57 protein-coding genes and 2 tRNA genes (1 of these 59 only partly in view) are annotated in these 56,947 nt (G+C 52.0%); 18 read left to right on the plus strand and 41 right to left on the minus strand.

What is annotated here, in order from left to right:
* The first annotated feature begins 122 nt into the window (after window positions 1-122).
* Window positions 123-2,309, plus strand: a complete 2,187-nt coding sequence (gene nrdD, locus HMPREF3119_RS17630) for an anaerobic ribonucleoside-triphosphate reductase (protein WP_051997336.1) — start codon at window positions 123-125, stop codon at window positions 2,307-2,309.
* Window positions 2,310-2,313: 4 nt separating this feature from the next.
* On the plus strand, window positions 2,314-2,781 hold the full coding sequence (gene nrdG, locus HMPREF3119_RS17635; RefSeq protein ID WP_004241407.1) for an anaerobic ribonucleoside-triphosphate reductase-activating protein: 468 nt from the start codon (window positions 2,314-2,316) through the stop codon (window positions 2,779-2,781).
* Here nrdG and HMPREF3119_RS17640 read toward each other — a convergent pair.
* Together HMPREF3119_RS17640 and HMPREF3119_RS17645 are read right to left on the minus strand one after the other, a co-directional pair.
* On the minus strand, window positions 2,762-3,217 hold the full coding sequence (locus tag HMPREF3119_RS17640; protein WP_036418231.1) for a YhbP family protein: 456 nt from the start codon (window positions 3,215-3,217) through the stop codon (window positions 2,762-2,764). The two genes, nrdG and HMPREF3119_RS17640, sit on opposite strands and share 20 nt — an antisense overlap.
* A gap of 103 nt (window positions 3,218-3,320) precedes the next feature.
* Window positions 3,321-3,572 carry a multiple stress resistance protein BhsA gene (locus HMPREF3119_RS17645; protein ID WP_070580458.1) on the minus strand — a complete coding sequence of 84 codons (252 nt, stop codon included), beginning with the start codon at window positions 3,570-3,572 and terminating at the stop codon, window positions 3,321-3,323.
* A gap of 274 nt (window positions 3,573-3,846) precedes the next feature.
* Between HMPREF3119_RS17645 and HMPREF3119_RS17650 the strand changes: the two genes are divergently transcribed.
* A complete protein-coding gene (locus HMPREF3119_RS17650) occupies window positions 3,847-4,167 on the plus strand; it encodes a GIY-YIG nuclease family protein (protein ID WP_036418177.1) in 321 nt (106 codons plus the stop codon).
* On the opposite strand, the gene HMPREF3119_RS17655 is transcribed toward HMPREF3119_RS17650, so the two are convergent.
* Both HMPREF3119_RS17655 and HMPREF3119_RS17660 read right to left on the minus strand, forming a co-directional pair.
* Complete coding sequence (locus HMPREF3119_RS17655) at window positions 4,146-4,652, minus strand: GNAT family N-acetyltransferase (RefSeq protein ID WP_070580459.1); 507 nt, start codon at window positions 4,650-4,652, stop codon at window positions 4,146-4,148. The genes HMPREF3119_RS17650 and HMPREF3119_RS17655 overlap by 22 nt on opposite strands.
* Complete coding sequence (locus HMPREF3119_RS17660) at window positions 4,646-5,167, minus strand: ubiquinone anaerobic biosynthesis accessory factor UbiT (RefSeq protein WP_004241402.1); 522 nt, start codon at window positions 5,165-5,167, stop codon at window positions 4,646-4,648. Before HMPREF3119_RS17660 ends, HMPREF3119_RS17655 begins: the two co-directional genes overlap by 7 nt.
* A 263-nt stretch (window positions 5,168-5,430) precedes the next feature.
* Here HMPREF3119_RS17660 and HMPREF3119_RS17665 point away from each other — a divergent pair, with 263 nt between their 5' ends.
* Genes HMPREF3119_RS17665 through HMPREF3119_RS17675 form a run of 3 tightly spaced genes read left to right on the plus strand, consistent with a single transcriptional unit; the run spans window position 5,431 to window position 7,793 of the window.
* The gene (locus tag HMPREF3119_RS17665; RefSeq protein WP_004234583.1) at window positions 5,431-6,426 is read left to right on the plus strand and encodes a ubiquinone anaerobic biosynthesis protein UbiU; all 996 of its coding nucleotides are present in this window, start codon (window positions 5,431-5,433) and stop codon (window positions 6,424-6,426) included.
* 14 nt (window positions 6,427-6,440) lie between these two features.
* On the plus strand, window positions 6,441-7,319 hold the full coding sequence (locus HMPREF3119_RS17670; protein WP_036418179.1) for a U32 family peptidase: 879 nt from the start codon (window positions 6,441-6,443) through the stop codon (window positions 7,317-7,319).
* A 15-nt stretch (window positions 7,320-7,334) separates the two neighbouring features.
* Window positions 7,335-7,793 carry a RidA family protein gene (locus tag HMPREF3119_RS17675; RefSeq protein WP_032098189.1) on the plus strand — a complete coding sequence of 153 codons (459 nt, stop codon included), beginning with the start codon at window positions 7,335-7,337 and terminating at the stop codon, window positions 7,791-7,793.
* A gap of 113 nt (window positions 7,794-7,906) precedes the next feature.
* Here the strand turns inward: HMPREF3119_RS17675 and HMPREF3119_RS17680 are convergent, their stop codons facing one another.
* The 3 genes from HMPREF3119_RS17680 to HMPREF3119_RS17690 are packed head-to-tail and all read right to left on the minus strand — an operon-like array spanning window position 7,907 to window position 11,190.
* Entirely contained in the window at window positions 7,907-9,070 is a 1,164-nt protein-coding gene (locus tag HMPREF3119_RS17680; RefSeq protein WP_036418181.1) for an ABC transporter permease, read from the minus strand.
* The gene (locus HMPREF3119_RS17685; RefSeq protein WP_004234577.1) at window positions 9,067-10,209 is read right to left on the minus strand and encodes an ABC transporter permease; all 1,143 of its coding nucleotides are present in this window, start codon (window positions 10,207-10,209) and stop codon (window positions 9,067-9,069) included. Before HMPREF3119_RS17685 ends, HMPREF3119_RS17680 begins: the two co-directional genes overlap by 4 nt.
* Before the next feature lie 9 nt (window positions 10,210-10,218).
* Window positions 10,219-11,190 (minus strand): HlyD family secretion protein, encoded by a 972-nt coding sequence (locus tag HMPREF3119_RS17690; protein ID WP_004234576.1) that lies wholly within the window; start codon window positions 11,188-11,190, stop codon window positions 10,219-10,221.
* 262 nt (window positions 11,191-11,452) lie between these two features.
* Between HMPREF3119_RS17690 and HMPREF3119_RS17695 the strand changes: the two genes are divergently transcribed.
* Window positions 11,453-13,162 (plus strand): sensor histidine kinase, encoded by a 1,710-nt coding sequence (locus tag HMPREF3119_RS17695; protein WP_004241396.1) that lies wholly within the window; start codon window positions 11,453-11,455, stop codon window positions 13,160-13,162.
* Window positions 13,163-13,180: 18 nt separating this feature from the next.
* Window positions 13,181-13,894 carry a two-component system response regulator BtsR gene (gene btsR, locus HMPREF3119_RS17700; protein ID WP_004234574.1) on the plus strand — a complete coding sequence of 238 codons (714 nt, stop codon included), beginning with the start codon at window positions 13,181-13,183 and terminating at the stop codon, window positions 13,892-13,894.
* Window positions 13,895-13,969: 75 nt separating this feature from the next.
* Here btsR and HMPREF3119_RS17705 read toward each other — a convergent pair whose 3' ends face one another.
* From HMPREF3119_RS17705 to rlmE, 17 genes are all read right to left on the minus strand, one after another.
* Window positions 13,970-15,877 carry a DEAD/DEAH family ATP-dependent RNA helicase gene (locus HMPREF3119_RS17705; RefSeq protein ID WP_004241395.1) on the minus strand — a complete coding sequence of 636 codons (1,908 nt, stop codon included), beginning with the start codon at window positions 15,875-15,877 and terminating at the stop codon, window positions 13,970-13,972.
* The gene (gene yrbN, locus HMPREF3119_RS20035; protein ID WP_107680073.1) at window positions 15,867-15,947 is read right to left on the minus strand and encodes a protein YrbN; all 81 of its coding nucleotides are present in this window, start codon (window positions 15,945-15,947) and stop codon (window positions 15,867-15,869) included. Before yrbN ends, HMPREF3119_RS17705 begins: the two co-directional genes overlap by 11 nt.
* A 103-nt stretch (window positions 15,948-16,050) precedes the next feature.
* On the minus strand, window positions 16,051-16,938 hold the full coding sequence (gene nlpI / locus HMPREF3119_RS17710; RefSeq protein WP_004234572.1) for a lipoprotein NlpI: 888 nt from the start codon (window positions 16,936-16,938) through the stop codon (window positions 16,051-16,053).
* Between the two features lie 121 nt (window positions 16,939-17,059).
* Window positions 17,060-19,216, minus strand: a complete 2,157-nt coding sequence (gene pnp / locus HMPREF3119_RS17715; protein ID WP_004234571.1) for a polyribonucleotide nucleotidyltransferase — start codon at window positions 19,214-19,216, stop codon at window positions 17,060-17,062.
* A 226-nt stretch (window positions 19,217-19,442) separates the two neighbouring features.
* The gene (gene rpsO, locus HMPREF3119_RS17720) at window positions 19,443-19,712 is read right to left on the minus strand and encodes a 30S ribosomal protein S15 (protein WP_004234569.1); all 270 of its coding nucleotides are present in this window, start codon (window positions 19,710-19,712) and stop codon (window positions 19,443-19,445) included.
* Window positions 19,713-19,833: 121 nt separating this feature from the next.
* Complete coding sequence (gene truB, locus HMPREF3119_RS17725) at window positions 19,834-20,778, minus strand: tRNA pseudouridine(55) synthase TruB (RefSeq protein WP_049246995.1); 945 nt, start codon at window positions 20,776-20,778, stop codon at window positions 19,834-19,836.
* The gene (rbfA, locus tag HMPREF3119_RS17730; RefSeq protein WP_036418187.1) at window positions 20,778-21,188 is read right to left on the minus strand and encodes a 30S ribosome-binding factor RbfA; all 411 of its coding nucleotides are present in this window, start codon (window positions 21,186-21,188) and stop codon (window positions 20,778-20,780) included. Before rbfA ends, truB begins: the two co-directional genes overlap by 1 nt.
* A gap of 72 nt (window positions 21,189-21,260) precedes the next feature.
* Complete coding sequence (gene infB / locus HMPREF3119_RS17735; RefSeq protein WP_004234560.1) at window positions 21,261-23,993, minus strand: translation initiation factor IF-2; 2,733 nt, start codon at window positions 23,991-23,993, stop codon at window positions 21,261-21,263.
* A gap of 21 nt (window positions 23,994-24,014) precedes the next feature.
* Window positions 24,015-25,526, minus strand: coding sequence for a transcription termination factor NusA (gene nusA, locus HMPREF3119_RS17740; protein ID WP_024474265.1), 1,512 nt, complete (start codon window positions 25,524-25,526; stop codon window positions 24,015-24,017).
* 26 nt (window positions 25,527-25,552) lie between these two features.
* Window positions 25,553-26,005: a ribosome maturation factor RimP gene (gene rimP, locus HMPREF3119_RS17745; RefSeq protein WP_004241392.1), complete on the minus strand. Its 453-nt coding sequence runs from the start codon at window positions 26,003-26,005 to the stop codon at window positions 25,553-25,555.
* A 196-nt stretch (window positions 26,006-26,201) separates the two neighbouring features.
* Window positions 26,202-26,278: transfer RNA gene (locus tag HMPREF3119_RS17750), tRNA-Met, on the minus strand.
* Between the two features lie 57 nt (window positions 26,279-26,335).
* Window positions 26,336-26,425, minus strand: a tRNA-Leu gene (locus HMPREF3119_RS17755).
* An 80-nt stretch (window positions 26,426-26,505) separates the two neighbouring features.
* On the minus strand, window positions 26,506-26,844 hold the full coding sequence (gene secG / locus HMPREF3119_RS17760; protein WP_015422312.1) for a preprotein translocase subunit SecG: 339 nt from the start codon (window positions 26,842-26,844) through the stop codon (window positions 26,506-26,508).
* 244 nt (window positions 26,845-27,088) lie between these two features.
* Window positions 27,089-28,423, minus strand: coding sequence for a phosphoglucosamine mutase (glmM, locus tag HMPREF3119_RS17765; protein WP_004234551.1), 1,335 nt, complete (start codon window positions 28,421-28,423; stop codon window positions 27,089-27,091).
* Window positions 28,416-29,264 carry a dihydropteroate synthase gene (gene folP, locus HMPREF3119_RS17770; RefSeq protein ID WP_004234549.1) on the minus strand — a complete coding sequence of 283 codons (849 nt, stop codon included), beginning with the start codon at window positions 29,262-29,264 and terminating at the stop codon, window positions 28,416-28,418. Before folP ends, glmM begins: the two co-directional genes overlap by 8 nt.
* A gap of 140 nt (window positions 29,265-29,404) precedes the next feature.
* Complete coding sequence (gene ftsH / locus HMPREF3119_RS17775; protein WP_004234548.1) at window positions 29,405-31,354, minus strand: ATP-dependent zinc metalloprotease FtsH; 1,950 nt, start codon at window positions 31,352-31,354, stop codon at window positions 29,405-29,407.
* A 48-nt stretch (window positions 31,355-31,402) separates the two neighbouring features.
* Window positions 31,403-32,032: a 23S rRNA (uridine(2552)-2'-O)-methyltransferase RlmE gene (gene rlmE, locus HMPREF3119_RS17780; protein WP_004234546.1), complete on the minus strand. Its 630-nt coding sequence runs from the start codon at window positions 32,030-32,032 to the stop codon at window positions 31,403-31,405.
* Between the two features lie 159 nt (window positions 32,033-32,191).
* Here rlmE and yhbY point away from each other — a divergent pair, with 159 nt between their 5' ends.
* Window positions 32,192-32,485 carry a ribosome assembly RNA-binding protein YhbY gene (gene yhbY, locus HMPREF3119_RS17785; protein WP_004234544.1) on the plus strand — a complete coding sequence of 98 codons (294 nt, stop codon included), beginning with the start codon at window positions 32,192-32,194 and terminating at the stop codon, window positions 32,483-32,485.
* A gap of 199 nt (window positions 32,486-32,684) precedes the next feature.
* Here the strand turns inward: yhbY and greA are convergent, their stop codons facing one another.
* Window positions 32,685-33,161: a transcription elongation factor GreA gene (gene greA / locus HMPREF3119_RS17790; RefSeq protein WP_015422313.1), complete on the minus strand. Its 477-nt coding sequence runs from the start codon at window positions 33,159-33,161 to the stop codon at window positions 32,685-32,687.
* 328 nt (window positions 33,162-33,489) lie between these two features.
* Between greA and dacB the strand changes: the two genes are divergently transcribed.
* Window positions 33,490-34,902 carry a serine-type D-Ala-D-Ala carboxypeptidase gene (gene dacB / locus HMPREF3119_RS17795; RefSeq protein WP_181573882.1) on the plus strand — a complete coding sequence of 471 codons (1,413 nt, stop codon included), beginning with the start codon at window positions 33,490-33,492 and terminating at the stop codon, window positions 34,900-34,902.
* A gap of 73 nt (window positions 34,903-34,975) precedes the next feature.
* Here dacB and cgtA read toward each other — a convergent pair whose 3' ends face one another.
* From cgtA to rplU, 3 genes are all read right to left on the minus strand, one after another.
* Window positions 34,976-36,145 (minus strand): Obg family GTPase CgtA, encoded by a 1,170-nt coding sequence (gene cgtA / locus HMPREF3119_RS17800; RefSeq protein ID WP_004241389.1) that lies wholly within the window; start codon window positions 36,143-36,145, stop codon window positions 34,976-34,978.
* A gap of 128 nt (window positions 36,146-36,273) precedes the next feature.
* On the minus strand, window positions 36,274-36,531 hold the full coding sequence (gene rpmA / locus HMPREF3119_RS17805; RefSeq protein ID WP_004241388.1) for a 50S ribosomal protein L27: 258 nt from the start codon (window positions 36,529-36,531) through the stop codon (window positions 36,274-36,276).
* Window positions 36,532-36,551: 20 nt separating this feature from the next.
* A complete protein-coding gene (rplU, locus tag HMPREF3119_RS17810) occupies window positions 36,552-36,860 on the minus strand; it encodes a 50S ribosomal protein L21 (protein WP_004241383.1) in 309 nt (102 codons plus the stop codon).
* A gap of 262 nt (window positions 36,861-37,122) precedes the next feature.
* On the opposite strand from rplU, the gene ispB reads away from it, so the two are divergent.
* Entirely contained in the window at window positions 37,123-38,094 is a 972-nt protein-coding gene (ispB, locus tag HMPREF3119_RS17815) for an octaprenyl diphosphate synthase (RefSeq protein WP_004234531.1), read from the plus strand.
* A 41-nt stretch (window positions 38,095-38,135) separates the two neighbouring features.
* Here ispB and HMPREF3119_RS17820 read toward each other — a convergent pair whose 3' ends face one another.
* Complete coding sequence (locus tag HMPREF3119_RS17820; protein ID WP_004241382.1) at window positions 38,136-38,522, minus strand: DNA-binding protein; 387 nt, start codon at window positions 38,520-38,522, stop codon at window positions 38,136-38,138.
* Window positions 38,523-39,104: 582 nt separating this feature from the next.
* On the opposite strand from HMPREF3119_RS17820, the gene HMPREF3119_RS17825 reads away from it, so the two are divergent.
* On the plus strand, window positions 39,105-39,371 hold the full coding sequence (locus HMPREF3119_RS17825; RefSeq protein WP_015422314.1) for a helix-turn-helix domain-containing protein: 267 nt from the start codon (window positions 39,105-39,107) through the stop codon (window positions 39,369-39,371).
* Between the two features lie 93 nt (window positions 39,372-39,464).
* Here the strand turns inward: HMPREF3119_RS17825 and mdh are convergent, their stop codons facing one another.
* A complete protein-coding gene (gene mdh, locus HMPREF3119_RS17830; protein ID WP_024474260.1) occupies window positions 39,465-40,403 on the minus strand; it encodes a malate dehydrogenase in 939 nt (312 codons plus the stop codon).
* Window positions 40,404-40,851: 448 nt separating this feature from the next.
* Here mdh and argR point away from each other — a divergent pair, with 448 nt between their 5' ends.
* The gene (gene argR / locus HMPREF3119_RS17835) at window positions 40,852-41,322 is read left to right on the plus strand and encodes a transcriptional regulator ArgR (RefSeq protein ID WP_004234524.1); all 471 of its coding nucleotides are present in this window, start codon (window positions 40,852-40,854) and stop codon (window positions 41,320-41,322) included.
* A 67-nt stretch (window positions 41,323-41,389) separates the two neighbouring features.
* Here the strand turns inward: argR and mpl are convergent, their stop codons facing one another.
* Window positions 41,390-42,742 (minus strand): UDP-N-acetylmuramate:L-alanyl-gamma-D-glutamyl-meso-diaminopimelate ligase, encoded by a 1,353-nt coding sequence (mpl, locus tag HMPREF3119_RS17840; RefSeq protein ID WP_004234522.1) that lies wholly within the window; start codon window positions 42,740-42,742, stop codon window positions 41,390-41,392.
* A 167-nt stretch (window positions 42,743-42,909) separates the two neighbouring features.
* On the opposite strand from mpl, the gene fbp reads away from it, so the two are divergent.
* Window positions 42,910-43,923 carry a class 1 fructose-bisphosphatase gene (fbp, locus tag HMPREF3119_RS17845; protein WP_025154535.1) on the plus strand — a complete coding sequence of 338 codons (1,014 nt, stop codon included), beginning with the start codon at window positions 42,910-42,912 and terminating at the stop codon, window positions 43,921-43,923.
* A gap of 95 nt (window positions 43,924-44,018) precedes the next feature.
* Entirely contained in the window at window positions 44,019-44,549 is a 531-nt protein-coding gene (gene ppa, locus HMPREF3119_RS17850) for an inorganic diphosphatase (RefSeq protein ID WP_004234518.1), read from the plus strand.
* A 67-nt stretch (window positions 44,550-44,616) separates the two neighbouring features.
* Here the strand turns inward: ppa and HMPREF3119_RS17855 are convergent, their stop codons facing one another.
* Genes HMPREF3119_RS17855 through HMPREF3119_RS17865 form a run of 3 tightly spaced genes read right to left on the minus strand, consistent with a single transcriptional unit; the run spans window position 44,617 to window position 50,495 of the window.
* Window positions 44,617-44,979 (minus strand): gamma-glutamylcyclotransferase family protein, encoded by a 363-nt coding sequence (locus HMPREF3119_RS17855; RefSeq protein WP_015422315.1) that lies wholly within the window; start codon window positions 44,977-44,979, stop codon window positions 44,617-44,619.
* 3 nt (window positions 44,980-44,982) lie between these two features.
* Window positions 44,983-48,753 (minus strand): autotransporter assembly complex protein TamB, encoded by a 3,771-nt coding sequence (locus HMPREF3119_RS17860; protein WP_070580461.1) that lies wholly within the window; start codon window positions 48,751-48,753, stop codon window positions 44,983-44,985.
* Window positions 48,753-50,495, minus strand: a complete 1,743-nt coding sequence (locus tag HMPREF3119_RS17865) for an autotransporter assembly complex protein TamA (protein ID WP_036413172.1) — start codon at window positions 50,493-50,495, stop codon at window positions 48,753-48,755. Before HMPREF3119_RS17865 ends, HMPREF3119_RS17860 begins: the two co-directional genes overlap by 1 nt.
* A gap of 192 nt (window positions 50,496-50,687) precedes the next feature.
* Here HMPREF3119_RS17865 and msrA point away from each other — a divergent pair, with 192 nt between their 5' ends.
* Both msrA and HMPREF3119_RS17875 read left to right on the plus strand, forming a co-directional pair.
* Entirely contained in the window at window positions 50,688-51,353 is a 666-nt protein-coding gene (gene msrA / locus HMPREF3119_RS17870) for a peptide-methionine (S)-S-oxide reductase MsrA (RefSeq protein ID WP_004241375.1), read from the plus strand.
* Window positions 51,354-51,531: 178 nt separating this feature from the next.
* Entirely contained in the window at window positions 51,532-52,902 is a 1,371-nt protein-coding gene (locus HMPREF3119_RS17875; protein WP_004241373.1) for a polyamine export protein PaeA, read from the plus strand.
* A gap of 33 nt (window positions 52,903-52,935) precedes the next feature.
* On the opposite strand, the gene HMPREF3119_RS17880 is transcribed toward HMPREF3119_RS17875, so the two are convergent.
* The 3 genes from HMPREF3119_RS17880 to HMPREF3119_RS17890 form a co-directional block, all read right to left on the minus strand.
* The gene (locus tag HMPREF3119_RS17880; protein ID WP_004234508.1) at window positions 52,936-53,142 is read right to left on the minus strand and encodes a DUF1107 domain-containing protein; all 207 of its coding nucleotides are present in this window, start codon (window positions 53,140-53,142) and stop codon (window positions 52,936-52,938) included.
* Between the two features lie 331 nt (window positions 53,143-53,473).
* A complete protein-coding gene (cysQ, locus tag HMPREF3119_RS17885; RefSeq protein WP_004234507.1) occupies window positions 53,474-54,214 on the minus strand; it encodes a 3'(2'),5'-bisphosphate nucleotidase CysQ in 741 nt (246 codons plus the stop codon).
* A gap of 134 nt (window positions 54,215-54,348) precedes the next feature.
* Window positions 54,349-54,969, minus strand: coding sequence for a BamJ family beta-barrel-assembly machinery protein (locus tag HMPREF3119_RS17890; protein WP_070580463.1), 621 nt, complete (start codon window positions 54,967-54,969; stop codon window positions 54,349-54,351).
* Window positions 54,970-55,186: 217 nt separating this feature from the next.
* Here HMPREF3119_RS17890 and HMPREF3119_RS17895 point away from each other — a divergent pair, with 217 nt between their 5' ends.
* Entirely contained in the window at window positions 55,187-55,777 is a 591-nt protein-coding gene (locus HMPREF3119_RS17895) for a LysM-like peptidoglycan-binding domain-containing protein (RefSeq protein WP_225310132.1), read from the plus strand.
* A gap of 75 nt (window positions 55,778-55,852) precedes the next feature.
* Here the strand turns inward: HMPREF3119_RS17895 and rplI are convergent, their stop codons facing one another.
* The 4 genes in view from rplI to rpsF are tightly spaced (at most 38 nt apart) and all read right to left on the minus strand, a layout consistent with a single transcriptional unit that may run on beyond the window.
* Complete coding sequence (rplI, locus tag HMPREF3119_RS17900; protein WP_004234503.1) at window positions 55,853-56,302, minus strand: 50S ribosomal protein L9; 450 nt, start codon at window positions 56,300-56,302, stop codon at window positions 55,853-55,855.
* A 38-nt stretch (window positions 56,303-56,340) separates the two neighbouring features.
* Window positions 56,341-56,568: a 30S ribosomal protein S18 gene (gene rpsR, locus HMPREF3119_RS17905; RefSeq protein ID WP_004234502.1), complete on the minus strand. Its 228-nt coding sequence runs from the start codon at window positions 56,566-56,568 to the stop codon at window positions 56,341-56,343.
* Between the two features lie 4 nt (window positions 56,569-56,572).
* Window positions 56,573-56,890, minus strand: a complete 318-nt coding sequence (priB, locus tag HMPREF3119_RS18980) for a primosomal replication protein N (RefSeq protein ID WP_045139169.1) — start codon at window positions 56,888-56,890, stop codon at window positions 56,573-56,575.
* 5 nt (window positions 56,891-56,895) lie between these two features.
* On the minus strand, window positions 56,896-56,947 hold the end of the coding sequence (rpsF, locus tag HMPREF3119_RS17910; protein ID WP_004241366.1) for a 30S ribosomal protein S6. 338 nt of this gene lie beyond the right edge of the window; only the last 52 of its 390 coding nucleotides appear in the window; its start codon lies beyond the right edge, outside the window; its stop codon occupies window positions 56,896-56,898.

The raw sequence follows: 56,947 nt of genomic DNA on the forward strand, positions 1-56,947 counted from the left end.
GACTTAAATCAATTTCAATCGCCTTATTCCGGAGGAAATCTATATCTAGTGCTATATAATACAAAGCACACTAGATATAGTATTTATTCACAGTGTTATCCACAACGCCATGAAGCCGCATTATGACAGGTTTTGCCCTGTGGATAACCAAACTGCCGGAGAGAAGCAAAGTGCACACTATCGTGATTAAGCGTGATGGATGTCAGGTAAATTTTGATGAATCACGCATCCGGGATGCCATTAAAAGAGCCGCCAAAGCCGCACGCGTTAATGATGATGACTACTGCTCTCAGGTTGCCTCCCGGGTAGCCTCCCTGCTGGGTGACCGGAAAAAGGTCGATATCGGTGAGATACAGGACGCCGTTGAAAACCAGTTAATGTCCGGTGATTACAAAGAGTTAGCCAGAACCTACATCGAATACCGTCATGATCGTGACGTGGCGCGTGAACTGCGCGGCCGCCTGAATAACGAGATCCGCGGGCTGGTTGAACAGAGTGATATGTCCATTCTCAACGAGAATGCCAATAAAGACAGCAAGGTGATCCCGACACAGCGTGACCTGCTGGCGGGTATCGTTGCCAAACACTACGCAAAACAGCATATTTTACCGCGTGATGTTGTAATTTCGCACGAACGCGGCGAAATTCACTATCACGATCTGGACTACGCGCCGTTCTTCCCGATGTTTAACTGTATGCTGATCGATTTAAAAGGCATGCTGACTCATGGCTTTAAAATGGGTAACGCTGAGATAGAACAGCCTAAGTCCATCTCTACCGCGACGGCGGTAACAGCACAGATTATTGCCCAGGTGGCCAGCCATATTTACGGCGGCACCACCATTAACCGTATCGACGAAATTCTCGCACCGTTTGTCACTGCCAGCTATAACAAACATCTGAAAACTGCAAAAGAGTGGCAGATCCCGGATGCGGAAGGTTATGCCAACGCCCGCACAGAAAAAGAGTGTTACGACGCCTTCCAATCGCTGGAATATGAAGTCAATACACTGCACACCGCCAACGGGCAGACGCCGTTTGTCACCTTCGGCTTCGGGCTGGGCACCTCAAAAGAATCCCGCATGATCCAGCAGGCAATTTTACGTAACCGCATCGCCGGTCTGGGTAAAAACCACAAAACAGCGGTATTCCCGAAACTGGTTTTCGCCATTAAAAAAGGCCTGAACCACCAGTACGGCGATCCGAACTATGACATCAAACAGTTAGCGTTAGAATGCGCCAGCAAGCGGATGTATCCGGATATCCTGAACTACGACCAGGTAGTGAAAGTGACCGGCTCCTTTAAAACCCCGATGGGCTGCCGCAGCTTCCTCGGTGTCTATGAAGAGAACGGTGAAATGATCCACGACGGGCGTAACAACCTCGGGGTTATCAGTCTGAACCTGCCACGCATTGCCATTGAATCACAGGGCAGTGAAGCGGATTTCTGGTCACTGCTGGATGAGCGTCTGGTGCTTGCCAAAAAAGCCCTGATGACCCGTATCGCACGGCTGGAAAATGTCAAAGCCCGTGTCGCGCCGATCCTGTATATGGAAGGTGCCTGCGGCGTGCGTCTGAAAGCGGATGACTCCGTCACCGAAATCTTTAAAAACGGCCGCGCCTCGATTTCACTGGGTTACATCGGCATCCATGAAACTATCAATGCCCTGACCGGCACTGAAACGCACATGTATGACGACGAACAGCGCCGCGCCCTCGGTGTCGCCATCGTGGAACGTCTGCGTCGTGCAACAGACGAGTGGAAAAATGAAACCGGCTACGGTTTCAGCCTCTACAGCACCCCGAGTGAAAACCTGTGTGACCGTTTCTGCCGCCTGGATACCGCCGAATTCGGGATTATCCCGGGTGTGACTGACAAAGGTTACTACACCAACAGCTTCCACCTGGATGTGGAGAAGAAGGTCAATCCGTACGATAAACTGGATTTCGAAGCACCGTATCCGCCACTGGCGAACGGCGGTTTTATCTGCTACGGCGAATACCCGAACCTCCAGCACAACCTGAAAGCACTGGAAGATGTCTGGGATTACAGCTACGACCGAGTTCCGTACTACGGAACCAACACGCCGATTGATGAGTGTTATGAATGCGGGTTTGCCGGTGAATTTAACTGTACCAGCAAAGGCTTTGTCTGCCCGAAATGCGGCAACCACGATGCTTCCCGCGTCTCTGTTATCCGCCGTGTATGCGGTTACCTCGGCAGCCCGGATGCCCGTCCGTTTAACGCCGGTAAGCAGGAAGAAGTGAAGCGCCGCGTTAAACACCTGAATAACGGCCAACTGGGGTAATGCAGTGAATTATCATCAGTACTATCCCGTTGACGTGGTCAACGGGCCGGGTACACGCTGCACCCTGTTTGTCTCCGGTTGTGTGCATCAGTGCCGCGGCTGCTATAACCAGAGCACCTGGCGCACTGATTCCGGTGTGCCGTACACCCGGGAACTGGAAGATATGATTATCGCCGACCTCTGTGATACCCGCGTAAAACGTCAGGGGATCACACTGTCCGGTGGTGATCCGCTGCATCCGCACAATGTGCCGGAGATTCTGGCACTGGTGCAGCGCATCCGCCGCGAGTGCCCGCCGGAAAAAGATATCTGGATGTGGACAGGTTATAAACTGGATGAACTGAATGATGCCCAGCGGGAAGTCATTGAGCATATCAATGTGTTAGTCGACGGGAAATTTGTACAGGATCTGCATGACCCGATGCTGATCTGGCGCGGCAGCAGTAACCAGGTCATTCACTATCTGCGCTGACACCCGCGCTGAACCGCGACCAGTGCAGTTTCTTTCCGAACCCCAGCGTATTATTCACCATCTTTATCTCATCCAGCCGCAACCCCCGCAACGGGGTTTTGGCAGCAATAGCTACCGGAAAGCGTCGGCAGTAAACGGCTCTCGCCTGCTTTTCCTCTTCCGCTGACAATGTCGTAATCTCTCCTCTGAACTGGATCCCGCGGATTTTTGCCACGGTCACCGTCTGTGCGGAAATGGTTCCCGCCACCAGCGGATTCTGCTGCATCAGCGTACCGTGCCGGGTATGTGGTTCAGTGAGGAAATAAAGCATCATTGCGCCGGTGTCCGCGACATAAAAGCAGGAAGCGCACCACAGGTCATCTCCGGCGGTGGCGCACAGAGTAAAGACATGATTTTTCTTCAGATAAGACAGGATTGAATCGTGCGGTAATTCCATACAGTCCCCCCAATAAAACCACACCGGCTGACAGAGTATATCATCCGGTGCTGGTTCAGACAGTCCCGTCAGACGGGCTGTATTGTATGGCAAATCTCAGGGATTATTTATAGAGTTCTGCTGTACCGCCCATCAGGTTTTCACCACCGGCAGAGGTGATACGGAAAGAAGTTGCACCAGCTTCATCAGCTTTTTTGGATAACTCAGCAGTCACATCCGCCAGGGTATCAATATTGCTGACAGAGACAACACCGACCGGAGTCTGAGTGCTGTGCTGAACTTCAGTTGCAGCAAAAGAACCAAATGAAACAGCACTTAACGCTAAAACAGCAGGGATGATTGCAGAAATTTTCATAATTTTATTCCTCAGAATATCGTTAGTATCATGAGACGTTTTTGTCTCTCTTTGTGATGTGAGTCATACTATGCGCTTTCTGGCGGAAAGAAAATTAGCTATTTTTGCCATACTTATTCAATTATTTTGATGATAAAAATTTTAATTAATCACCGGGAAGAACTATCATGTGAAATACTACTGATTAATTAGTTACTTGCGTGACTATTACCCGACTAAAACCAACAAAATATTCGCCTTTCATACAAACATAAAAAGGCACGATTAAGCAAAAATGACGATAGCATCAGACAAAAATACGTGGTTCCTTTACATAATCAGGACAGAATCCGGATATCTTTACACAGGGATCACCCGTGATGTCGCACTGCGCGTTGCGACACATCAGTCCGGAAAGGGTGCGAAATATCTGCGGGGGAAAACAGGGTTGCAAGTGGTATATCAGGCCGCTCTGGCGGATCGTTCAATCGCGTCAAAAGAAGAATACCGGGTCAAGCAACTGACAAAACAGAAAAAAGAAAGGCTGGTCAGTGACCAGCCCTCCGATTTGACGACATACCTTAACGGTGGTGATTATTCACAGCTGTCAAAATGATGTGAGAAATTAACCAGCCCGTGATAACGGTCTGCGGCATCATTTTCCAGCGTATAGATCAGGAAATACGGTGCGGTATCCGGCCATTTGCAGTGCAGATCAAACTCTGCTGCCGGTTTAAATCCCCACTTACCGTAGATCTCAGGATCGCCCAGCACCACAACCGCGCCGTAACCGAACTCATTGAGGCTGTCCAGCCCCTCATAAACCATCTGCTTCGCAATGCCCTGACCACGGTAAGCCTCTGCCACCGCAAGCGGTGCCAGTCCGACCCACTGACAATCCTCGCCTTCCACATCCACGGGCGTGAAACCGGCGTAACCGACCACCTGACCTTCATCATCAGTGGCAACCACACCCAGGGTCAGCAGACCGTCTTCCCGCAGTGCATGCAGAAGATCGGCTTCGTTGTCACGCCCGAATGCGCTGCGCAGCAGTGCATCGATACCGGCGGCATCAACCGGAATTTCTGTGCGGATCAGCATGAGGTCACCACTGCCTGCGATTTATCCCCGTCTTCCGCCAGCCCGGCCTGAATAAACTCAGCCAGCTGCATTAATGCGCTGCGCAGCAGCGGCGGCATACCGTCGAGGTCAATCGAGTCCATCAGGTTTTTGACATACAGACCCAGCTCGGTATCCCCTTCAATACGCAGACGGCGCTGGAAGAACAGGGTATCCGGGTCCTCTTTGCGGGCCGCGATCAGCACCAGATCATTAGCATTACCGCTGAAGCTGACATCCTCCTGTTCATCCGCACTGACCACCAGACGGCCGTCACGGTTACTGATATACCAGTGAAGCGCCAGGTCACGGACTTCCACCTTCAGCCATTTATTTTCCAGAAAATCGAGATCGCCTTCTGTCAGCGCCTCTTCAAACTGACGCGCCAGAACCTGCTGAAGAACCTGTTTTTGCAGGGTAAACGGCGTTAATTTCAGCGGGAACCGCAATAACGCCGGCCCGTTGTGTACGAGCGAGGAACGAATTTTGGCAAACACCGTACTGACTCCTTAATCTGAATTACTGCGCCATTGTGCCAGAATCTGCAGAAATAACTCAGGATTCCGGTCAATTTTTCGTGTCATTGTTTCTATTATATACCCGATTTTCTTCCTGCCGCAGAGAACATCCCGCTTTTATATCCGCAAACCGGGTGATTTTTTGCGGTAAATGTTCACTAACCTGCCTCAGGTCAATACCTTTTTTAGCCTGCCATTTACAATTTCCGATCATTTTTATTATTCAGTCTGAGAGTCTCACCATGGAACTATTGTGTCCTGCCGGTAATTTACCCGCACTGAAAGCCGCCATTGATAATGGCGCAGATGCGGTTTATATCGGCCTGAAAGATGATACTAATGCCCGTCACTTCGCCGGTCTGAATTTTACTGAAAAGAAACTCGCCGAGGCGGTGGATTATGTTCACAGCCACCGGCGTCACCTGCATATCGCGATTAATACCTTTGCCCATCCGGATGGTTTCAGCCGCTGGCAGCGGGCGGTGGATATGGCCGCACAACTGGGGGCGGATGCCCTGATCCTCGCGGATATCGCCATGCTGGAATATGCTGCGGAGCGTTATCCGCACATTGAGCGTCATGTCTCTGTGCAGGCATCCGCCACCAATACCGAAGCTATCCGTTTCTATCAGCGCAACTTTGATGTGCACCGTATCGTACTGCCCCGTGTACTCTCTATCCATCAGGTAAAACAGCTGGCACGCACCAGCCCGGTGCCGCTGGAAGTCTTTGCTTTCGGCAGCCTGTGCATCATGGCGGAAGGCCGCTGCTACCTCTCCTCCTACCTGACCGGGGAATCCCCGAATACCGTCGGTGCCTGCTCTCCGGCACGGTTTGTCCGCTGGCAGGAGACCCCGCAGGGGCTGGAATCACGCCTGAATGATGTGCTGATTGACCGCTACGGCGCAGATGAGAACGCCGGTTACCCGACACTCTGCAAAGGCCGTTACTGCGTGGACAGCAAGCCTTACCATGCCCTGGAAGAGCCGACCAGCCTTAATACCCTGGAACTGCTGCCGGAACTGATGGCGGCGAATATCGCCTCAGTGAAAATTGAAGGCCGCCAGCGCAGCCCGGCCTATGTGACTGATGTGGCGAAAGTATGGCGTCAGGCCATCGACCGCTGCAAAGCCGATCCGGACAACTATGCGCCGGATGCCGCGTGGATGCAGACCCTCGGCGGCATGTCAGAAGGACGCCAGACCACACTCGGTGCCTATCACCGCAAATGGCAGTAACGGAGAGAAAAACGATGCAATTTTCATTAGGTTCAGTCCTCTATTACTGGCCGAAAGCAACACTGGAACAGTTTTATCAGCAGGCAATGCAAAGCAGTGCGGATATTATCTATCTCGGCGAAACCGTGTGCAGCAAACGCCGGGAAATGAAACCGGATGACTGGATAAATCTCGCTAAAACAGTTGCCGGAAGCGGCAAGCAGGTGGTTATCTCCACGCTGGCACTGTTACAGGCCCCGTCCGAGCTGAAAGAGATCGCCAAACTGGTGGATAACGGCGAATTTATGATCGAAGCTCATGATTTCGGCGTGATTAATATGCTGCACGAGCGCGGGCTGCCGTTTGTCGCCGGACACGGCCTGAACTGTTATAACGCCCCGGCGCTGAAAATTCTGCAAAAACAGGGGATGACACGCTGGTGCATGCCGGTGGAGCTGTCCCGTGACTGGCTGGTGAACCTGCTGAAGCAATGTGAAGAGCTGGGGATCCGCGACAAATTTGAAGTGGAAGTGATGAGCTACGGCCATCTGCCGCTGGCCTACTCCGCCCGCTGCTTCACCGCCCGTTCGGAAAACCGCGCCAAAGATGACTGCGAAACCTGCTGCATCAACTATCCGCAGGGGCGCAAAGTACTCTCGCAGGAAAATCAGCAGGTCTTTGTCCTTAACGGGATCCAGACACAGAGCGGTTACTGCTATAACCTCGGCAATGATCTGTGTTCCATGCAGGGACTGGTGGATATCGTGCGGATCTCCCCGGATGCACCGGACGATCTGGCGGTCATCGACCATTTCCGTCAGAATGAAACCGGCGCACAGCCGCTCGATCTGGCACAGGCACAAAACTGCAATGGCTACTGGCGTAAAGTGGCGGGCCTGGAACTGGTGGAATAACGGAAGGAAATAACCATGACTGATGTTTATGCCCGTTTAAAAGCACTGAATATTGAACTGCCGCCGGTCGTTGTACCGGATGCAAAATTTCAGCCGTATGTGATTTTTGATAACACCATTACCCTCTCCGGCCATTTATCCAAAACCGGAGAGCAGTTAAATACCGGTAAGTTCGGGGCGGATCTGACCATTGAACAGGGTGAGAAAATTGCCCGTCAGCTGGCTGTTAATCTGCTCGGTACACTGCAGGGCGCGGTTGGTGATCTGAATAAGATTAAAAAGATCATCAACCTGAACTGCATGATTAACGGTACACAGGATTTTACCGATCCTCACGTGGTAGCGAATGCCTGCTCACAGGTTTTCCATGATGTTTTTGGTGAGAAAGGCTATCACAGCCGCAATGCACTCACTGTGGCACAACTGCCGTTCGGCGCCTGTATGGAAATATCGCTGATCGCGGGTATTGAGTAACAGAACAGTACGGGCGCGATATCTGCGCGCCCGCTTTTACCGGCGTTATGCCTCACGTTGCGTACCCTGATCCTCTTTTCCCACAAAAACCGTGAGAACGGGATTTCCTTTATTTAACGGGCTCTTTTTTTCCGCCGGAATAACCGTCGCAGGGAATGCGTAATACGCCGTAATTCCCCGTCACGCAACATACCGATAAAGACCCCGAGAAGCGTATAAATAATCCCGAGCACCAGCATCATAATAATATCGTTCTGCACGCTGCTGAACGGTAAATCCATCTGGTTGATCCCGGCAATCGCTTTGGTCGCCCAGGTCGACGGCAATGCGGAAGCAATAAATCGTACCCAGTCCGGCATAGCCTGTAACGGCCAGATAGTACCTGACATATAAAAGACCGGAGTGGTGACAAAAGCCAGTGTCAGGTAAATCATCTCCACACTGCGCAGACATTCGGTAACAAGTTTGCCCAGTCCCAGTACTCCCAGCAGGAACGGGAATGTCAGCAGCCATAGTTCATACATCGGCGCTTCCTGGCGGTATCCCAGCACCCACGGCCACAGGGCAAAGAAGACCGTCGAGAGAAACAGCCAGATAGGCAGCAGTGCACTCAGCGCCCCCAGATACACCGCCAGCGGCGGTTTACCTTTCGGCGTGCTGCGCACCGCGATACTGACACGGACACAGGCTATCAGCAGGGAGTGCTGTAATAACATGACCAGCAGACCAGGGAATACAATCGCCGCAAAGCTGACACCCGGGTTATACATGGCCACCGTTTCTGACTGTATCGGTGAAATAATCAGTGACGCCTGTTCCGGTGTATAGCCCGCATCCTGCAAAATACGGGTGTTATAGCCCCCCAGCAACTCCTGGTATGCCTTACTCAGTTCCTGCTGGATCTGCCCGCTGGCAAGACGGTTCGTCGCATCCCCGAATACCGGGACAGTGATATTTTTCCCCTGGAGAATATTTCGCTCAAAATCAGTCGGAATAATAATGATGGCGAATAACTCGCGCATAATCATATCGCGCCGTGCCGTCTCCAGGTTGTCATAACCGTGCAGCTCCACTTTGGCGGTTGCATCCAGCTGCCGGATCAGTGAGCGGCTGGCTGCGGAGTGATCCTGGTCAATCACGGCGACAGGCAGATCCCACAAGACCGGCCGGACATACACCAGGCTCATCACACACAGTGAAACCACCAGCAGCATCCACATCGGTTTTGCCAGCATTCCCAGCAGGACTTTCAGGAACGTCTGGAAATAGAGTTTCATACCGCACCTCCCTGCAATGCCAGCCGCTTCGGTAACCGGTTACGGACAAAAAAGGCATTAGCCACCGGATAAATCAGCAATAATGCGCAGACATACAGAATATGCAGCAGCGACACTTCACGCAGGAAGATATCAAACATCGCATTGAGTGCGTGAGTCAGCGGCTCAAGGTTAGAGATAATCCTGGCTGGCAGGATCATCGACAGCTCCGGCACCGCCATGCCGGAAAACGCCATGGCGATACTGACCAGCATACCAATCATACTGTAAGCCATCAGCGCATTGCTGGTGAATGTGTAAAGCAGCAGGCCGATACTCTGTGCCGCCATGACATAAAAGAAGCCGATAAACAGCATATACAGCGGGTTACCTGCCACCTTGGCGCCGGAAAACGTCACCAGGGCAGCCAGTTCCACCATCAGCAGAGCGGTAAAAAACAGGGTATACGGTGCCAGTTTCCCCAGAACACCACTGAACAGCGGTTTAAGCGTCAGCAGCATGGTACCGCGCGACATACTGTAAATAGTCAGCGTGACAACAAATAACTGAAGCATATGGATGGTGGCGGCAAACTGCTGATAATAAATATAACTGCCGCTGGCATTGAACAGGCTGTCGTATGACATCGTCACCTGTGCCAGTTTCGGCAGCGTCTTGCCCGTTTCTGACGCGAGGACAGTGCGGTACTGTGCATTCAGTTCTGCTATCAGCCCGCTGAAATCCTGAATCGCATAGCTGCCGGAGGCATAAAATAACCCGTTGTAATACATCCGGACTGTCGGCTGCTTTCCGGCCAGCACATCACTTTCAAAACGTTTCGGGATCATCAGGATCGCGTAATCTTCCGCACTGCCCATCCGCTCCAGTGCTGCCGAAGGATCATCCCGCGGCGTGATACTGGCGTGTGAAGCAGCGTTCAGATTGCGCACCAGCGTCCGCGAGAGCGGACTGTGGTCATAATCCACCGCAGAGACCGGCAGATTCAGCAGTGTTCCCTCTGAAAAGTTCGCGCTGATCAGTGTGAATAAGATCAGCGGAAATAACCAGCTCAGCCAGTGGAACACCGGGCTGCGGATAGCCATCCGGGTTTCCTGTGTGAAGGCGTGGCGAAAGCTGTACCAGATAACCGGTATTCTCATCGTGACACCTTACTTATCCCGGCGCCACAGTGCACTCATGCCGGGTCTTAACCCGTCCACAGGTTGTGCCGGATAGAGACGCACCTCAAAGGTTTTCAGATCAAAATCCCCGGTGGCACGGGTGGCGCGTTTGGTGGCGTAATCCCCCATCGGGGCGATATAGCGGACTTCTGCCTCAATTTCCTGATTTTTCAGTGCCGGTACCGTCAGGGTGATTTTGTCGCCTTTTTTCACATCCGCGAGAATATCCTCACGCAGGTTATAGACAAAATACGCTTCCGGCAGGCGGATAATCGTCACCAGCGGGCTGCCTGCATTAAACAGTTCCCCGATTTCAGCCGGAACCGGCCCGATCTCCCCGGTCACCGGCGCGGTAACTGTCAGTTCATCCTGCTGGACTTTTAATTCCGCCAGTTTCTGTTCTGCCTGGCGAAGTGCCGCTTCGTAACGCTGACGCTGCTCGGTGCGGTCGCCGTTTTTCGCCTGGTCGAGCTGAGCTTTGGCGGCCAGTACACCCTGCTGCGCCACATCACGGGCACGGCGGGACTGATCAAGCTCGGTTTTTGACACATAACCTCTACCGGCCATGCTGCTCATGCGCTGAAAATCACGCTGTGCATTCGCCAGCTCAGCCTGAGACTTCGCCAGCTGTGCAGCATAGTTGCGCACGCTCTCTTCCCGCGTGCCGTTCAGGGACTCGGTTAACTGCGCCTGAGCCTGATCGCGGGCAGCCACCAACGAGGCGACCTGTGCTTCCAGCTCCGGGCTGGTCAGGCGAATCAGCGCCTGTCCCTGTTTAACGTCGTCACCGCGCTCAATCAGACGCTCAACAACACGTCCTTTGGCTTTCGAGGAGACAATAACCTCCGGTGCATCGACTTCACCCTGTAATAAAAGATACTGGTTGTGGGCACGAAAAAGTGCAGCCATCGCAATTAAGACCAGCATCAGCAGGATCAGATAGATTGTTCTTTTTTTCATTCTTGATTTCGGCCTTAACTATCACTTGTGAAACTATTCGAAATGGAATCATCCCGAATGAAATTGTTCTGGATAAAACGATGAAGAAAGGGGAAGGTTTCAGTATCACTGATTTCAGCTGAAACCGTTAAGATATTTGTGCGCCAGATCACAGCATAATACCTTCAATCTTAGCCTCACACACCTGTTACACAACTATTTTTAATATAAAATCTCAGATAGTTACAAATAATTCTCCTCCGGCAAGTGATCCGACAGAAAAATGTATGACTACAACCTGATTTTCCTGCTGCTTCAGCAGATGTGTGTGTACCTGGTTATCGCCTGGGTGCTCAGCAAAACGCCGCTGGTGCTGCCGGTTTTACAGGTGACTGTCCGCCTGCCGCACAAGCTGATGTGCTATCTGATTTTCTCCGTTTTCTGTGTCATGGGCACCTATTTCGGACTGAATATCAATGATTCCATCGCCAACACACGGGCTATCGGCTCCGTACTCGGCGGGTTGCTCGGCGGACCGTCTGTCGGGCTGCTGGTCGGTTTTACCGGCGGGCTGCACCGCTATTCTCTCGGCGGGATGACGGCGTTCAGTTGTATGGTGTCCACTATTGTCGAGGGGCTTATCGGCGGCCTGGTTCACCGCTACTATATGAAGCGCGGGCAGATCAACAAACTGTTTAATCCCTGGACAGCGGCCGGTGTGACCTTTGTTGCCGAACTGGCGCAGATGGCGATTATTCTGTTACTGGCACGGCCGTTTAATGAAGCGCTGAATCTGGTGAAAGATATTGCCGCACCGATGATTATCGCCAATACCATCGGTGCCGCTATGTTTATCCGTATCCTGCTGGACAGACGCGCTATCTTTGAAAAATACACCAGTGCCTTTTCCGCCCAGGCATTGAAACTGGCGATCAGTACGGACGGCGTGCTGCGCCAGGGATTTAACGAGACCAACAGCCGCCAGGTGGCACAGGTGCTGTATGATGAGCTGAATGTCGCCGCCGTGGCTATCACGGATACGGAAAAACTGCTGGCGTTTATCGGTGTCGGGGCGGATCACCATCTGCCGGGCACGCCGATTGCCTCGCGTTACTCCCGGCAGGCCATTGCCCATAATGAAGTGGTCTATGCCGACGGCAACGAAACACCGTACTGCTGTTCGATCAATCCGCACTGTAAACTCGGCTCTACGCTGGTTATCCCGCTGACCGGGGAGAATAAGCAGGTGGTCGGTACCATCAAACTGTATGAGGTGAAGAACCGCCTGTTCAGCTCCATTAACCGCACGCTGGGAGAAGGGATTGCCAGCCTGTTGTCAGCTCAGATTCTGGCCGGGCAGTTTGAGCGAAGTAAGCAGTCACTACTGGAAACAGAGGTAAAATTGCTGCATGCCCAGGTGAATCCGCATTTCCTGTTTAATGCCCTCAATACCTTACAGGCCGTGATCCGCCGCGATGCGGAACAGGCGCGGCATCTGGTGCAGAATCTCTCCACCTTTTTCCGCAAAAACTTAAAACGGCCGGGGGAGATAGCCACTCTCGCGGCCGAAATTGAGCATGTGAATGCTTACTTACAGATTGAGAAAGCCCGCTTCCGTGAGCAGCTCAGTGTGGATATCGCCATTCCGGATGCGCTGAAACAAGCCAGTCTGCCGGTCTTTTCGTTACAGCCCATTGTGGAAAATGCGATAAAACATGGTACATCACAGATATTTGAGCAGGGAAAAATTACCATAAGCGCACGGGCGGAGGGCAATACGCTTGTCATCCTGATCACCGATAACGCCGGGCTGTATCAGCCGACCGGGATGAGTGACGGGCTCGGCATGGGGCTGGTCGATAAACGCATCAAAGTCCGCTATGGTAAACAATACGGCCTCAGTGTTCACTGCGAGCCGGAAGTAAAAACAACCATTATTCTGACCTTACCCTTCGACTCACCGGCAGGTGCGGCAGCACCGCCTGATAACTAAAAAAATGATAATGACACAATGAATGTTTTAATTGTTGATGATGAGCCACTGGCCCGGGAAAACCTGCGATTACTGCTTGATGCGTATCCTGACATCCATATCCTGGGTGAATGCACCAACGCCATTGATGCCATCGGAAAAATTCACCGCCTGAAGCCGGACGTGGTGTTTCTGGATATTCAGATGCCCCGTGTCACCGGGCTGGAAATGGTTGGTATGCTCGATCCCGGCCACCGGCCTGCGATTGTCTTTCTCACCGCCTTTGAAGAGTACGCCTTACAGGCTTTTGAGGAGGATGCGTTTGATTATCTGCTCAAACCGGTGGAAAAAGAGCGCCTGGACAAAACCCTGAACCGGCTGCGCCAGGGGCAGATCCGCCCGGCGGAGACCCCGGAACAGACAGAGCAACTGCGCTATATCCCGTGCAGCGGGCACAACCGTATCTGGCTGATGCCGGTTGAGGATGTGGTGTATGTCAATTCCCGCATCAGCGGCGTGTTTGTGATGAGCGCACACGGCCAGGAAGGATTTACCGAGCTGACACTCCGTACTCTGGAAACCCGTACCCCGCTGCTGCGCTGCCACCGGCAGTATCTGGTCAATCTGACCCGTCTGCGGGAAATCCTGCTGGGCGATAACGGCCAGGCCGAGCTGATCCTGAGTAACGATGAAACCATTCCGGTCAGCCGCCGCTACCTCAGACCCCTGAAGGAAGCGCTGGGGCTGATTTAATACCAAAATCCGGACGCATAAAAAAAGCCCGGCAGGGATATCCCCGGCCGGGCTTTTTATGATTCAGAGAATCAATTATGCATCATTATTGCTACGACGACGTGGTGCGGAGTTTCCGCCTTCTTCGCGGCGGAAGCTGCGGCGCTCGCCCTGCGGACGGCGATCGCTGTTGCCACGGTCAGAACGCTCACCGTCACGGCGGTTACCACCACCGAAACTGCGGCCACCGTTACCACCACGGTCATTACCACCGCTGCGGCGTTCACGGTTGAACGGCTTCGCATCACCGACTAATGTCATGTTCATTGGTTTGTTCATAACACGGGTACGGGTGAAGTGCTGTAACAGATCAGTCGGCATACCTTTCGGTAATTCGATAGTTGAGTGAGTATCAAACAGTTTGATGTTACCGATGTAACGGCTGTTGATATCACCTTCGTTAGCAATCGCGCCCACAATGTGACGGACTTCAACACCATCGGTACGGCCCACTTCAATGCGGTACAGCTCCATATCACCCACATCACGGCGTTCACGGCGCGGACGATCACCACGCTCAGGACGATCACCGAAACGGTCGTTGCGATCATTGCGGCGGCGATCATCACGATCGTTGAACTCACGGCGCGGACGACGCGGTGCATCCGGTGGCAGGATCAGTTTGCGCTCACCTTCTGCCATTTTCAGCAGAACAGCGGCCAGGGTTTCCATATCGATATCTGCTTCAGACTCATCGCTGTCTGCCGGAACCAGTTTTTTCAGCAGTGCACGGTACTGATCCAGGTTGCTGCTTTCCATTTCTGCATGGATAGTGGCAGCGAATTTTTCCTGGCGGCGCTGGCTGATCATCTCTGCATCCGGTAATTCTACCTCAGGGATGGTCAGTTTCATGGTGCGTTCAATGTTGCGCAGCAGGCGGCGTTCGCGGTTTTCAACGAACAGCAGAGCGCGGCCGGCGCGGCCCGCACGACCGGTACGGCCGATACGGTGAACATAAGATTCCGCATCCATCGGGATATCGTAGTTAACAACCAGGCTGATACGCTCAACGTCCAGACCACGGGCAGCAACGTCGGTTGCAATCAGGATATCCAGACGACCGTCTTTCAGGCGCTCCAGTGTCTGCTCACGCAGTGCCTGGTTCATGTCACCGTTCAGTGCAGCGCTGTTGTAGCCGTTACGCTCCAGAGTTTCTGCCACTTCCAGGGTTGCGTTTTTGGTACGGACGAAGATAATCGCCGCATCAAAATCTTCCGCTTCCAGGAAACGGACCAGTGCTTCGCTCTTACGTGCGCCGTAAGCAGTCCAGTAGCTCTGGCTGATGTCCGGACGGGTAGTGACGCTGGTCTGAATGCGCACTTCCTGCGGATCTTTCATGAAACGACGGGTAATGCGGCGGATAGCTTCCGGCATAGTTGCAGAGAACAGAGCTGTCTGATGCTCTGCCGGGATCTGGCTCATGATGGTTTCAACGTCTTCGATGAAGCCCATGCGCAGCATTTCATCTGCTTCGTCCAGTACCAGACCTTTCAGGTTGGATAAATCCAGGGTGCCGCGTTTTAAGTGATCCAGCAGACGGCCCGGAGTCCCGACAACCACCTGTGGCCCCTGACGCAGAGCGCGTAACTGGACGTCATAACGCTGACCGCCGTACAGGGCGACCACATTCACGTTACGCATATGTTTGGAGAAATCAGTACAGGCTTCCGCAACCTGGACCGCTAATTCGCGGGTCGGTGCCAGCACCAGAATCTGTGGTGCTCTCAGGTTCGGATCAATATTGTTCAGTAACGGCAGGCCGAATGCCGCCGTTTTACCACTACCTGTCTGTGCCATACCCAGGACATCACGTCCGGCAAGCAGGTGCGGAATACATTGTTGCTGGATCGGGGACGGCTTTTCGTAGCCCAGGTCGTCCAGTGCAGTCAAAATATCAGCTGATAAACCAATGTCAGCAAAAGAGATTTCAGTCTCAGTGGTCATGTAAAGGTGCCTCATACAAAATGGCGGCCAGTCTACACAACCCATCGGAAAGCATGTCGGTTGTTTTCATTTAAAAGTGTGAACTGGCTCAAATAAAATTATAAAACGAACAAAACATCCCCCCATCACTTTCGCGATGGTGAAAAATTAACGGGTTGAAGTGTGTTCGTCAGCTATTGTGGATCTGAATCCGTCAGGTCCTGTTCTTCATCACCTAACAGAGCTAATTCCAACAATGCGTAGCGGTGCTCAACGAAATTGTGTGCGTTGTTGGCAACCGTCAGCTTGAACAGCGTTTCAGCGCTGTCCGTATCCCCCAGACTCAGGTAGTATTTACCTAAATAGAAGTAGGTTTCACTGAGATGTTCAGCGAGCGAAGTGTTATCCGTTGAGAATTCCTTCAGCCGATCAAGCAGTGTCTTTTCACTGATGTCGCCGAGATAGAATTCAGCAATATTCCAGCCCCATTGTCCGCCTTTCGCCTGCTGATAGCGCTGACGTAAATCGGTCAGTGCTTTCTTCGGATCTATCTCTTTATCGACGAGATAAAGCCACAGCGAGCGGAACGGATCGTTTGGATCATCCTGATAAAACGCCAGCAAATCATCCCGCGCCACCGGATACCGGCCCCCGTAATACAGGGCAATACCGCGGTTCATACGCGCGTAGTTATAAGTTGGATCAAGCTCTAATACAGAATCATACGCTTCATAGGCAGCATCAAAGTTGCCTGCCTGCGTAAAATAAATGCCCAGGTAATTAAATATCTCCGGAATATCCGGACGCATTGATAACGCAACAGTAAAATCGTTACGTGCCAATGCACGCAATCCGAGGCTGTCGTACAACACACCACGCTGATAAAGCAGCTGGGCGTACTCGTCCTCAGTTAATGACCGGCTTGCCAGTATTTGTTCCATTCGGGCGAGGATCACTTCCTGCTGTAATGATGGTTGCAGGGGTACTGCAAGTAAATCCCCGGAGTGCCAGTTTTTACCGCTGCTGCATCCTGCGATAAAAATTATAGCTGCAATGCTCCACCAACGCAGAAAAAAATTCATTTCCTACTCCCGAAGTCAGATCCCTGAAAGGATAATCCTCTGACTGACAATAACCGAGTGCATTTTGCTTTTTTTGCCGAATGGCGCCCTTTTTACAGGACGCCACGACTTACGTCAAATTTTATTCAGCGTTATTTGCATCAGGGGTTGCATCCGAAGCCGGAGCTGCATCCTGACTGACTGCTTCTTTCATGCTCAGGCGGATACGACCCTGACGGTCGATTTCCAGTACCTTGACCGGTACTTCCTGACCCATTTCCAGATAATCTGATACTTTTTCAACGCGTTTGTCAGCGATCTGAGAAATATGCACCAGACCTTCTTTACCGCCGCCGATAGCCACGAAAGCACCGAAGTCAACGATACGGACAACTTTACCGTTATAGATACGGCCGACTTCCACTTCTGCGGTGATTTCTTCGATACGGCGGATAGCCATCTTCGCTTTATCGCCGTCAGTTGCAGCAATCTTCACAGTACCGTCATCTTCGATTTCGATAGTGGTGCCGGTTTCTTCGGTCAGGGCACGGATCACAGAACCGCCTTTACCGATAACGTCTTTGATTTTGTCCGGGTTGATGCGGATGGTGTGAATGCGCGGTGCAAATTCAGAGATATCAGCACGTGGTGAGTTGATAGCCTGTTCCATCACGCCCAGGATGTGCAGACGCGCACCTTTGGCCTGGTTCAGAGCCACCTGCATGATTTCGCTGGTGATACCTTCGATTTTGATATCCATCTGCAGGGCGCTGATACCGTCACGGCTGCCCGCAACTTTAAAGTCCATGTCGCCGAGGTGGTCTTCATCACCGAGGATATCAGACAGAACCACAAATTTGTCGTCTTCTTTCACCAGACCCATCGCGATACCGGCAACCGCTGATTTCACAGGAACACCTGCATCCATCAGTGCCAGAGATGCACCACAGACTGACGCCATAGAAGAAGAACCATTGGATTCAGTGATTTCTGAAACCACACGCACGGTGTACGGGAATTCTTCCTGGGATGGCATCACTGCCAGCACACCACGTTTCGCCAGACGGCCGTGGCCGATTTCACGACGTTTCGGTGAACCGACCATACCGGTTTCACCCACGCAGTACGGAGGGAAGTTGTAGTGGAACAGGAAGGTGTCAGTGATTTCACCCATTACCTGATCCAGAGTCTGTGCATCACGGGCAGTACCCAGAGTTGCTGTTACCAGCGCCTGAGTTTCACCACGGGTGAACAGAGAAGAACCGTGAGTACGCGGCAGAACACCGGTGCGGACATCCAGTGCGCGGACCATGTCTTTTTCACGGCCGTCGATACGCGGCTCGCCGTTCAGAACACGGGTACGGACAACAGATTTCTCAACCGCAGCCAGGATGTCGCTGATTTCATGTTTCAGTTCGCCGGTCAGCTCTTCGCCGCGTGCGGCAAATTCAGCTTCCAGTGCACTGATGGTTGCATCTTTAATGATATCAACCTGTGCGTAACGATCCTGTTTCTCAGTGATACGGTAAGCATCACCCAGCGCTTTTTCAGACAGTTCAGCAACGCGGTCACGCAGAGTCTGGTTAACAGGCTCAGGCTGCCAGTCCCACTTCGGCTTACCGGCTTCAGCGGCCAGTGCGTTGATGTTTTCGATAACAATCTGCTGCTGCTCGTGACCGAACACGACCGCACCCAGCATTTGTTCTTCGGTCAGCAGCTGTGCTTCTGATTCAACCATCAGAACCGCACCTTTGGTACCGGCAACAACCAGATCCAGTTTGCTTACCGCTAATTCGTCAGTGGTCGGGTTCAGAACATACTGGTCATTGATGAAACCAACACGTGCCGCACCAATCGGGCCGTTGAACGGAATACCGGACAGTGCCAGCGCCGCTGAGGCACCAATCATTGCCACGATATCAGGGTTAACCTGCGGGTTCACAGACACCACGGTTGCGATAATCTGAACTTCGTTCAGGAAACCTTCCGGGAACAGCGGACGTAACGGACGGTCAATCAGACGTGCGATCAGGGTTTCGCCTTCGCCCGGACGGCCTTCACGGCGGAAGAAGCTCCCCGGAATACGGCCGGCAGCGTAAGTACGCTCCTGATAGTTTACGGTCAGCGGGAAGAAGTCCTGGCCCGGTTTCATTTTTTTCTGGCCGACAACGGTAACGAATACCGCGGTGTCGTCCATGTTAACCATTACAGCTGCTGTCGCCTGACGGGCCATCATGCCGGTTTCGATAGTGACAGTGTGCTGACCATACTGGAATTTACGGATTGTCGGATTTAACAAAATAATATCCTTCTGGGTCTCTCACCCCGGCAGGGGTAAGTAGTGAAATGGTTCCTTCAGATACATCCTCGCGACTAATGACAACCTTTTCCTGCTGCCGGAAAGTGCTCTCATTAGCCGCGCGAATAGCTGTACCGAAGAATCGTTATTATTGCGGCAACAGCTCAGTGTGCCGCATTCAGAAGAAAAGGGGCCGTCGGCCCCTTTCCACTGAAACTTGTCTGAATTAGCGACGCAGGCCCAGACGCTCAAGAATTGAGGTATAGCTTGCTAAGTCTTTGCCTTTCAGATAGTTCAGGAGCTTACGACGCTGAGCAACCATACGCAGCAGACCACGACGGCTGTGGTGATCTTTTTTGTGCTCTGCAAAGTGACCCTGCAGGTGGTTGATCTGTGCAGTCAGCAGCGCAATCTGAACTTCGCTTGAACCGGTGTCGTTTTCGCCACGACCGAAATCAGCGACAATTTTCGCTTTCGCTTCAGTGCTTAGAGACATAATAGAACTCCAAATATACTTTGATTAATAAAAATGAGTGCCGATCTCTAATTCAGCATCTCAGGGAAATTGCCGCGTTATTCTACGCCGCCTGCGCCCTGAACGCAAGATGCGGCAATGCTTATTCCGTGTATTCCACAACAAGACGGCGCGGTGCCACCAGCCCGTCCTCACTGATCACCGCAAGGCCGATAAACTGCGCGTCATCACCCTGCGTTACGCGGGTTAATGTCTCCGGTGCCAGGTCGTGCGGAGCCCGTACCGGCTGCCCCAGCTTAAAATACCCGGCAGTCACGTCCGTCAGATTGACCTGCGGGAAATGTGACACGGCGGTATCCATCGGCAGCAACAGCGGATCCAGTGCGGTTTCGAGCGGAGTTTCAGCCTCATCCGCCACACGCCGCATTTCCTGAAGCTGTTCCAGTGTCACCATCCGTTCTGCCGGATACGTGGCCACCTGCAGCCGGCGCAGCATAGTCACGTGAGCACCGCAACCGAGTTTCTCACCGAGATCATCAATGATAGTGCGGATATAGGTGCCTTTCGAGCAGTGAATTTCCAGCTCCAGCTCTTCCCCTTCATGGCGGATAAACAGCAGTTCATACACCGTGATCGGGCGGGCTTCCCGCTCTATGGTGATGCCTTTGCGGGCATACTCATACAGCGGACGTCCCTGATGCTTGAGCGCGGAATACATGGACGGTACCTGTAAGGTATCGCCCCTGAATGACTCCAGGGCAGCCGCAAGCTGTTCCGCCGTGAATGACAGCGGGCGCTCACTGATCACCTCACCCTGTGAGTCTGAGGTGTCCGTACGCTGCCCCAGGCGGGCAATCACGCGGTAACGTTTGTCGGAATCCAGCAGGAACTGTGAAAACTTGGTTGCTTCACCGAGGCAGACCGGCAGCATACCGGTCGCCAGCGGATCCAGCGCGCCGGTGTGACCGGCCTTGGCGGCATTAAACAGACGGCGGACCTTCTGTAATGCATCATTGGATGAAATGTCCTGCGGTTTATCCAGCAGGACAATGCCGTTAATATTACGGCCACGACGACGGCGTGCCATCAGTTACCCTCTTTGTCGTCCGCAGATTTACGCATATCCAGGTCGTGTTTGATCACATCAGACACCAGGTTAGACATACGCATCCCTTCGACCAGAGAGCTGTCATATTCAAATTTAAGTTCCGGAATAATGCGCAGGCGCATCTCTTTCCCCAGCAGGGAACGAATGTAGCCGGAAATATCATTTAAGACTTTGATACCTGTTTTCACCTGCTCTGAATTATGGTCTTCATCCATAAAGTTCAGAAAGGTGACAAATACCGTGGCATAGGCCATATCGCGGGATAAATCCACGCCGGATACCGTTGCCATCCCCACACGGGGATCTTTAATTTCACGCTGCAGGATAATCGCAATTTCTTTCTGAATTTCCTGTGAAACGCGCTGAGTACGGCTGAATTCTCTCGCCATAGTTTCTCTCCTGAAAATTCGGGGGGCCATAAGCCCCCCAATTATATCATGTTATGTCATACCGTCAGGTGATCAGATAGTTCGCTGAACTTCAATCACCTGGAAGACTTCAATCATGTCTCCCGGGCGGACATCATTGTAGTTCTTGACACCGATACCACATTCCATCCCGTTACGGACTTCAGCAACGTCATCTTTGAAGCGGCGCAGAGATTCCAGCTCACCTTCATAGATAACCACGTTGTCACGCAGAACGCGGATAGGGTTATTACGTTTGATAGTTCCTTCCGTCACCATACAACCGGCGATGGCACCGAATTTCGGTGAACGGAACACATCACGGACTTCTGCCAGACCCATGATTTCCTGTTTGAATTCCGGCGCCAGCATCCCGCTCATTGCCTGTTTGATTTCATCAATCAGGCTGTAGATTACGGAATAGTAACGCAGGTCAACGCTTTCGCTTTCAATCAGGCGGCGCGCTGATGCATCCGCACGGACGTTAAAGCCGAGGATAATCGCGTTGGATGCCGCAGCCAGCGTGGCGTCAGTTTCAGTGATACCACCCACACCGGAACCGATGATTTTCACTTTGACTTCATCAGTTGACAGTTTCATCAGTGAATCGGTGATAGCTTCACAGGTACCCTGCACATCAGTCTTCAGAACGATGTTCAGTTCAGAAACCTTACCGCTTTCCATGTTAGCAAACATGTTTTCCAGTTTGGCTTTCTGCTGGCGTGCCAGTTTCACATCACGGAATTTACCCTGACGATAGAGTGCCACTTCACGGGCTTTCTTCTCGTCACGGACAACGGTCGCTTCATCACCGGCAGACGGTACGTTGGACAGACCCAGGATTTCCACCGGAATGGACGGACCCGCTTCGGTGATATCCTGACCCAGTTCGTTACGCATCGCACGGATACGGCCGTATTCAAAGCCGCACAGCACGATATCGCCTTTGTTCAGTGTACCGCTCTGTACCAGGATAGTGGCGACCGGACCACGGCCTTTATCGAGGTAAGATTCGATAACCACACCGCTCGCCATACCGGCACGCACTGCTTTCAGTTCAAGAACTTCAGCCTGCAGCAGGATAGCATCGAGCAGATCGTCGATACCGATACCTTTCTTCGCGGAAACGCTGATGAACTGAGTCTCACCGCCCCACTCTTCAGAGAGGATGCCGTACTGAGACAGTTCGTTACGTACGCGATCCGGATCGGCTTCCGGTTTATCAATTTTGTTCACCGCAACCACAACCGGCACACCCGCTGCTTTCGCATGCTGGATAGCTTCGATAGTCTGCGGCATCACGCCATCGTCCGCTGCGACAACCAGAACAACGATATCCGTTGCCTGCGCACCACGGGCACGCATGGAGGTAAACGCGGCGTGTCCCGGAGTATCCAGGAACGTGATAGCGCCTTTATCGGTGGTCACATGGTAAGCACCGATGTGCTGGGTAATACCGCCCGCTTCGCCGGAGGCGACTTTGGTGGAACGGATATAGTCCAGTAAAGAGGTTTTACCGTGGTCAACGTGACCCATGATGGTCACAACCGGCGCACGTGGTTCAGCCTGTGCTTCACCCATGTCACGGTCGTTCAGGATCGCTTCTTCCAGCTCGTTCTCACGGCGCAGGATAACTTTGTGACCCATTTCCTCGGCAACCAGCTGTGCGGTTTCCTGGTCAATCACCTGGTTGATAGTCGCCATAGCGCCCATCTTCATCATGGTTTTAATGACCTGAGAACCTTTTACCGCCATCTTGTTGGCTAATTCACCAACAGTGATGGTTTCACCGATAACCACATCACGGGTAACCGCTGCAACCGGCTTGTTAAAGCTCTGCTGCAGTGAGCTGCCTTTACGCTGTTTCTTACCGCGCGGCAGTTGCGCACGGGCTTCTTCGCGATCGGCTTTCTCAGAGTGACGGTTGTTTTTCTTCTGGCGGACGTTTTTCGCGCCACGGCCGCGGCCGCGGTTATCACCTTCAACTTTCGCATCACTTTCATCTTCCGCTTCACGGGCGTGAGCAGAGGTGGTGGTGTGATAGTCCGCGCTTTCTGTTTCTTCACTGACAGGAGCAGACCATTTCTCGCCGTTTTCTTCGGCCAGACGGCGCGCTTCTTCAGCTGCACGTTTCACTTCAGCTTCAAGTTTGCGCTGCTGTTCTTCTTCAGCTTTGCGTTTGATTTCAGCGGCTTCGGCTTCGCGGCGCACTTTTTCGCTGTTTTCCCGGGTATCAGCCGGGGCTGATTTCGCTTTATTTTCTTTCACGTTATTCTTTTCCGCTGCTTCACGCTTAGCCGGTTCTGCCGCTTGTTCAGTTACTTTCGCTGCTGCCGCTTCGCGTTTTGCCTTTTCTTCAGCCTCACGTTTGGCTTGCGCCTCTTGTCTGGCTTTTTCTTCGGCTTCACGACGGGCCTGCTCTTCAGCTTCGCGTCTTGCCTGCTCTTCCGCTTCACGCTGTGCCTGCTCTTCCGCGGCTTTTGCCTGTTCAGCGGCATCGCGGTTTACATATGTGCGTTTTTTGCGGACTTCAATATTAACCGATTTGCTCTTGCCACCGGTTACCGGAACACTCAGCGTACTGCGAGTTTTGCGCTGAAGTGTTAATTTACCCGGCTGACTTGCCCCGCCCTGTTCGCGGTTCAGATGGGCCAGCAGGGCCTCTTTTTCTTGCTGGGAAACGTTATCAGACGCCGTTTTTTTGATGCCGGCATCAGCAAACTGCTGTACCAGGCGCTCTACGGAAGTCTGAATTTCGTCTGCCAGTGATTTTACCGATTCTGTCATGCTGCTCCTTCCCGCTACAAATTAAGATGCATCGTCGCCAAACCAACAGATATTACGCGCTGCCATGATGAGTTCACCTGCTTTCTCATCATTCAGACCTTCGATATCCGTGAGGTCATCGATACCCTGCTCTGCGAGATCTTCAAGGGTACAAATACCACGGGAAGCCAGGGTGAATGCCAGTGTGCGGTCCATGCCTTCAAGGTTTAACAAATCATCCGCCGGTGTGGTACCTGACTGGCTCTCTTTCTGTGCCAGTTCGAGCGTTGTTAAAGCGGCTTTTGCACGTTCGCGCAGGACTTCAACGGTTTCCTCTTCGAGGCCGTCGATTTCCAGAAGTTCGCTGACCGGCACATACGCCAGTTCTTCCAGTGTGGAGAAACCTTCTTCCACTAATAAGGTTGCGAAATCTTCATCGATGTCGAGATGCTTAACAAAAGTTTCAATGGAAGCGTGTGCTTCCGCCTGGTGTTTCGCGTTAAGTTCCTCCGCGGTCATGACGTTCAGTTCCCATTTGTCATCACCACGATGTTTTTTCAGCAGTTGTGCAGCGAGACGCACATTCTGGCCGTTACGGCCAATGGCCTGTGCAAGGTTGCTGCTTTCCACAGCAACGTCCATTGTGCATTTGTCTTCATCGACAACAATGGATGCAACATCTGCCGGAGCCATTGCATTAATCACGAATTGCGCCGGGTTGTCATCCCACAACACGATATCAATCCGCTCGCCGCCCAGCTCACCGGAAACGGCCTGAACGCGGGCGCCGCGCATTCCCACACATGCCCCGACAGGGTCGATGCGTTTGTCATTGGTCTTCACCGCGATTTTCGCACGGGAACCGGGATCACGGGCAGCCGCTTTAATTTCAATAATCTCTTCGCCGATTTCCGGCACTTCGATTTTAAATAATTCGACCAGCATTTCCGGACGGGAACGGGTCACAAATAATTGTGCCCCACGGGCTTCCGGACGAACATCATACAGAACTCCGCGGATACGGTCACCCGGACGGAAATTCTCACGCGGCAGCATATCTTCGCGCATAATGACTGCTTCCGCATTATTCCCCAGATCGAGGGTAATGTTTTCGCGGTTCACTTTTTTCACCACACCGGTGATGATTTCGCCCTGCTGCTCGCGGAACTGATCAACCACCATCGCACGCTCAGCTTCGCGTACTTTCTGTACGATAACCTGTTTTGCGGTCTGAGTGGTGATACGGTCGAAGGTGACAGATTCAATCTGATCTTCGATATATTCGCCTACCTGAATGCCCGGCGTTTCATAATCAGCCGCTTCCAGTGTGATTTCACGGGTCGGCTGAGTGACTTCTTCTACCACCATCCAGCGGCGGAAGGTATCAAAATCACCGGATTTACGGTCAATTTCCACACGAACATCAATTTCCTGTTCGTATTTTTTCTTGGTGGCGGTTGCCAGCGCAGTTTCCAGAGCCTCAAAAATTTTCTCACGAGGAAGCGATTTTTCGTTAGAAACTGCCTCAACAACAGCCAGAATTTCTTTATTCATCCTAGTTGCCTCTTTTGAACTTTATATTAAAAGTGGGGTACCAGGTTAGCTTTCTGGATGTTGCCAAGTGCGAACACTTCGTCTTTGCCATCCACTGTAACCGTGATCATTTCACCGTCGACGGCTTTGATAATACCCTGCCATCTGCGACGGTTCTGCATTGCGATTCGTAAAGTCAGTGAGACTTCCTCACCGGTAAACCGCTGATAATGTTCAGCCGTAAATAACGGACGCTCCATTCCCGGAGACGAAACCTCAAGGTTATAAACGGTTGTAATAGGATCTTCAACATCAAGAACGGCACTGACCTGGTGGCTCACGTCCGCGCAATCATCAACAGTGATACCCTCTTCACTATCAATAAAAATACGCAGTGTTGACACGCGGCCGCGGATAAACTCCACGCCGACAAGCTCAAAACCGAGTGCTTCGACAGGTGCAGTGACCATCTCTGTTAATTTCTGCTCTAATGTGGACAAGACCACCCCCGGGACATAAAAAAAGGGCATAACGCCCAGTATCTCTGTTGACTGATAACAAAAAACCCCGAAATTTCGGGGCTTTATGCAACTGGACCCTGTGTACATCACACTTCTTAATCTTTTTTCCAAATCAGGGATAACGTAAGAGTTGTTGATACAATCAACATTGGAAAAAACGATTTGTTATAAGAAGTGGTTGCGGGAGCCGGATTTGAACCGACGACCTTCGGGTTATGAGCCCGACGAGCTGCCATGCTGCTCCATCCCGCGTTCGAAACGTGAAAAATTCTACGCTGATCACCTGCAAAACGCAAGTGTGAAACTAAATGGTGCCGAGGACGGGACTTGAACCCGTACGCCCGTTTTGTAGGCACTACCACCTCAAGGTAGCGTGTATACCAATTTCACCACCTCGGCACTGAACTGCTCTTTTTTACGGAACTGACTGATGGTGTGTATCAATCCCGTTTAAAACTTTTACTTCAGACTTGCAACAATCAGCGCGGAATATCGCTGTTAGGAGCTGCTGGTGCTGCGGGAACATCTGTTTTCTGTTCTGTCTGCACCGGCTGAGCGAGATTATCAAACTTGCTGCCTGTACCGGTTTTATTGCTGGTCATGTTGCCCAGAACCAAACTCAGTACAAAAAACAGTGTTGCTAAAATGCCTGTGGTACGGGTCATGAAGTTACCTGAACCCGAAGAACCAAACAGTGTTGCAGACGCGCCTGCACCGAACGAAGCACCCATGTCCGCACCTTTCCCCTGCTGCATTAAGATCATGCCTACTAAGGCAATCGCAACAAGTAAGAAAACGACTAAGAGAGCTGTATACATAAACGTGTACCTATTCCTCGTACGGTATACCGACTGATTCGGTATCAATCTGCACACTCACAGATAAACCTAATTACCTTGCTGAGCGGGTCAGAATACTAACCAAACAAACGCGCACGCGCAAGTCTATTTTAAGCCAGGCGCACCGGTTGCGGAAAAAAACAACAATAAGGGGCGGATTCTGACAGAGCCGGGGGGAAACCGCAATAATTTTTTCCGGCTCTGTCATTCACATCATAAATAATTATACGCGTTTCACCGCGTCTGCAATGCGGTTTGCCATTGCAGTGACCTGCGCTTCATCTTCCCCTTCCACCATCACACGGATCAGCGGTTCGGTACCGGATTTACGCAGCAGCACACGGCCTTTGCCGTTCAGCTCTTTTTCCACTTCCTGTGCCACGCGGGTGACTTCCTCGCTTGTCAGCGGGTCGTGCTGACCGGCAAAGCGGACATTCACCAGCACCTGCGGCAGCAGTTTCATGCCGCTGCACAGGTCGTGCAGGCTCATGTTGTTGCGTACCATCGCACTCAGTACCTGAAGACCCGCCACAATGCCGTCACCGGTAGTGGTTTTGTCCAGCAGGATGATGTGGCCGGAGTTTTCCGCACCCAGACGCCAGCCTTTTTCCTGAAGTTTTTCGAGCACGTAACGGTCGCCGACTTTCGCGCGCTCAAACGGAATACCCAGCTGTTTCAGTGCCAGCTCCAGCCCCATGTTACTCATCAGTGTGCCGACAGCACCACCGCGCAGTTGTCCCTGGCGCAGTGCTTCGCGGGCAATGATAAACAGGATCTGGTCACCGTCCACTTTTTCACCCAGGTGATCCACCATGATCAGGCGGTCGCCGTCACCGTCAAATGCCAGGCCGACATCTGCACCTTCAGCCAGAACACGTTCCTGTAACTGACGGACATCCGTTGCACCGCATTTTTCGTTAATGTTGATACCGTTCGGATCACAGCCGATAGCAATCACTTCCGCACCCAGTTCACTTAATACGTTCGGTGCGATGTGATAGGTTGCGCCGTGTGCGCAGTCGATCACCATTTTCAGCCCGTTCAGGCTCTGCTCGTTCGGGAATGTCCCTTTACAGAATTCGATGTAACGGCCGGCAGCATCCACAATACGGTTTGCACGGCCCAGTTCGGCGGATTCCACACAGGTCAGTGGTTTTTCCATCTCGGCTTCAATCGCTTCTTCCACGTGATCAGGCAGCTTGGTGCCGTCGATGGAGAAGAATTTGATGCCATTGTCATAATACGGGTTATGAGAGGCGGAAATAACAATACCGGCCTCGGCACGGAAAGTACGGGTCAGATAAGCGACCGCCGGTGTCGGCATCGGGCCGGTAAATGAAGCGGATAACCCTGCGGCGGCAAGACCGGCTTCCAGTGCGGATTCCAGCATATAGCCGGAAATACGGGTATCTTTACCGATAATAATTTTACGTGAGCCGTGACGTGCCAGCACTTTCCCGGCTGCCCAGCCCAGTTTGAGCACAAAATCAGGGGTAATCGGGCTGTCACCCACTTTTCCGCGGATGCCATCAGTACCAAAGTATTTGCGATCACTCATTGTCGTTTGTTTCCTTCGCTAAACGGGTTGCTTCCACCACTTTCATGGCCTGGACAGTTTCTTTCACATCATGAACACGGATAATCTGTGCACCTTTCATCGCGGCAATCACTGCACAGGCCACGCTGCCGGCAACCCGTTCATCCGGGGGAATATCCATCAGCTGGCCAATCATAGATTTTCGTGACATTCCGGCAAGAACCGGTAATCCCAGGTTATGAAACAGGTCTAATTTATCCAATAACTGATAATTATGCGCCAGTGTTTTTCCGAAACCGAAGCCCGGATCGAGAATTATGTGATTTTTTTCAATTCCGGCCGCCACACAGCGTGCCACCTGCGCTTCAAGATACGTATACACCTCACGCACCACATTCTGATAGTGCGGTGCCTGCTGCATGGTACGCGGTTCTCCCTGCATATGCATCACACAAACCGGCAGGCCGCTCTGTGCCGCCGCCTGTAATGCCCCCGGCTCACTGAATGAGCGGATATCATTGAGAATATGAGCCCCTGCATTTGCGGCTTCGCGGATCACCAGCGCTTTTGAGGTATCCACTGAAATCCAGACATCCGACTCACGGGCAATCGCTGCCACAACCGGGATAACCCGCTCCGCTTCCTGCTCAGGGCTGACTTCTGCTGCTCCGGGACGGGTGGATTCACCGCCGATATCAATAATCGTCGCGCCTTCCGCAATCATTTTCCGGGCATGTTCCAGTGCTTTGGCGGGGGTGTTGTGTGTACCGCCGTCTGAGAATGAATCCGGGGTCACATTGAGGATCCCCATCACCTGCGGCGTTGCCAGCGAAAGTGTCTGACCGCGTGCGGTAAGTTTCATAATCCGGCCTTCTTACTGTTTATTATTTCAATCGTGAGGTGATTGTAATGCCTGACTCCTGCGGGATAAAGATATAAAAAAACCCGGCAGATTTTCCGCCGGGTTTTTCATATTACTGCTTCATACAACTGAATGATGAATTATGACTGCTTGTTGTCGTCTTCAGACGGCGCAGCATTGTTGTCATCTGATGATTCAGGTGCTTCCTGAACCGGAACCTGGTTACTGCTTTCCGGCGGACGGGTATCCGCTTTCGGCTTGTCACCTTCCCAGCCCGCAGGTTCACGGACCGGCACACGGTTCATCAGATCATCAATCTGTGGTGCATCAATGGTTTCATATTTCATTAATGCATCTTTCATGGTGTGCAGGATATCCAGGTTATCCATCAGGATCTGACGCGCACGTTTGTAATTGCGCTCAATAATCCCGCGGATTTCCTCATCGATAGTCCGGGCAGTTTCATCAGACATGTGCTGTGCTTTTGACACAGAACGGCCTAAGAACACTTCACCGTCTTCATCCGCATACAGTAACGGCCCCAGTTTTTCAGAGAAGCCCCACTGCGTCACCATGTTACGGGCAATGTTAGTTGCCACTTTGATGTCGTTGGATGCGCCTGTGGACACATTTTCCGGCCCGTAGATAATCTCTTCCGCCAGACGGCCGCCATACAGGGTGGAGATCTGACTTTCAAGTTTCTGACGGCTGGCGCTGATCTGATCCCCTTCCGGTAAGAAGAAGGTCACACCCAGTGCACGTCCGCGCGGAATAATGGTCACTTTGTGTACCGGGTCATGCTCCGGCACCAGACGACCGATGATAGCGTGACCGGCTTCATGGTAGGCAGTCGAGGCTTTCTGCTCTTCTGTCATCACCATAGAGCGGCGTTCCGCACCCATCATGATTTTATCTTTTGCTTTTTCGAACTCGACCATGGTCACAACGCGTTTATTACCGCGTGCCGCAAACAGCGCAGCTTCGTTCACCAGGTTGGCGAGATCCGCACCGGAGAAGCCCGGTGTACCACGTGCCAGCACAGACGGTTCAACGTCCGGCGATAACGGCACACGGCGCATATGCACTTTCAGGATTTGCTCACGTCCGCGCACATCCGGCAGACCGACCACGACCTGACGGTCGAAACGGCCCGGACGCAGTAACGCAGGGTCAAGCACATCCGGACGGTTGGTTGCCGCGATAACGATAATACCTTCGTTACCTTCGAAACCATCCATCTCAACCAGCATCTGGTTCAGTGTCTGCTCACGTTCATCGTGACCACCGCCCAGACCCGCACCACGCTGACGGCCGACGGCGTCGATTTCATCGATAAAGATGATACATGGCGCTGCTTTCTTCGCCTGTTCGAACATATCACGGACACGGGACGCACCCACACCCACGAACATTTCGACGAAGTCAGAACCGGAAATGGTGAAGAACGGTACTTTCGCCTCACCGGCAATCGCTTTTGCCAGCAACGTTTTACCGGTACCCGGAGGCCCCACCATCAGAATACCTTTCGGAATTTTACCGCCGAGTTTCTGGAAGCGGCTCGGCTCACGCAGATACTCCACCAGCTCACCAACTTCTTCTTTGGCCTCATCACAACCGGCCACATCCGCAAAGGTGGTTTTGATCTGATCTTCGGTCAGCATGCGTGCCTTACTTTTACCGAAGGACATCGCACCTTTACCGCCGCCGCCCTGCATCTGGCGCATGAAGAAGATCCAGACGCCGATTAACAGCAGCATCGGGAACCAGGAAATGAAAATGGTTGTCAGGATACCCGGCTCTTCCGGTGGTTCACCGACCACAGTGACGTTTTTGTTCAGCATGGTGTTAAGCAGCTGATTGTCCTGCATCGGCAGGTACGTCGTGTATTTGGAGCCGTCTTTTTTACTGACGTTAAGATCACGATTGGAAATACGGACTTCGCGCACCTGATCCTGTGCTAACTCAGTGATGAAGGTAGAGTAGTCCACCTTACGACTGTTTGAATCGCCTGGGCCAAAACTCTGGAACAACGACATCAGCACTACCGCGATGACCAGCCAGAGAATTAGGTTTTTCGCCATGTCACTCAAGGGATTAACCTCTTATTACATCTGTGTTAACAAATAACGCACAGGGTACTACACTTTCCACCCTGTCGCTACAATGTATACTTCACGCGATCGGGCCCGCGAAGCATCGGGTTTACGGATTTTCACTTTCGTGAACAGGGAACGAACCTCCCGGAGGTACTCGTCAAAGCCATCTCCCTGAAAGACTTTAACAATAAAACTGCCCCCCGGTGCCAGAACAGAACGGCACATATCAAGTGCCAGCTCAACCAGATACATCGCGCGCGGAATATCAACAGCCGGAGTTCCGCTCATATTTGGTGCCATGTCTGACATAACAACCTGGACTTTTTTATCTCCCACGCGCCCCAGCAGAGCTTTCAGCACGTTTTCGTCACGGAAATCGCCCTGAAGGAAATCCACGCCGACGATGGGATCCATCGGTAACAGGTCACAGGCAATAACGCGCCCGGACTGACCGATGTGATTAACAGCATATTGTGACCAGCCGCCGGGTGCAGCACCCAGATCCACAATAGTCATGCCCGGTCTGAAAATATTATCGCCCTGCTGAATTTCTTCGAGCTTAAACCAGGCACGAGAGCGAAGCCCCTTTTTTTGCGCCATCTGAACATATTTATCACTAAAATGTTCCTGTAACCAGCGCCCGGAGCTTGCTGAACGTTTTTTATTGGCCATTGTGTTTTCCGACTAACCTGTTATTTCTGACTCAGTTTTTTCGCATAACCGGACGAAAAGTCCCGTTACCGCAGACAGTACTCCTCACCTAATGATGGTGATAAGCATGATATGGCGGTAGAATACACCGTTTTCAATAGTTATTAAGCAAAAAAAACGATGAACCTCACTAAAAAACAAGTCCAGCACCTGAAAGCACTCGCTCATCATCTGAACCCGGTTGTCATGATTGGCAACAACGGTCTGACTGAAGGCGTACTCGCAGAAACTGAAGTGGCTCTTACACATCATGAGCTTATCAAAGTTAAAATCGCGGGCGAAGACCGTGAAATGAAAACCTTGATTGCAGATGCGATTGTGCGTGAAACCGGTGCTTACAATGTGCAGATTATCGGTAAAATTCTGGTGCTCTACCGTCCGTCGGAAGCCCGGAAGATCATTTTACCTAAATGATAATTGCATATTTATAAAAAAATGCCACCGGCAGATGATTTCTGACGATATCGTCCGGCCGGTGGCATTCCTTTCAGATTTTCTTCATATCCGGGCCGCCTCAGTGCTCTGCCACCCGAATGTAAAGTTCAGTAAAAACGCCTTTCACTGCATTTTTCTGATGAAATATCCGTATTGTGCTGTTTTTTTACGACGCAGCTTACAGGTATTCCACATTGATGACTTCATACTCAACTTCACCGCCCGGTGTCTGGATGACAACCACGTCGTCAACCTCTTTACCGATAAGGCCGCGGGCAATCGGAGAGTTCACTGACAGCAGGTTTGATTTGATATCAGCCTCATCATCACCCACGATGCGGTAAGTCTGCTCTTCATCCGTTGCGACGTTAAAAACGGTAACAGTCGCACCGAAAATAATCCGGCCATTGTTGGTCATTTTGGTGACATCAATCACCTGCGCATTGGAGAGCTTGGCTTCGATCTCCTGAATACGGCCTTCACAGAAACCCTGCTGCTCACGGGCGGCGTGATATTCTGCGTTTTCTTTCAGATCGCCGTGCTCGCGGGCTTCCGCGATATCAGCGATAATTTTCGGACGGCGCTCATTTTTGAGAAATTCTAATTCTTCACGCAGTTGGTCTGCGCCGCGTACCGTCATAGGGATTTGTTTCATTCTCTACCTCTGAATCATTCCTAAGTAATAGTCATATCATCCTGATTAAACGATAACAGTACCTTATGCGCCATGTGTGGCACACTACTATTAAGTAAAACCGTGTAAATCTGCGCTGATACGGCCATCGCACTGCGGATGCTGTCAGCGCGGTTGACGCGTTATCCGCGCGGGCTGAACTGAGATCCTGTCCCGGTATTCTATCCCGGAGCGCAATGCGGGTCATCGTTTACTTTTACCGGTCCGTGGCTTTAGTATAACGGGCTCTCACCCCCGATTGTGATGGATAGGTCGCTCAATGAATGTTTTTACCCGGCTCGCATATGCGATGGGATTGTCAGTATTACTGGCTGCAGGTGCAGCAGCCACCCCGGTCGAACAATATACCCAATATCTGCCCGCCGGTACAAACCTGGCGATGATTGCGCAGCGGGTGGGCGATTCTCAGCCAATCGTGGAATATCAGGGGCAGCAGATGGCGCTGCCCGCCAGTACCCAGAAAGTGGTGACGGCACTTGCCGCCCTGTTACAGCTGGGGCCGGATTTCCGTTTTACCACCAGTCTGGAAACCAAAGGACATGTTGAGGGCACTACCCTGAAAGGGGATTTAATCACCCGTTTTACCGGTGATCCGACCCTCACCCGCCAGCAGATCCGCAATATGGTCAATGAACTGCGTAAAGCCGGGATACAGGCCATCGACGGTGATCTGGTGATCGATATCTCTGCCTTTGCCAGTCATGACAAAGCGCCGGGCTGGGTGTGGAATGATTTAACCCAGTGCTTCAGTGCCCCGCCGGGTGCTGCAATCATCGACCGTAACTGCTTTTCAGTGACGCTGTACCCGGGGGAAAAACCCGGCGATACCGCCTATATCCGCACCTCGGAGTATTATCCGGTCAATATGTTCAGTGAGGTCAAAACCCTCGAACGCGGCTCTGCCGAAGGGCGTTTCTGTGAGCTGGATGTGGTACCGGGTGAACTGAACCGCTATACCATCACCGGCTGTATGAATCAGCGCAGCGAACCGCTGCCGCTGGCATTCGGTGTCCAGAACGGCGCAAGCTACGCCGGGGCGATCGTCAAAAATGAACTGATCCATGCAGGGATCACCCTGAGCGGCAATGTCCGCCGTCAGACCCACCCGGAACAGCCGGGCACCGTACTGATACAAACACAATCCGCTCCGCTGCATGCTCTGCTGACCAAAATGCTGAAAAAATCCGACAATATGATTGCCGATGAAGTTTTCCGCACCATCGGCCGCAGCTATTACGGCGTGCCGGGCACCTGGCGTTCCGGCCAGCAGGCCGTCCGTCAGGTACTGAAAGAAAAAGCCGGTATTGATATGGGCAATACCGTAATGGTGGATGGCTCCGGATTGTCCCGTCACAACCTGATCACCCCGGCAACCATGATGGAAGTGCTGCAATTTATAGCCAAACATGATGATCAGCTGCAATTTATCAAAATGCTGCCGCTCTCCGGCTATGACGGCACACTGCAATACCGCGGCGGTCTGACAGAAGCGGGCGTTAACGGTAAGCTTTCCGCCAAAACCGGTTCATTACAGGGCGTGTATAACCTGGCCGGATTCCTCACCACCGCCAGCGGACAGCGCATTGCGTTCGTGCAGTTTATTTCCGCTTATGCCGTCCCGCCTGCCGAGCAGCGCAGCCGCCGTGTACCGCTGGTCCGCTTTGAAGGGCATTTATATAAAGATTTATACCGCAATTACTGAGTTGCTGAAAAACTAACGGCAATAAAAAACCCGGCGTATTCACCGGGTTTTTCTTTGCTCAGGATTCTGACGATTATTTCTTCCAGATGAACTCGACACCTTCTTCGTCGTCTTCATCCCAGTCGTCGTCCCAGTCATCATCGTCTTCTGCCTGCTCAAGCTGCTCTTTGTGGTAATCATCCCACATAAAGTCCACTTTTGCGTCCGCAGCCGGCACTTCAGCCACGGCTTCGCGGGCATGGGTGTTGAGGAATTCCATCAGATCCCAGCACAGTGCTTTCACGCCTTCGTGATTGACCGCAGAGATCATATAGAATTTATCTTCCCAGCCGAGCGCATCCGCGATCGCCTGAGAACGGGCTTTCGCTTCTTCAGGATCAATCAGATCGACTTTGTTGAAGACCAGCCAGCGCGGCTTCTCTGCCAGCTTCTCACTGTATTTTTCCAGTTCACCGACAATGATCTTCGCATTTTCCACCGGATCACTTTCATCCACCGGACAGATGTCGATCAGGTGCAGCAGCACGCGGCAGCGTTCCAGATGCTTCAGGAAACGGATCCCCAGACCGGCACCGTCAGATGCGCCTTCGATCAGTCCCGGGATATCCGCGACCACGAAGCTCTGTGAGTTATCCATCCGCACCACACCCAGGCTCGGTACCAGTGTGGTGAACGGATAGTCCGCCACTTTTGGTTTTGCCGCAGAGACAGAACGGATAAAGGTGGATTTACCGGCATTCGGCATCCCCAGCATCCCGACGTCAGCCAGCAGCATCAGTTCCATCATGAGTTCGCGGGTTTCGCCCGGGGTACCCATAGTGCGCTGACGCGGTGCACGGTTAACGGATGATTTAAAGCGTGCGTTACCCAGGCCGTGAAATCCGCCCTTGGCAACCATGTGACGCTGTCCGTGCTGCAACATGTCCGCCAGTACCTCATTGGTGGTCATATCGCGCACACGGGTGCCTACAGGCACGTTAATCGTGATATCGTTGCCCCGTTTACCGGTACAGTCACGACTCTGGCCGTTTTGACCCCGCTCAGCGCGGAATGATTTTTCAAAACGGTAATCAATCAGGGTATTGAGGTTTTCATCGGCCTGGAGGTATACATCACCGCCATCGCCGCCGTCTCCGCCGTCTGGTCCGCCTTTCGGAATATATTTTTCGCGACGGAAGCTCACGCATCCGTTGCCGCCATCTCCTGCCACAACCAGGATTTTAGCTTCATCTACAAATTTCATTACTTTTCTCCGTAACGTTGCCGTGTCCGGACTACCGGTTCAGTATGACCCGGGATGACGTTTTACGCATATAAAAAGCCCTGCAAAAGGTTTGCAGGGCTTTCGGACTCGGTTAAGACGTGAAAAACTTATTCAGCTTCGATGCTGATGAATTTACGGTTTTTCGGGCCTTTAACTTCGAATTTGACTTTTCCGTCAGCTAACGCGAACAGAGTGTGGTCGCGACCGCAACCTACGTTGCTGCCTGCGTGGAATTTAGTACCACGCTGACGAACGATGATGCTGCCTGCTAATACAGCTTCACCACCGAAACGTTTTACACCCAGACGTTTTGCTTCAGAATCGCGACCGTTTCGAGTCGAGCCGCCAGCCTTTTTGTGTGCCATTGATCTGCTCTCCTATTAACTTAAGCGATACCGGTAATTTTAACATCAGTGAACCACTGACGGTGGCCCTGCTGTTTCCGGCTGTGTTTACGACGACGGAACTTAACGATTTTAATTTTATCGCCGCGACCGTGTGTAACCACTTCAGCTTTAATTTTAACACCTTCAACGACTGGAGCGCCGATCTTGATGTCTTCACCATTTGCAACCATCAGAACCTGGTCAAACTCAACAGTTTCACCTGTTGCGATGTCCAGCTTTTCCAAGCGAACGATTTGACCTTCGCTGACCCGGTGTTGTTTACCACCACTTTGGAAAACCGCGTACATATTAACTCCGCTTTCCGCACACCCCATAAAATTTGATTCTCAGAGTGCACTATAAAATTATTCACAATAGGGCGCGGATTTTACGCAAAAACGCTGCAAATGACAAGTGCTGAAAACGATCTAATGGTAAAAAAACGTCACTTTACAGATAGCCGTTTATTTGCAGCTTTTTTACAGTACAATCATAAAATATAAAAAAACGCTGCTATCATAAACCATTACCTTTGATCGGGATGTCAAAAACAAGGTTAAAGCAAGTCATATGAACTCAGAACAAATAATCGCGCTGACTGCGGATGATATGACCGCAGTCAATCAAAAGATTCAAAAACAGCTGACCTCGGACGTATCGCTTATCAACCAGCTGGGTTACTACATTATCAGCGGCGGCGGGAAACGGATCCGCCCGATGATCGCTGTGCTGACCGGCCGGGCTCTGGGCTATGACGGCGACAAACATATTCAGGTGGCGGCTCTGATCGAATTTATTCATACCGCCACCCTGCTGCACGACGATGTGGTGGATGAATCCGACATGCGCCGCGGCAAACAGACAGCCAACGAAGTGTTCGGCAATGCCGCCAGTGTGCTGGTCGGGGATTTTATCTACACACGATCCTTTCAGATGATGACGGATCTGGATTCCATGCGTGTGCTGAAACTGATGTCAGAAGCGACAAACGTGATCGCGGAAGGAGAAGTGCTGCAGCTGATGAACTGCAACGATCCGGATATCAGCGAAGCGGATTACATGCAGGTTATCTACAGCAAAACTGCCCGCCTGTTTGAGGCTGCCTCACAATCTGCGGCAATTCTGGCCGGTGCCACACCGGAACAGGAAAAGGCCCTTCAGGATTACGGCCGCTTTCTCGGTACCGCGTTTCAGCTGATCGATGATGTTCTGGATTATGATGCGGATAACGCGACACTCGGCAAAAATACCGGGGATGATCTCGACGAAGGCAAACCGACGCTCCCGCTGCTCCACGCCATGCACAACGGTAATGCGGAAGAATCCGCGCTGATCCGTCAGGCGATTGAACAAGGTAACGGACGTCACCTGCTGGAGCAGGTTCTTGCAACCATGAAGCGCTGCGGATCTCTGGCTTACACCTATGCCCGCGCCGAAGAAGAAGCGGACAAAGCTATCGCAGCCCTGTCCGCACTGCCGGACTCACAGTACAAAGATGCACTGGCCGGCCTGGCCCATATCGCAGTCCGCCGCTCAGCCTGATCATTGCATGAGAAAACGGGATCTTCACAGATCCCGTTTTTTTATTCCGGTTTTTCGTCCGGCTCCCGGCTGCCCGGAAGCTCCTGTGCATCAAGATGCTGGATCAGTTTAGCCAGCCCTTCCCGCAGAATGAACGTGACAATTTTCTCCCGTTCCTCTCTGGTCAGCTGATAATAGGCTTCCACCCAGATCAGAAACGCATCCTGCCGTTTCGCCTGATAGCTCGCGCTGTTATCACATGCATGCAGGATCGCCTGAACTTCATCCGGCAGACTATCGATACTGTATTCGACTGCTTTTCCCTGCACGCCGCGCTTGCGCCGCTGATGCCAGCCTTCCCGTCTCGCCATCAGGTTGACACCTTGAGGAGATGATGGCAAGCCCGCCAAACCAACCAATTCCTTCGCGGAATACCATTCTTTTTTCATCTTTTCTCCTGCAACCCATTTTCAGCAAAAAATCGGCAATTTCCGTGCTTAAACTGCGTGAATTTGCCGGGCACTTTCCTAAAAATGACAAATGCTTTAGCTACACTGAATTTTTCAACAGCTTCCGGATTCATTCCGATTTTCACGAGAATATTTTACAAACGCAAGGATAAAACATCATCTTTTTGTGAATAATCGGCATATTTTATTACAATAACGGTAAACACTGACTACAATGACCACCGGGCAGAAAATGAGATCCGACTCAGTGCTGCTGCTGGCGTATCACGCCTGATAACAGGTAAAAACCGCTTTTGTTTCATCAACAAACTCCTTATGTTAAGTAAGTAAATATGCTTACTTCATTCATTCCTTTGTGTTACCTGCCCATTTTCATTCTGTTTCTTAATTCTGTAACAGAGTTCAAAAAAGATATTTTTAAGAAAAAATTTAAGAAAATATTTAGAAAAATAATGGTATTTTATTTTCTTAATAACGAATTGGGTTCATCTTTAATGTGATGGCAACCCGTTATTTATACCACTAACACAACATTAATCTAAAATAAAAAGGACTCAATATATGGATTCCGGTAAATCTGACTGGCACCCTGCTGATATAATTGCATCGCTGAAGAAACGGGGGACAACCCTAGCCGCCTTGTCGCGCAGTGCGGGACTCAGCTCCTCAACGCTTGCTAACGCGCTTTCCCGGCCGTGGCCGAAGGGTGAATGGCTCATCGCAGACTTTCTCGCCGTCCATCCGTCAGAGATTTGGCCCAGCCGTTATTTTAATTCTATCACAGGTGAATTATTAGATAGGAAAATAAGAGTGAAGGTAACTAATTAATTTCAATATATACTTATAAAAACAATAAAACCGCTAATCGTAATTAGCGGTTTTATTTACGGCTCAAAAAAATAAATACAACTATTTAATAATTCAGCTGTTAATAAATTTCTCACCAAGCGCAATATCGGCCTTCAGCACATCCAGCATGCCGTTCAGTGCTTTCTCTTCATATGCACTGAGTGAACCAATGTCCAGACGCTTCTCAACACCGTTCTTGCCTAACACGACCGGCTGGGCGAAGAAACGGGCGTATTTGCCGTCACCTTCGGTATAAGTGCATTCCACCACATTGCTTTCACCCTGCATGGCGCGAACCAGTGACAGGCCGAAACGCGCGGCTGCCTGGCCCATAGAGAGCGTTGCGGACCCACCGCCTGCTTTGGCTTCCACCACTTCAGTACCGGCGTTCTGGATGCGTTTGGTCAGGCTGTCGATTTCCGCGTCGCTGAAGCTGACACCCGGGATCTGAGACAGCAGCGGCAGAATGGTCACACCGGAGTGGCCGCCGATAACCGGCACTTCCAGCTCCTGTGGTTTCTTGCCTTTCAGTTCCGCCACAAAGGTGTTGGAACGGATAATGTCCAGCGTGGTCACGCCGAACAGGCGATTTTTGTCATACACACCGGCTTTTTTCAGCACTTCTGCCGCGATCGCCACTGTGGTGTTCACCGGGTTGGTGATAATGCCGATTAATGCTTTCGGACAGGTTTTGGCAATTTTTTCCACCAGATTGCGGACGATCCCCGCGTTAACATTAAACAGATCAGAACGATCCATGCCGGGTTTACGGGCCACACCGGCAGAAATCAGGACAATATCCGCGCCTTCTAATGCAGGGGTAGGATCCTCTCCCGCGAATCCGGTGATCCGGACATCGGTCGGGATATGGCTGAGATCTTTTGCCACACCCGGTGTGACCGGTGCGATATCATATAAAGTAAGATCTGAACCTGAAGGAAGCTGGGTTTTAAGAAGAAGGGCGAGAGCCTGACCAATACCACCTGCTGCTCCGAGAACTGCAACTTTCATCCTGAGACTCCTTAACTTGGGACGGTTAGCACGATTGCGCATCAGGCGCCAATCCGTGCATGAGGGCTGTGAATACAATATTTTAACAGACTGATTGCATATTCACGCATTTGAATCTGTTTGTCTATTGTTATCCATTCTAAACAAATCGCTTATCTGTTAATGAGATAAGGAACACTATTTTGACAATTATTTTACTTTAAGTGCACTTATAGTCATGCACGTTAATATACCGATGCGTAACTGATAACAACCTCATTTAATTAACAATATATTTACCTCCGGTGATAACCCGGTCAGAGTCATAAGCAATGTCAATTACGTGAGCTGATCACCAGTTTTGACCATTAATGCGGTTTCCCCCGGTCAGACCACAGGGTTTAATTTGCATAAAAATGCATTTTTCCGCATAATAATAAGGTTCGTATCCAAATTTGCAGGAAAGACTATGCGCGCACCTTCTAAACAGGAAGATCTGATCAAGGCGTTTAAGGCGCTGTTGAAAGAAGAGAAATTCAGCTCTCAGGGGGAGATCGTCACCGCCCTGCAGGAAGAGGGCTTTGAGAATATTAACCAGTCCAAGATTTCCAGGATGCTGACCAAGTTCGGTGCTGTCCGCACCCGTAACGCGAAAATGGAAATGGTTTACTGTCTGCCTGCGGAACTGGGTGTTCCGACAGCCACCAGCCCGTTAAAAAACCTGGTGCTGGATATTGATTACAATGACTCGGTTGTGGTTATCCGTACCAGTCCGGGAGCAGCACAGCTGATTGCCCGTCTGCTGGACTCCATCGGCAAATCCGAGGGCATTCTCGGCAGTATCGCCGGGGATGACACTATTTTCTCGACACCGGCCAAAGATTTCACCACAGAACAGCTCTACGAAGCGATTCTCGCCCTGTTCGAGCAGGAACTGTAATCCGCCGTTAATCATAAAAAAACCGCGTGGTACTGATGCACCGCGCGGTTTTTTATTCTTGCTCAGATTACTTCAGTTTTTCCAGCAGTTTATCGTGGATACCACCGAAGCTGCCGTTGCTCATCACCAGGATATGATCCCCCGGCTGTGCATGTTCGGCCACCATATTGGTCAGCGCATCCAGGTCACCGCTCCAGTATGCCGGTTGTACACAACGCTCGGTAATTTCACTGACCAGCCACGGAATATTCGCCGGCTGGAAGATAAAGACTTCATCCGCACGACCCAGCGCAGGCGCGATATCGTCTTTGCTGATCCCCATTTTCATGGTGTTTGAACGCGGCTCCAGAACCACCAGGATGCGGGCGGTACCGCCGACTTTACTGCGCAGCGCCTGTAATGTGGCCAGAATCGCCGTCGGGTGATGCGCAAAGTCATCATAGACACTGATACCGTTCACCTCACCGCGCAGCTCAAGGCGGCGGCGGGCGTTGATAAATTTACCCAGCGCACGGCAGGCTTCCGCGACCGGCACACCGACGTGATGTGCGGCAGCCACCGCCATCAGGGCGTTCTGCATATTATGCTCGCCCACCAGTCCCCAGGTCACACGACCGCTGATTTCACCGTCATAACGCACATCGAACTCACCGCAGTCGTTGGTGACTTTCTCTGCCTGCCAGCGGGCGTTGTCGCCGGTGTATTCTTCCTCACTCCAGCAGCCCATACTGAGCACCTGTTTCAGATTGGCATCCTGCGCCGGGGCGATAATTTTGCCGTCACCCGGCACCACACGTACCAGATGATGGAACTGTTTTTCAATCGCCGCGAGGTTTTCAAAGATATCCGCGTGATCAAACTCGAGGTTGTTGAGCAGCAGTGTGCGCGGGCTGTAGTGAACAAATTTTGAGCGCTTATCAAAGAATGCACAGTCATATTCATCCGCTTCGATAACAAAGAACGGACTGTTACCCAGCGTGGCGGAAACATCAAAGTTCCCCGGGACACCGCCGATCAGAAAGCCCGGCTGATAGCCGCAGTCTTCCAGAATCCACGCCAGCATACCTGCAGTGGTGGTTTTGCCGTGAGTCCCGGCAACCGCCAGCACCCAGCGCTCCGGCAGTACATGGTCATGCAGCCACTGCGGCCCTGAAGTGTAAGGAATTCCCTGGTTCAGCACCGCCTCGACACACGGGTTTCCGCGTTTCATGGCATTGCCGATCACCACCATATCCGGGCGCGGCGTCAGCTGAGCCGGGTCATAACCCTGAATCAGCTCGATCCCCTGCTCTGTCAGTAAATCACTCATCGGCGGGTAGACATTCTGATCCGAACCGGTCACTTTGTGCCCCTGTGCACGGGCCAGGATAGCCAGGCTGCCCATGAAGGTGCCGCAGATACCGAGAATATGAATATGCATTATTTTTTATCCAATAGCATGACGTTGGTCACTATTCTAACCATCTCTCAAAAGAACTGAAACGGATTAGCCTATCAATTATGATTTTCTTTGGCTAAACTTGCACCCGCGTTTACGGGCAACCGCTTTCGTAATACTTTTATTTCACCCACTTCAGGACGTACGTCATGAAAACATTAGGCGAATTTATCGTCGAAAAACAGCAGGACTTTTCTCACGCCACCGGAGAACTGACTGCACTCCTCTCCGCGATTAAGTTAGGCGCTAAGATTATTCACCGTGATATCAACAAAGCCGGGCTGGTTGATATCCTTGGTACTAATGGTATCTCAAACGTGCAGGGCGAAGTCCAGATGAAACTGGATCTCTATGCCAACGAGAAACTGAAAGCCGCGCTGAAAGCCCGTGGTGAAGTTGCCGGTATTGCCTCCGAAGAAGAAGACGACATTGTTGTTTTTGAGGGCGGCCGTGCGGAAAACGCCAAATATGTGGTTCTGATGGATCCGCTCGACGGCTCATCCAATATTGATGTGAATGTGTCAGTCGGTACTATTTTCTCTATTTATCACCGTATCACCCCGCTGGGCCAGCCGGTCACCGAAGCTGACTTCCTCCAGCCGGGTAACCGCCAGGTTGCTGCCGGTTATGTGGTTTACGGCTCTTCCACCATGCTGGTTTATACCACCGGTAACGGTGTTCACGCCTTCACCTATGACCCGTCTCTGGGTGTGTTCTGCCTGTGCCAGGCGGATATGAAATTCCCGGAAAACGGTAAAATGTATTCCATCAACGAAGGGAACTACATCCGTTTCCCTGTCGGCGTGAAAAAATACATCAAATACTGCCAAGAAGAAGATCCGGCAACTGACCGCCCGTACACCACCCGTTATATCGGCTCTCTGGTGGCGGATTTCCACCGCAACCTGCTCAAGGGCGGAATTTACATCTACCCGAGCACCGCAAGCCACCCGAACGGCAAACTGCGTCTGCTGTATGAGTGCAACCCGATGTCATTCCTCGCGGAACAGGCCGGCGGTAAAGCAAGTGACGGTAAGAACCGTATCCTCGATATCATTCCGGAAAAACTCCACCAGCGTTCGCCGTACTTTGTCGGTACCCGCGCAATGGTAGAGAAAGCCGAAAGCTTTATGGCGGAATTCCCGGACGAAAACGGGAAGTAACCAACAGTAAGCGAAGGAAAAGGCGGTATACCACCGCCTTTTTTTCGTTATAATATCTGCCACGCTATTTGTTCTGAAGATTAAGGAATCCGTTCATGAGCCTGAATAATGTTCCGGCAGGTAAAGAGCTGCCAGAAGATATCTATGTTGTTATCGAAATCCCTGCCAACGCAGATCCGATTAAATACGAAGTTGATAAAGAATCCGGTGCACTGTTTGTTGACCGTTTCATGTCAACCGCTATGTTCTACCCGTGTAACTACGGTTACATCAACCACACCTTATCTCTGGATGGTGATCCGGTAGACGTGCTGGTTCCGACTCCGTATCCGTTACAGCCGGGTTCAGTGATCCGCTGCCGTCCTGTCGGCGTGCTGAAAATGACCGACGAATCCGGTGAAGATGCCAAACTGGTTGCGGTTCCGCACACCAAACTGAGCAAAGAATACGATCACATTAAAGATGTGAACGATCTGCCTGAGCTGCTGAAAGCTCAGATCACTCACTTCTTCGAGCACTACAAAGATCTCGAAAAAGGCAAATGGGTGAAAGTTGACGGCTGGGAAGATGCTGCTGCCGCCAAAGCTGAAATCATTGCTTCTTTCGAACGCGCTGCGAAAAAATAATCCGCAGTCCGTTTCAGAGACAAAAAAAACCGCTGTTTTCACAGCGGTTTTTTTATTCACAGGGAAATCATTCGCTTTCCGGGCCTTCTGCCTCGTGCCGTTTCAGCCAGTCCCCGCAATTTATCTTCACCAGTCCGTCCACCGGACGCTGATATAAGTAAATCCAGGCACTGCCGTACGGCGTTGAAACCAATTCACGCCGGTAATCCTGACCATCTTTTTTTAATTCATCCAGCTCAGTCAGGATCGACGAGGAGATCCGGTACACTTCACATTCGATCGAACCGGTTCCCGGTACCACCGCAGGATAGTGTCCCAAATCATACAGGTCATAGCCTTCAAGCGTATATTCTCCCAGCAGGGCGGCATAGGTCATCCAATGATGGTTGCCCTGTTTCTGCCGCAAACTGCCATAAACGATCACTCGCATATATTAAAACTCAAACTGATAAAGCAGATCGATCGCCTGGTTAACACCAGACACCGCTTCCAGATATAACCTGGGCATTAACCTATAGCGTAACGTTAAGGTCGCTAAAGAGTCAAATATACCGACACCATATTTTACCTGCAGGTCGTTGGTTATCTTACCGCTGACCACAACCTGCGACTTATCGCCCACGCCCTGGGTATCCAGCGCCAGATCCGAAATACCGAATGTTTCACCAATTTTTCCGACTAACTGCCCGCTTTGTGCCACCCCTAGGCTGATAAGCATGGATGTCATCTGCGAACTGTCTGCGTCACCGGAATCCAGCCCCTCACCGCGCAGCAGATAAGAGAGCGCATTTTCCTGGGACATGGCCGGATCAGAAAATATTTCCACTTTCGGTCTGTCGGCAAGCCCGGTCACCCGGACACCCGCGATCACGCCGTTAGCAGTGTTATCCGGGTTACGGATAGCTTCCAGATTAAGGAACGGCTGATCAGCCGGACCGGAGAACAGGATCTGTCCTTTGCGCACCAGCAGATCCTGCCCGTAAGCATGGAAACGCCCGCGCGGAATATCCACCTGGCCGTTGAGCCCCAGACCCTGTTTATCCTGGGCGACTTTCAGATCCCCGGTCAGTTTTGCTTTCAGACCAAAGGCATCGAGCAGCACATCATCACCGATATGGATCCGCAGATTACTCAGGATCGGAATACTGGTCTGTTTCTCACGGATTGGCTGTAAGTTGTCATCCAGCATCACTTCGTCGGATGTGGCGCTGACGGCGGACTCCGGTACTTCATGCACGGTGATCCGCGCCCACGGAATATTGACCGTTCCGTCCAGCTTCAGCATCGACGGTGTGGCTTCAAAGACCAGATCCGGGCTGACATCAATCCGGATCATCGGCGGCAGGGAAACGCGCAGTTTGTCACCCTGTGCGAAGATCCGCGCACTCCAGGCATCCATTCTGCGCCAGTCCGCGTTACCGCTGAGGTTGAGATACCCTTCCGGCGTTTTGATGTTTCCGCTGAGATCAGAACGGGCGCCATCAAAGTTCACGGTCAGTCCGCCGGTTGTGATATCAAACGGCAGCAGACGGCCGCTGACGGCGAGATCTGATAATCCCAGCTGGCCAAACAGCAGCGGTGATGCAGCATTACCGCCCAGACGCAGCCCCGCATTCAGCCGCCCGGTGGCTTTATCCCCTTTGCCGAGCAATGGTTTCAGCAGATCCAGCGAGATATTATCGATCCCGACATTCCCGCTCAGCTGACGGCGTTTCTCCAGATCAGAAATCTGGACATTACCGTTAATCTTTCCGTTACCGGCAATAGCAATCAGCCACTGAAGATTCAGTTTGCCGTTCTTCATGGCGGTGGTCATGGTCAGGGTGTCAAACGCGACCGGCAGATTCGTGCCGTCGAGGTTCTGCACCACCTTCACACCGTTGCCTTTCAGGGATGCATCCACCACCGGCTGTGAGCCGTCCGCAAACCAGCGGACATTGGCATTACCGCTGAATACACCATCCAGCCGGGTATCCGGGCCAAGGAATGGTTTAATCATCGCCAGATCAAAACGTTCAAGGGCAACCGATGCATTACCGGAAGCTCCTGCGGTGATCGGTTTCGGCACACAGATACGGGCATCCGGATTCACCCAGCAATGGGTGCCGATAGTCACTTCCTGTTTTTCATTCAGATAAGTCAGCGCCATTACCTTGCTGAGCGACCATTCACCCACCGGTGTGTCAAAGCGGGTGTTATTCAGCGTACCTTTCCAGGTTTCGGTTTTACGGTCAAATCCGCCGTTCAGCATCAGTTGTGCCGAGACCGGCTCGCCTTTCATGGTCAGTTTCAGCTGGTGCTGTGCTTCGGTACCTTTGGCATTCAGGGTCAGGTTGCTGATCACCAGATCGGCCTGCTTCAGCTGATTCACCGTCACATCCAGCTGGCCTTTGATCTGCTCTGCGGAGGTGATATCCCCTTTGATTTTCGCATCCGCCACCGACAGATCGTTTTGCCATTTCAGGCTGTGAACAGCCAGGTCGGCGAGGATCTGTGGTTTTTCCATATTGCCACGGACATTGAGCTTCCCTTTGACCGTTCCCGCCAGCCCCGGAACCAGGCCGCCGAGCGCCGGTGCATTGATATCCGCATCCAGCTTCCAGGCATCTGCCAGCTCGCCCCGCACATCCAGTTTATTGTTACCCAGTGCCAGTTTCAGATCCGGGATTGTCCACTGACCGCCTGCGTTACCTTTCACATTACCGCGCGCTTTCAGCGGATAGGTTTTCACTTTGCCGTCAAGGGTGATATCCGGGATTTCAAGCTCCCAGTTACCACCGTACAGGCTGCCCCGGGTACTGATTTTGCCGCCCACTTTGGCCGGCCACTCCGGATAGGCTTTTGCGGTATTCAGCCCGGAGAGCGTCAGAACCGCCTGCCAGCTGATGGCTTTCTGCCAGTCCGCCACCCCGGTCACTTCCGCAAAGCCCTGTAACGCATTCAGGCGCAGCCGGGTAAGATTCAGCTGTTCAGTATTCCCTTTCGCATCCAGCGTCAGCAGCGCAGGCGGGATGTCCTTTCCTTTGATATCCGAACGCAGGGAGAGGTCGTAACCGCTCACTTTCCCGTTAAGGCGCAGTTTCACGCCATCAAGCTGATAATCCGCCTCACCGGTCAGCGGCCAGCTGACTTTCTGACTCTCCAGGGTCAGCAGCAGCGGCAGATCGGCCTGTGTCAGGTTGGTCTGTGCATCCAGCGTGGCATTGACCGGCCCTTTCAGTGCCAGTGCCAGTTTCAGCTCATCGAGCAGTCCGCCGTTCAGGGTAAGATCGAGATCCTGCCCGCTGAACTCCTCAAAATCACGGACATGACCTTTCACCGACAACGCCACCGGCCATTTTTCACTGAGCGCCACTTCCCCGCTGACCGCGATATTGCCCTGTGGCGCATCCGCAGACAGATCGCTGAGGGTCAGCACCTGCCCTTTGTTAAACAATGCCAGATGCAGGGAATTGAGGGTTACCGGTGCATCACCGCTCACCTGCCAGTTTTCACCGGAAATACCTTCCACTGAGATATTCAGCGGCAGAATAACCTCCGGCAGTTCTGCCAGCATCGGCTGAGCAAAAATCTCACTGATGGTTTCACCTAACGGCTTCTCCGGTGCATCCGCTGCCGGCGCCGGTTCTTCTGCCGCAGCCGGGTCACTTTTCGGCAGCACAACAGAAAGGGCATTAATCACCGTGGGTTTCAGGGTCAGCTGGTCGCCCTGCCAGGTCATGGCGGTGCGGAAGGTATCCAGATTTACCGCCATATCATCCACGGTGACCTGAGTGTTGGTCACGGAGAGAGAATCCAGGAAAATGGTCAGCGGTGCATTCAGCTCTGTCAGCGGCTCTGACGGCGGGGTTTCTTCTGACGGCGGCAGTTTTGCCGTATCGACAGCAACCCGCGTACCGTCCGTGCTGAGGTTTTCAACACAGAGTGTCATGTCTTTCAGGCAGCTCAGGCGCAGCGCCAGGTTCACCTTATCCACGCTGACATCAATACCCGGCATGGTGTATTTCACCTGCTTCAGGGTCAGATTACGCAGATCACCCTCAACCTGACCGATAGCCAGGCCGGAGACCACACGCGGTGCAAGATTCAGTGCAAAATGCAGGCCGGACTGTGTCCCCAGGATCCAGCCGAGTGTGCCGCCAGTCAGCAGAATGAGAACCAGCAGAATGATTGCCGGCCATTTCAGATACTTCAGCCATTTCATCAGAGTTCTGCCCCCAAACCGATGTAAAACTGGATATTTTTCGTTTCGTTATCACCTACCGGCGCGGCAAGGTCAAATTTGATCGGCCCGACCGGCGATGCCCAGCGCACCCCGACACCGGCACCGGTTTTGAAATTACTCCGTTTGATATCGTTCACCACTTCACCGCTGTCCACAAACACCGCGCCCCACCAGTTTCCGGTTACGTTGTACTGGTATTCCAGCGAGCCGACCACCAGCCGCGAGCCCCCGGTCAGTTTGCCGTCAGAATCTTCCGGTGAGATTTTGTTGTAACGGTAACCCCGGATACTGCCATCGCCACCGGCGAAGAAACGCAGATCCGGCGGGACCTTGTCGAAATTATTGGTTTCAATCCAGCCGAGGTTGCCGCGCATCACAAAGCGGTGACCATCCCACGGCGTTCTCACCCAGACGTTACGGGCGCGGAAAATGGAAAAATCCACATCCGAGCCCCACATTTCATTGGAAACATCCACTGAGTAGCGCTGACTGTCCCCCCAGGATGGCATCATCCCGCCCCGCGAACGGACACGGCTGACATTCACCCCCGGATAGAGCAGCATGGTGGTGTTGGTGATATCCGCCTGGGTAAAGTGGCTGAGACTCCAGCGCATATTGATACCGTACTGCCAGCCGGTGGATAAATCCCAGTTACGGGAAACACTGACTGTCGCGGTATCGGCTTTGGTATCATTCAGGTCGGTACGCTTATACCCGCCGGAGACGGCGTAATACTGCTCAATCGGGTTGACCTTCAGCGGGATGCGGTAAGAGGTATCAATAATCTGTTCCGGCGCGGACAGGCTGATACTGGAGGTCAGGCTGTGGCCGCTGGAATTCACCCACGGCTTATTCCATTTCGCCTGAACACGCGGCCCCACATCAGTGGCAAAGCCGCCGCCCAGCTCAACAAAGTTCTGTGCCCGCGGAGTGAATGAGGCATCCATGGTCAGATAATCACTGTTATCCGCCCGGGCCTTTGCAATATCCGGGGTGACGATCGCGGACTGGAACCAGCCGGTTTCCGCCAGCAGACGGTTAAATTCGGCCAGTTGATCAGAGGTGTAGTAATCGCCTTCTTTAAACGGCACCAAACCTTCCAGGTATTCATCGCTGATTTGCGAGCCCTGGTAATTCACTTTCCCGAAACGGTATCGTTTGCCGCTGTTGAACACAAAATCCCAGTAGGCCGCATGACGGGAAAGCGCAATGCCGAGCTGGCTTTTTTCCATTTCGGCATCAAAATAGCCGCGTTTTAAGGCAAGCCCTGATAATCCGCTTTTAAAACTTTCGTACTCGCCGTGATTGACGACAGTCCCGGTTTCAGGTGTATTTTTGGTAATGAATTTTTTGAATGCGGGATCGGTTTTTGCCGCGCCTTCGATATCCACGGTAACCCCGGCAATTTTAACAGGTTCCCCCGGGACGACACGGGCATACAACACCGGCCGTGCAGGCGGTGCATTGTCCTGATAATCAAAGGTGATCACCGGCTCATAATACCCCAGCGGACGAAGCCCTTCTTTGATGGCTTTTTCCACCCGGGCACGAAAACGGCCGTCAGCCACGACCTCATCGGTCGTGATAGTGGAAAGCTGGACTCTTGCATTTTTTTCAAGTTGCCCGCTGAGCCCTTCCACTTTTAAGCGAAGATTTGCACTATATGCCAGAGGGGATGTGAGAGACACAGCGACAACACAAACAAGAGGGTACCGGATCACATCAACTCCTGAATTTCTGCGATTTGACTGAGATATACCTTTATTCATTCAGAATACAGCCAACGAACCGGTAATGTGAATGAATAAGGGTATAAATGAAAATAATTTGAAGTTTACTATAGATACATAAGATAAATAACCTGAAATCTGCTGATAATGCACCGATTATTCTTAAAACAGGAGCCACCGCAAATGACACAAAACACCACTCAATACCCGCAGGACACTGTTGTATCTCCTGTTTCCGCCGCTGATGCACTGCCGGACAGCGCTGTGGCACTGACCATCAGCCCGCGCCATACCGTAACCGGCCATGATGTGAACCATGTGCCTGACGGCTTTGATACCGCGTATTTCGCTATGGGCTGCTTCTGGGGCGTGGAGCGCCTGTTCTGGCAGCAGCCGGGCGTGTACAGCACCACCGCCGGTTACACCGGTGGTACGACAAAGAACCCGTCCTATGAAGGCGTCTGCACCGGCAACACCGGTCATGCTGAAGCCGTCCGCATTGTGTATGACCCGTCCGTTATCAGCTATGCCGATCTGCTGCGTCTGTTCTGGGAAAACCACGACCCGGCACAGGGCATGAAACAGGGCGGCGATATCGGCTCACAGTACCGTTCTGCTATCTATACCCAGTCTGACAGCCAGCGCGTGCAGGCACTTGCCTCCCGTGAGCAGTATCAGCAGGCGATGAATGACAATAACGACAGCCGCAGTATCACCACGGCCATCCGCCCGCTCGGCCCGTTTTATGTGGCGGAGGATTACCACCAGCAATACCTGGATAAGAACCCGGAAGGCTACTGCGGGCTCGGCGGGATCGGTGTTTGTCTTCCGCCTTCGCTGAGAAACTAGCCGCTTTTCCCGTTCCGGTGCTATACTGCACATCCGCGCACAGACAAATTGGATGTTCTGTGCGCCTTTCTTTTTTAATATCCGATACTTATGCTCTATATATCTAAAATAACCGGTCGCCACGCATAATCAACAACAGCGCGCCCAGAGGCAATCGTGCCGGCCATTCGGAACTTATATGTTAAATAGTTTATTAATCGTCCTGTTACTCTGCGCGATCAGCGCATTCTTTTCGTTATCTGAAATATCACTGGCCGCCTCGCGGCGTATCAAACTCAAAGTCATGATTGACGAAGGCAATACCAATGCCGCCCATGTGCTCCGTTTACAGGAAGCACCGGGAATGTTCTTCACCGTGGTGCAAATCGGCCTGAACGCCGTGGCGATCCTCGCCGGTATTGTCGGTGAATCGGCCTTTTCACCGGCGCTGCGCACCCTGTTCGGCAATTTTATGGCCGATGCCGCCGCACAGCAGCTCGGCTCGGTATTGTCATTTATTATCGTAACCTCCATGTTTATCCTGCTGGCGGATCTGACCCCGAAACGTCTCGGGATGATCAAACCGGAAGCGGTCGCCATCCGGATTGTCCAGCCGATGCGTTTTTGCCTGACAGTACTGCGCCCGCTGGCCTGGCTGTTTAACGGATTATCCAACCTGTTCTTTAAATTATTCAAAATCCCGCTGGCGCGAAATGAAGATATCACTTCTGATGATATTTACGCGGTGGTGGAAGCAGGTGCGGTCGCCGGTGTGCTGCGCAAGCAGGAGCACGAACTGATCGAAAACGTGTTTGAGCTGGAATCCCGTACTGTGCCGTCTGCTATGACCTCCCGTGAGAGCGTGGTCTATTTCGACAAGCAGGAAAACGAAGAGAGCATCAAAGAGAAGATCTCCACACAGCCGCACTCAAAATTCCTGGTGTGCGACGGCGGTCTGGATCATGTGCTCGGTTATGTCGATTCCAAAGATCTGCTCAACCGCGTGCTGAACGGCCAGAGCCTGAATCTGCATGAAGGTGTGCAAATCCGCCCGGCACTGATGATCCCGGATACCCTGAGCCTGTCAGACACCCTGGAGAGCTTTAAAAATGCCGGGGAAGACTTCGCAATCATTCTGAATGAATACGCCATGGTGATGGGTGTTATCACTATCAATGACGTGATGATTACCCTGATGGGAGATCTGGTCGGTCAGGGGCAGGAAGAACAGATTGTTGCCCGTGATGAAAATTCCTGGCTGATTGAAGGCGGTACACCGATTGAGGATGTGCAGCGGGTGCTGGATATTGATGAGTTCCCGGATGACAGCAACTACGAAACCATCGCCGGCTTCCTGATGTATAAGCTGCGCCGTATCCCGAAACGGACCGATTCCGTGAAATTCTCGGGCTTTAAGTTTGAAGTGGTGGATATCGACAACTACAAGATTGACCAGCTGCTGGTTACACGGATCCCGGATGCACCGGTTGTCCCGCGTCCGTCAGCGGCGGAAAGCGGCAAAAAGGGTCAGTCTGACGTGGCACACAACGAACAGCACCAGAAACCGTAAAACTAACCCTTCTTCATCAGACAGGTATTGTGATTACGCCAGCTGCGCCTGCAGCAACGATACCTGCTGATTAATTTCACTCATTGCACTCAGGTGGCGTTTGTCTCTGATTTTCGGCGGTAAAATCTTGCCGTAATCAAATTCAAACGCGCCCATCCCCTGTATATACAGGCGGCCACGGAATAAAGTTTTCACGTAGCGGGCGATCTGAGCCGGGTTGTAACGGGCGAAAATTTTCATCGTACTTATGTCCTCCCCTTTACCTTTTCTTTCATGCCTAAGGTATGACTCAATTCTACCACCCGGGTTCATTAATCAAATGATTTAATCACTATTTTTACATAAAATGACACTTCACTACGATTTACTTCACAAATAAGAGTGAAAATCGATCACCGTCACACTATAATAATGAAATAATAACCTCATAATTACTATAAGTTTTATAAATAATGTGAGGCTGAAATATCGGGATCAATGTCAGCAGATACAGAATTTAACAGGCGGGGAAAAATCAGTGTAATTTGCATAACCATGCAAATTACACTGTTATCCGGGAATAAAATGGCAGTCAGAAACTGCTGACGCGGAACCCCGGGTTTATCAGCGATTCACGCGGTGTATAGTCGAGCGTTTTTCCGCTCCAGTCCGTAATATGCGCTCCGGCCGCGAGTGCAACGGCGTGTCCGGCCGCCGTATCCCAGATGTGGGTTGGGTTAAAGCGGGGATAGAGCTGCGCCTTACCTTCCGCCACCAGGCAGAATTTGAGGGATGAGCCGATAGCGCGGGTTTCATGCGGCCCCAGTTGCTCCAGATAATCCGCCAGTTCCGCATCCTGATGTGAACGGCTGATCACCACCATCGGCAGATCTGTATTCACCACTTTGACAGCCATCCGCTGCCCGCCCCGCTCACGCCAGGCGTGTTTGCCTTCTGCCAGATAGAGCACGTCCGGTACCGGGGCATACACCACGCCCATCACCGGTACGCCGTCTGAAATCAGGGCAATATTGACCGTAAATTCACCGTTGCGGCTGATAAATTCTTTGGTGCCGTCGAGCGGATCCACCAGCCAGTATTGTGTCCAGTGCTGCCGCTCAGACCACGGCTGCGGATCTTCCTCTGACAGCACCGGGATGTCCGGTGTCAGAGACTTCAGTTCCTGCACGATAATGTGATGCGCAGCTAAATCCGCAGCGGTTAAGGGGGAGTTATCCGCTTTGGCGGAGATGGTCAGTGTGTCGGGATGATGGTAGATATCCATGATTGCATCGCCCGCCCGCCGGGCCAGCAGACAAATTTGATTGAGCATCCTTCACCTCTTTCACAGAACGGTTAGTGAGTCGCGTAATCCTGTTCACGTCTCCGGAGACCTGAGTATAGAAATAAAAATGGCCGGTGAAAACCGGCCATTTCGCATATTCTGTTATTGCTGACAAAGAGAGATTACAGGATCTCCAGCAGCTCCACTTCGAATACCAGTGTGCTGTACGGCGGGATTGCCGCACCGGCACCGCGCTCGCCGTAAGCCAGGTTGCTCGGGATATACAGTTCCCATTTGGAGCCGACCGGCATCAGGGTCAGTGCTTCAATCCAGCCTGCGATCACGCCGTTTACCGGGAATTCTGCCGGCTGGCCGCGCTGTACAGAGCTTTCAAACACAGTACCGTCGATCAGACGGCCGGTGTAGTGAACACGGACACGGTCAGTGCGGGCCGGGATAGCGCCGTCACCCTGATTAATGACAGAGAACTGCAGGCCGCTTTCAGTGGTGGAAACGCCTTCTTTCTTCGCGTTTTCTTCCAGGAAACGCATGCCGTCTTTAACCAGCTCAGCCTGTTTTTCATTGCGGACAGCATCAGCACGCTCATGCATTTCACGCAGGGCACGATGCAGAACATCCACCGCCACAGCCGGCTGGTTATTTTCCAGTGCGTCGGTGATACCGGCCAGGATGGCTTCCGGTACTAATCCGCTCAGTCCGGATTCCTGTAATTGCTGGCCGATTTGTAAGCCGATTCCGTAGCTTGCCTGTGCTTCCATCGTGTCAAAAGTCGGTTGTGTCATGAGAGATACCTGAGTAATAAGTAAGACGGACAAGCATAACAGCAGGATGTACCCCGGTAAACCCGATAATCAGTGAAAGCTGATGCAACACGGTGATTCCCGGAAAACAGCACAATCAATTTATAAAACAGGACTAATTCCGAATAATTTCAGTAAGTCTGCTGCTACACTGGAATAATACCGGATGATAATTATTCATGCTGAACAGCGGGAGATTATGATGAGACTACTGCCAAAGCGCCATCTTTACGCTATCGCCGCCATTGCGCTGATTATCATGCTGATCCTGTTTTTCTGGCCTGCCGCGCAGAAACCGCCGGTGACCGTTCCGCCTCAGAATATCACACTGACGCCACCGGCAGATCCGTTAGGTGACCTGATAGCTGAACAGACCGGCACACTACCGGAGGCACCATCCGATATCCCGGATTTGCCGCTGCCGGATAATCTGCCGCCTGGTGTACTGAATACCGAACCGGCTCCGCAACCGGCGACCACACCACCGCCGGTTAGTGCAGAGTCTGCTCCTGCTGCGGTGCCTGCACAGGCAGATGCACTGCGTTTCACCCTCAAAAAGGGCCAGACCATCGCCCAGGTCTTTCGCAGCAACGGGTTACCGGTGGATGACTTATTTCGCATGACAGCCGTTGAGGGGCCGCAGAAGCCGCTTAATCAGGTGGAGGCAGGGGATAAAATCAGTGTGACCAAAGGAAAGGGAAATACGGTCTCTGTGCTGAGGATTGATAAGGCTAACGGGCAGTCCGCCACCTTTAAGCGACAGAAAGACGGCAGTTACCGCCGCTCTTAACACCGGTTTTTACTGCAAAAAAAAACGCTGGCCTGAGCCAGCGTCTTTCAAAGATGTTTACCGTGTAATCAGAGATTACTCAGCAACAATCTTCACATTCAGTTCTGCAAACACGTCGCTGTGAACCTGGAAGTGAACTTCGTGATCACCCAGAGTACGCAGAACGCCGTTTGGCAGACGAACTTCGCTTTTCGCCACTTCAACGCCTGCTGCAGTTACAGCATCAGCGATGTCGCGGGTACCGACAGAACCGAACAGTTTACCTTCGTCACCCGCTTTGGAAGACAGAGTCACAACGCCCAGGGCATTGATTTTTTCTGCACGAGCGTGTGCTGCTGCCAGAACGTCAGCTAATTTAGCTTCCAGTTCTGCGCGGCGTGCTTCGAAGAATTCGATGTTTTTCTTGGTTGCAGGAACTGCTTTACCTTGCGGTACTAAGTAGTTACGTGCATAACCAGATTTAACATTTACCTGGTCGCCCAGGCTGCCCAGGTTTGCTACTTTATCAAGCAGAATAACTTGCATTACCTTATCCTCTTAAAGTCATTAATGGACTGTGCCGATTACTGATGACGATCAGTGTAAGGCAGTAAAGACAGGTAGCGTGCACGCTTGATAGCACGAGCGAGCTGACGCTGATATTTCGCACTGGTACCGGTGATACGGCTTGGTACGATTTTACCACTTTCAGTGATGTAGTTTTTCAGCGTAGCGATGTCTTTATAATCAATCTCTTGAACGCCTTCTGCGGTGAAACGGCAGAATTTACGACGACGGAAATAACGTGCCATATGGCTAGTCTCCAGAATCTATCAATTCAATATGTTCGGCATGAAGAACCAGTTTTGATAATCCATTTCGCCCCTGATGGGTGCTTATGAATCCCTGAACGGTTATCTGACTGCCGACCGTTATACTGCGAGTAATGGTTTGGATCGTCTGTCCGCTGGCAACCACGGGCATTCTGCACCATGCCTGCCGTGTGAGTCCGGCTTCCTGCTGTTGTGAGCGGTGCTCAAGCACAAACTGACAATGCGGAATTCCGGCCGGGCTGACTTTCCGGATGGGTTCCCTGCACACTGTGCCGGATAACACCAGACGGTTAGCGGACACCGTTATTACTCTTCAGTTTCCTCAGCTTCATCATTTTCTTCAATGTCGTCAGACATG

The sequence above is a fragment of the Morganella sp. HMSC11D09 genome (assembly GCF_001807955.1).
In the GTDB taxonomy this organism is placed as follows: Bacteria; Pseudomonadota; Gammaproteobacteria; order Enterobacterales; family Enterobacteriaceae; genus Morganella; species Morganella morganii.

Bases quoted from the DNA above. Each gene is read 5' to 3' on its own strand.
- rlmE (WP_004234546.1), bottom strand. From the start codon at position 32,032: ATGGCCAATAAAAAACGTTCAGCAAGCTCCGGGCGCTGGTTACAGGAA.
- rpsR (WP_004234502.1), bottom strand. From the start codon at position 56,568: ATGGCACGTTATTTCCGTCGTCGTAAATTCTGCCGTTTCACCGCAGAA.
- HMPREF3119_RS17825 (WP_015422314.1), top strand. From the start codon at position 39,105: ATGGATTCCGGTAAATCTGACTGGCACCCTGCTGATATAATTGCATCG.
- mdh (WP_024474260.1), bottom strand. From the start codon at position 40,403: ATGAAAGTTGCAGTTCTCGGAGCAGCAGGTGGTATTGGTCAGGCTCTC.
- greA (WP_015422313.1), bottom strand. From the start codon at position 33,161: ATGAAACAAATCCCTATGACGGTACGCGGCGCAGACCAACTGCGTGAA.
- HMPREF3119_RS17670 (WP_036418179.1), top strand. From the start codon at position 6,441: ATGCAATTTTCATTAGGTTCAGTCCTCTATTACTGGCCGAAAGCAACA.
- HMPREF3119_RS17655 (WP_070580459.1), bottom strand. From the start codon at position 4,652: ATGCTGATCCGCACAGAAATTCCGGTTGATGCCGCCGGTATCGATGCA.
- HMPREF3119_RS17860 (WP_070580461.1), bottom strand. From the start codon at position 48,753: ATGAAATGGCTGAAGTATCTGAAATGGCCGGCAATCATTCTGCTGGTT.
- HMPREF3119_RS17640 (WP_036418231.1), bottom strand. From the start codon at position 3,217: ATGGAATTACCGCACGATTCAATCCTGTCTTATCTGAAGAAAAATCAT.
- cgtA (WP_004241389.1), bottom strand. From the start codon at position 36,145: ATGAAATTTGTAGATGAAGCTAAAATCCTGGTTGTGGCAGGAGATGGC.
- HMPREF3119_RS17890 (WP_070580463.1), bottom strand. From the start codon at position 54,969: ATGACACAACCGACTTTTGACACGATGGAAGCACAGGCAAGCTACGGA.
- rbfA (WP_036418187.1), bottom strand. From the start codon at position 21,188: ATGGCGAGAGAATTCAGCCGTACTCAGCGCGTTTCACAGGAAATTCAG.
- msrA (WP_004241375.1), top strand. From the start codon at position 50,688: ATGACACAAAACACCACTCAATACCCGCAGGACACTGTTGTATCTCCT.
- HMPREF3119_RS17680 (WP_036418181.1), bottom strand. From the start codon at position 9,070: ATGAAACTCTATTTCCAGACGTTCCTGAAAGTCCTGCTGGGAATGCTG.
- HMPREF3119_RS17705 (WP_004241395.1), bottom strand. From the start codon at position 15,877: ATGACCACTGAGACTGAAATCTCTTTTGCTGACATTGGTTTATCAGCT.
- btsR (WP_004234574.1), top strand. From the start codon at position 13,181: ATGAATGTTTTAATTGTTGATGATGAGCCACTGGCCCGGGAAAACCTG.
- rplU (WP_004241383.1), bottom strand. From the start codon at position 36,860: ATGTACGCGGTTTTCCAAAGTGGTGGTAAACAACACCGGGTCAGCGAA.
- argR (WP_004234524.1), top strand. From the start codon at position 40,852: ATGCGCGCACCTTCTAAACAGGAAGATCTGATCAAGGCGTTTAAGGCG.
- HMPREF3119_RS17855 (WP_015422315.1), bottom strand. From the start codon at position 44,979: ATGCGAGTGATCGTTTATGGCAGTTTGCGGCAGAAACAGGGCAACCAT.
- mpl (WP_004234522.1), bottom strand. From the start codon at position 42,742: ATGCATATTCATATTCTCGGTATCTGCGGCACCTTCATGGGCAGCCTG.
- ppa (WP_004234518.1), top strand. From the start codon at position 44,019: ATGAGCCTGAATAATGTTCCGGCAGGTAAAGAGCTGCCAGAAGATATC.
- infB (WP_004234560.1), bottom strand. From the start codon at position 23,993: ATGACAGAATCGGTAAAATCACTGGCAGACGAAATTCAGACTTCCGTA.
- secG (WP_015422312.1), bottom strand. From the start codon at position 26,844: ATGTATACAGCTCTCTTAGTCGTTTTCTTACTTGTTGCGATTGCCTTA.
- cysQ (WP_004234507.1), bottom strand. From the start codon at position 54,214: ATGCTCAATCAAATTTGTCTGCTGGCCCGGCGGGCGGGCGATGCAATC.
- HMPREF3119_RS17650 (WP_036418177.1), top strand. From the start codon at position 3,847: ATGACGATAGCATCAGACAAAAATACGTGGTTCCTTTACATAATCAGG.
- rpsO (WP_004234569.1), bottom strand. From the start codon at position 19,712: ATGTCTCTAAGCACTGAAGCGAAAGCGAAAATTGTCGCTGATTTCGGT.
- folP (WP_004234549.1), bottom strand. From the start codon at position 29,264: ATGAAACTTACCGCACGCGGTCAGACACTTTCGCTGGCAACGCCGCAG.
- nlpI (WP_004234572.1), bottom strand. From the start codon at position 16,938: ATGAATTTTTTTCTGCGTTGGTGGAGCATTGCAGCTATAATTTTTATC.
- rpmA (WP_004241388.1), bottom strand. From the start codon at position 36,531: ATGGCACACAAAAAGGCTGGCGGCTCGACTCGAAACGGTCGCGATTCT.
- ispB (WP_004234531.1), top strand. From the start codon at position 37,123: ATGAACTCAGAACAAATAATCGCGCTGACTGCGGATGATATGACCGCA.
- glmM (WP_004234551.1), bottom strand. From the start codon at position 28,423: ATGAGTGATCGCAAATACTTTGGTACTGATGGCATCCGCGGAAAAGTG.
- HMPREF3119_RS17665 (WP_004234583.1), top strand. From the start codon at position 5,431: ATGGAACTATTGTGTCCTGCCGGTAATTTACCCGCACTGAAAGCCGCC.
- nusA (WP_024474265.1), bottom strand. From the start codon at position 25,526: ATGAATAAAGAAATTCTGGCTGTTGTTGAGGCAGTTTCTAACGAAAAA.
- HMPREF3119_RS17685 (WP_004234577.1), bottom strand. From the start codon at position 10,209: ATGAGAATACCGGTTATCTGGTACAGCTTTCGCCACGCCTTCACACAG.
- yrbN (WP_107680073.1), bottom strand. From the start codon at position 15,947: ATGAAAACAACCGACATGCTTTCCGATGGGTTGTGTAGACTGGCCGCC.
- HMPREF3119_RS17645 (WP_070580458.1), bottom strand. From the start codon at position 3,572: ATGAAAATTTCTGCAATCATCCCTGCTGTTTTAGCGTTAAGTGCTGTT.
- HMPREF3119_RS17690 (WP_004234576.1), bottom strand. From the start codon at position 11,190: ATGAAAAAAAGAACAATCTATCTGATCCTGCTGATGCTGGTCTTAATT.
- yhbY (WP_004234544.1), top strand. From the start codon at position 32,192: ATGAACCTCACTAAAAAACAAGTCCAGCACCTGAAAGCACTCGCTCAT.
- HMPREF3119_RS17695 (WP_004241396.1), top strand. From the start codon at position 11,453: ATGTATGACTACAACCTGATTTTCCTGCTGCTTCAGCAGATGTGTGTG.
- truB (WP_049246995.1), bottom strand. From the start codon at position 20,778: ATGGCACGCCGTCGTCGTGGCCGTAATATTAACGGCATTGTCCTGCTG.
- HMPREF3119_RS17820 (WP_004241382.1), bottom strand. From the start codon at position 38,522: ATGAAAAAAGAATGGTATTCCGCGAAGGAATTGGTTGGTTTGGCGGGC.
- HMPREF3119_RS17880 (WP_004234508.1), bottom strand. From the start codon at position 53,142: ATGAAAATTTTCGCCCGTTACAACCCGGCTCAGATCGCCCGCTACGTG.
- dacB (WP_181573882.1), top strand. From the start codon at position 33,490: ATGGGATTGTCAGTATTACTGGCTGCAGGTGCAGCAGCCACCCCGGTC.
- HMPREF3119_RS17875 (WP_004241373.1), top strand. From the start codon at position 51,532: ATGTTAAATAGTTTATTAATCGTCCTGTTACTCTGCGCGATCAGCGCA.
- nrdD (WP_051997336.1), top strand. From the start codon at position 123: ATGACAGGTTTTGCCCTGTGGATAACCAAACTGCCGGAGAGAAGCAAA.
- rplI (WP_004234503.1), bottom strand. From the start codon at position 56,302: ATGCAAGTTATTCTGCTTGATAAAGTAGCAAACCTGGGCAGCCTGGGC.
- HMPREF3119_RS17675 (WP_032098189.1), top strand. From the start codon at position 7,335: ATGACTGATGTTTATGCCCGTTTAAAAGCACTGAATATTGAACTGCCG.
- HMPREF3119_RS17895 (WP_225310132.1), top strand. From the start codon at position 55,187: ATGATGAGACTACTGCCAAAGCGCCATCTTTACGCTATCGCCGCCATT.
- fbp (WP_025154535.1), top strand. From the start codon at position 42,910: ATGAAAACATTAGGCGAATTTATCGTCGAAAAACAGCAGGACTTTTCT.